57 protein-coding genes and 1 other RNA gene are annotated in these 54303 nt (G+C 62.9%); 22 read left to right on the top strand and 36 right to left on the bottom strand.

Going from position 1 to position 54303, the window contains the following annotated elements; translation table 11 throughout:
* Positions 1-2188: DNA gyrase subunit A (gene gyrA / locus ASN89_RS27180; protein WP_058051406.1), on the bottom strand; the 2188-nt coding region annotated here is incomplete at its 3' end.
* Between the two features lie 656 nt (positions 2189-2844).
* On the opposite strand from gyrA, the gene ompA reads away from it, so the two are divergent.
* The 5 genes from ompA to ASN89_RS27160 all read left to right on the top strand — a co-directional run bounded on the left by ompA (position 2845) and on the right by ASN89_RS27160 (position 6522).
* Positions 2845-3555 (top strand): outer membrane protein OmpA, encoded by a 711-nt coding sequence (gene ompA, locus ASN89_RS27175; RefSeq protein ID WP_046682685.1) that lies wholly within the window; start codon positions 2845-2847, stop codon positions 3553-3555.
* 127 nt (positions 3556-3682) lie between these two features.
* On the top strand, positions 3683-4378 hold the full coding sequence (ubiG, locus tag ASN89_RS27170) for a bifunctional 2-polyprenyl-6-hydroxyphenol methylase/3-demethylubiquinol 3-O-methyltransferase UbiG (protein WP_046682686.1): 696 nt from the start codon (positions 3683-3685) through the stop codon (positions 4376-4378).
* 68 nt (positions 4379-4446) lie between these two features.
* A complete protein-coding gene (locus ASN89_RS27165) occupies positions 4447-5151 on the top strand; it encodes an HAD family hydrolase (protein ID WP_058051405.1) in 705 nt (234 codons plus the stop codon).
* A 119-nt stretch (positions 5152-5270) separates the two neighbouring features.
* Positions 5271-5631, top strand: a transfer-messenger RNA (tmRNA) gene (gene ssrA, locus ASN89_RS28465).
* 369 nt (positions 5632-6000) lie between these two features.
* Positions 6001-6522 carry a GNAT family N-acetyltransferase gene (locus ASN89_RS27160; RefSeq protein ID WP_058051400.1) on the top strand — a complete coding sequence of 174 codons (522 nt, stop codon included), beginning with the start codon at positions 6001-6003 and terminating at the stop codon, positions 6520-6522.
* A gap of 183 nt (positions 6523-6705) precedes the next feature.
* Here ASN89_RS27160 and ASN89_RS29810 read toward each other — a convergent pair whose 3' ends face one another.
* From ASN89_RS29810 to ASN89_RS27145, 3 genes are all read right to left on the bottom strand, one after another.
* A complete protein-coding gene (locus ASN89_RS29810; protein ID WP_058051399.1) occupies positions 6706-7155 on the bottom strand; it encodes an HD domain-containing protein in 450 nt (149 codons plus the stop codon).
* 2 nt (positions 7156-7157) lie between these two features.
* Positions 7158-7994, bottom strand: a complete 837-nt coding sequence (locus ASN89_RS27150) for a hypothetical protein (protein ID WP_152988719.1) — start codon at positions 7992-7994, stop codon at positions 7158-7160.
* Between the two features lie 134 nt (positions 7995-8128).
* Positions 8129-9730, bottom strand: a complete 1602-nt coding sequence (locus ASN89_RS27145) for a sensor domain-containing diguanylate cyclase (protein WP_058051397.1) — start codon at positions 9728-9730, stop codon at positions 8129-8131.
* A 329-nt stretch (positions 9731-10059) separates the two neighbouring features.
* Here ASN89_RS27145 and ASN89_RS27140 point away from each other — a divergent pair, with 329 nt between their 5' ends.
* Complete coding sequence (locus ASN89_RS27140) at positions 10060-11214, top strand: sensor histidine kinase (RefSeq protein ID WP_058051396.1); 1155 nt, start codon at positions 10060-10062, stop codon at positions 11212-11214.
* Between the two features lie 47 nt (positions 11215-11261).
* On the opposite strand, the gene ASN89_RS27135 is transcribed toward ASN89_RS27140, so the two are convergent.
* Positions 11262-11504 carry a hypothetical protein gene (locus ASN89_RS27135; RefSeq protein ID WP_034759639.1) on the bottom strand — a complete coding sequence of 81 codons (243 nt, stop codon included), beginning with the start codon at positions 11502-11504 and terminating at the stop codon, positions 11262-11264.
* Positions 11505-11778: 274 nt separating this feature from the next.
* Between ASN89_RS27135 and ASN89_RS27125 the strand changes: the two genes are divergently transcribed.
* The 3 genes from ASN89_RS27125 (at position 11779) to ASN89_RS27115 (ending at position 13775) form a co-directional block, all read left to right on the top strand.
* The gene (locus ASN89_RS27125; protein ID WP_034759643.1) at positions 11779-12528 is read left to right on the top strand and encodes a hypothetical protein; all 750 of its coding nucleotides are present in this window, start codon (positions 11779-11781) and stop codon (positions 12526-12528) included.
* Between the two features lie 5 nt (positions 12529-12533).
* The gene (locus ASN89_RS27120) at positions 12534-12776 is read left to right on the top strand and encodes a hypothetical protein (RefSeq protein ID WP_058051394.1); all 243 of its coding nucleotides are present in this window, start codon (positions 12534-12536) and stop codon (positions 12774-12776) included.
* 63 nt (positions 12777-12839) lie between these two features.
* Positions 12840-13775: an SMP-30/gluconolactonase/LRE family protein gene (locus ASN89_RS27115; protein ID WP_200969139.1), complete on the top strand. Its 936-nt coding sequence runs from the start codon at positions 12840-12842 to the stop codon at positions 13773-13775.
* 98 nt (positions 13776-13873) lie between these two features.
* On the opposite strand, the gene ASN89_RS27110 is transcribed toward ASN89_RS27115, so the two are convergent.
* On the bottom strand, positions 13874-14941 hold the full coding sequence (locus ASN89_RS27110; protein WP_058051393.1) for an SDR family oxidoreductase: 1068 nt from the start codon (positions 14939-14941) through the stop codon (positions 13874-13876).
* A 98-nt stretch (positions 14942-15039) separates the two neighbouring features.
* Between ASN89_RS27110 and ASN89_RS27105 the strand changes: the two genes are divergently transcribed.
* Complete coding sequence (locus ASN89_RS27105; protein WP_058051392.1) at positions 15040-15939, top strand: LysR substrate-binding domain-containing protein; 900 nt, start codon at positions 15040-15042, stop codon at positions 15937-15939.
* A gap of 4 nt (positions 15940-15943) precedes the next feature.
* Here ASN89_RS27105 and ASN89_RS27100 read toward each other — a convergent pair whose 3' ends face one another.
* The 13 genes from ASN89_RS27100 to ASN89_RS27040 form a co-directional block, all read right to left on the bottom strand.
* The gene (locus ASN89_RS27100; RefSeq protein ID WP_034760291.1) at positions 15944-16879 is read right to left on the bottom strand and encodes an ABC transporter substrate-binding protein; all 936 of its coding nucleotides are present in this window, start codon (positions 16877-16879) and stop codon (positions 15944-15946) included.
* An 80-nt stretch (positions 16880-16959) separates the two neighbouring features.
* A complete protein-coding gene (locus tag ASN89_RS27095; RefSeq protein WP_058051391.1) occupies positions 16960-17934 on the bottom strand; it encodes an ABC transporter permease in 975 nt (324 codons plus the stop codon).
* A gap of 20 nt (positions 17935-17954) precedes the next feature.
* The gene (locus ASN89_RS27090; RefSeq protein ID WP_046685266.1) at positions 17955-19493 is read right to left on the bottom strand and encodes a sugar ABC transporter ATP-binding protein; all 1539 of its coding nucleotides are present in this window, start codon (positions 19491-19493) and stop codon (positions 17955-17957) included.
* A 54-nt stretch (positions 19494-19547) separates the two neighbouring features.
* Complete coding sequence (locus ASN89_RS27085) at positions 19548-20414, bottom strand: fumarylacetoacetate hydrolase family protein (RefSeq protein WP_058051390.1); 867 nt, start codon at positions 20412-20414, stop codon at positions 19548-19550.
* Positions 20415-20435: 21 nt separating this feature from the next.
* Complete coding sequence (locus ASN89_RS27080) at positions 20436-21191, bottom strand: SDR family oxidoreductase (protein WP_058051389.1); 756 nt, start codon at positions 21189-21191, stop codon at positions 20436-20438.
* Positions 21192-21211: 20 nt separating this feature from the next.
* Positions 21212-21541 (bottom strand): L-rhamnose mutarotase, encoded by a 330-nt coding sequence (locus ASN89_RS27075; RefSeq protein WP_058051388.1) that lies wholly within the window; start codon positions 21539-21541, stop codon positions 21212-21214.
* Between the two features lie 100 nt (positions 21542-21641).
* Positions 21642-22472, bottom strand: a complete 831-nt coding sequence (locus ASN89_RS27070; protein WP_200969137.1) for an amidohydrolase family protein — start codon at positions 22470-22472, stop codon at positions 21642-21644.
* On the bottom strand, positions 22469-23488 hold the full coding sequence (locus ASN89_RS27065; RefSeq protein WP_058051387.1) for an aldo/keto reductase: 1020 nt from the start codon (positions 23486-23488) through the stop codon (positions 22469-22471). Before ASN89_RS27065 ends, ASN89_RS27070 begins: the two co-directional genes overlap by 4 nt.
* A gap of 11 nt (positions 23489-23499) precedes the next feature.
* Positions 23500-24723, bottom strand: coding sequence for a UxaA family hydrolase (locus ASN89_RS27060; protein ID WP_058051386.1), 1224 nt, complete (start codon positions 24721-24723; stop codon positions 23500-23502).
* On the bottom strand, positions 24720-25055 hold the full coding sequence (locus tag ASN89_RS27055) for a UxaA family hydrolase (RefSeq protein ID WP_046685272.1): 336 nt from the start codon (positions 25053-25055) through the stop codon (positions 24720-24722). Before ASN89_RS27055 ends, ASN89_RS27060 begins: the two co-directional genes overlap by 4 nt.
* Positions 25056-25080: 25 nt before the next feature.
* Positions 25081-25998 (bottom strand): GntR family transcriptional regulator, encoded by a 918-nt coding sequence (locus tag ASN89_RS27050; RefSeq protein ID WP_058051385.1) that lies wholly within the window; start codon positions 25996-25998, stop codon positions 25081-25083.
* Between the two features lie 114 nt (positions 25999-26112).
* Positions 26113-27249, bottom strand: a complete 1137-nt coding sequence (locus ASN89_RS27045) for a D-mannonate oxidoreductase (protein WP_058051384.1) — start codon at positions 27247-27249, stop codon at positions 26113-26115.
* A 1-nt stretch (position 27250) separates the two neighbouring features.
* Entirely contained in the window at positions 27251-28261 is a 1011-nt protein-coding gene (locus tag ASN89_RS27040) for a zinc-binding alcohol dehydrogenase family protein (protein ID WP_058051402.1), read from the bottom strand.
* Between the two features lie 339 nt (positions 28262-28600).
* On the opposite strand from ASN89_RS27040, the gene ASN89_RS27035 reads away from it, so the two are divergent.
* On the top strand, positions 28601-29620 hold the full coding sequence (locus ASN89_RS27035; protein WP_058051383.1) for a MerR family transcriptional regulator: 1020 nt from the start codon (positions 28601-28603) through the stop codon (positions 29618-29620).
* Positions 29621-29700: 80 nt separating this feature from the next.
* Positions 29701-30780 carry a hypothetical protein gene (locus ASN89_RS27030; RefSeq protein WP_058051382.1) on the top strand — a complete coding sequence of 360 codons (1080 nt, stop codon included), beginning with the start codon at positions 29701-29703 and terminating at the stop codon, positions 30778-30780.
* Here the strand turns inward: ASN89_RS27030 and ASN89_RS27025 are convergent.
* A complete protein-coding gene (locus tag ASN89_RS27025) occupies positions 30777-31979 on the bottom strand; it encodes a D-amino acid dehydrogenase (protein ID WP_058051381.1) in 1203 nt (400 codons plus the stop codon). The genes ASN89_RS27030 and ASN89_RS27025 overlap by 4 nt on opposite strands.
* Positions 31976-32428: a winged helix-turn-helix transcriptional regulator gene (locus ASN89_RS27020; protein ID WP_058051401.1), complete on the bottom strand. Its 453-nt coding sequence runs from the start codon at positions 32426-32428 to the stop codon at positions 31976-31978. Before ASN89_RS27020 ends, ASN89_RS27025 begins: the two co-directional genes overlap by 4 nt.
* A gap of 86 nt (positions 32429-32514) precedes the next feature.
* On the opposite strand from ASN89_RS27020, the gene ASN89_RS27015 reads away from it, so the two are divergent.
* Positions 32515-33705: an MFS transporter gene (locus ASN89_RS27015; RefSeq protein WP_058051380.1), complete on the top strand. Its 1191-nt coding sequence runs from the start codon at positions 32515-32517 to the stop codon at positions 33703-33705.
* Here the strand turns inward: ASN89_RS27015 and ASN89_RS27010 are convergent.
* The 4 genes from ASN89_RS27010 to ASN89_RS26995 all read right to left on the bottom strand — a co-directional run bounded on the left by ASN89_RS27010 (position 33702) and on the right by ASN89_RS26995 (position 37114).
* The gene (locus tag ASN89_RS27010) at positions 33702-34400 is read right to left on the bottom strand and encodes a Crp/Fnr family transcriptional regulator (protein ID WP_046685278.1); all 699 of its coding nucleotides are present in this window, start codon (positions 34398-34400) and stop codon (positions 33702-33704) included. The genes ASN89_RS27015 and ASN89_RS27010 overlap by 4 nt on opposite strands.
* A gap of 155 nt (positions 34401-34555) precedes the next feature.
* Entirely contained in the window at positions 34556-35203 is a 648-nt protein-coding gene (locus ASN89_RS27005; protein ID WP_046685279.1) for a response regulator, read from the bottom strand.
* 32 nt (positions 35204-35235) lie between these two features.
* Positions 35236-36468, bottom strand: coding sequence for a GAF domain-containing sensor histidine kinase (locus ASN89_RS27000; RefSeq protein ID WP_058051379.1), 1233 nt, complete (start codon positions 36466-36468; stop codon positions 35236-35238).
* A gap of 64 nt (positions 36469-36532) precedes the next feature.
* On the bottom strand, positions 36533-37114 hold the full coding sequence (locus ASN89_RS26995) for a DJ-1/PfpI family protein (RefSeq protein WP_058051378.1): 582 nt from the start codon (positions 37112-37114) through the stop codon (positions 36533-36535).
* Positions 37115-37425: 311 nt separating this feature from the next.
* Between ASN89_RS26995 and ASN89_RS29145 the strand changes: the two genes are divergently transcribed.
* The 3 genes from ASN89_RS29145 (at position 37426) to ASN89_RS26980 (ending at position 38586) form a co-directional block, all read left to right on the top strand.
* Entirely contained in the window at positions 37426-37704 is a 279-nt protein-coding gene (locus tag ASN89_RS29145; protein WP_058051377.1) for a hypothetical protein, read from the top strand.
* Positions 37705-37729: 25 nt separating this feature from the next.
* The gene (locus tag ASN89_RS29140) at positions 37730-38203 is read left to right on the top strand and encodes a host attachment protein (protein ID WP_058051376.1); all 474 of its coding nucleotides are present in this window, start codon (positions 37730-37732) and stop codon (positions 38201-38203) included.
* 83 nt (positions 38204-38286) lie between these two features.
* Complete coding sequence (locus tag ASN89_RS26980) at positions 38287-38586, top strand: antibiotic biosynthesis monooxygenase family protein (protein ID WP_046685284.1); 300 nt, start codon at positions 38287-38289, stop codon at positions 38584-38586.
* 112 nt (positions 38587-38698) lie between these two features.
* On the opposite strand, the gene pncB is transcribed toward ASN89_RS26980, so the two are convergent.
* Complete coding sequence (gene pncB / locus ASN89_RS26975; protein ID WP_046685285.1) at positions 38699-39901, bottom strand: nicotinate phosphoribosyltransferase; 1203 nt, start codon at positions 39899-39901, stop codon at positions 38699-38701.
* Positions 39902-39980: 79 nt separating this feature from the next.
* Positions 39981-40844: a hypothetical protein gene (locus tag ASN89_RS26970; RefSeq protein WP_058051375.1), complete on the bottom strand. Its 864-nt coding sequence runs from the start codon at positions 40842-40844 to the stop codon at positions 39981-39983.
* 72 nt (positions 40845-40916) lie between these two features.
* Here ASN89_RS26970 and ASN89_RS26965 point away from each other — a divergent pair, with 72 nt between their 5' ends.
* Positions 40917-41156 (top strand): TIGR02450 family Trp-rich protein, encoded by a 240-nt coding sequence (locus ASN89_RS26965; RefSeq protein ID WP_046685287.1) that lies wholly within the window; start codon positions 40917-40919, stop codon positions 41154-41156.
* Here ASN89_RS26965 and ASN89_RS26960 read toward each other — a convergent pair.
* The 3 genes from ASN89_RS26960 to ASN89_RS26950 form a co-directional block, all read right to left on the bottom strand.
* A complete protein-coding gene (locus ASN89_RS26960; RefSeq protein WP_205711366.1) occupies positions 41138-41341 on the bottom strand; it encodes a hypothetical protein in 204 nt (67 codons plus the stop codon). The genes ASN89_RS26965 and ASN89_RS26960 overlap by 19 nt on opposite strands.
* Before the next feature lie 300 nt (positions 41342-41641).
* On the bottom strand, positions 41642-42094 hold the full coding sequence (locus ASN89_RS26955) for a nuclear transport factor 2 family protein (protein ID WP_161911806.1): 453 nt from the start codon (positions 42092-42094) through the stop codon (positions 41642-41644).
* A 195-nt stretch (positions 42095-42289) separates the two neighbouring features.
* Positions 42290-42895: an FMN-dependent NADH-azoreductase gene (locus tag ASN89_RS26950; RefSeq protein WP_058051372.1), complete on the bottom strand. Its 606-nt coding sequence runs from the start codon at positions 42893-42895 to the stop codon at positions 42290-42292.
* Between the two features lie 134 nt (positions 42896-43029).
* On the opposite strand from ASN89_RS26950, the gene ASN89_RS26945 reads away from it, so the two are divergent.
* Together ASN89_RS26945 and ASN89_RS26940 are read left to right on the top strand one after the other, a co-directional pair.
* Positions 43030-43944: a LysR family transcriptional regulator gene (locus tag ASN89_RS26945; RefSeq protein ID WP_058051371.1), complete on the top strand. Its 915-nt coding sequence runs from the start codon at positions 43030-43032 to the stop codon at positions 43942-43944.
* 107 nt (positions 43945-44051) lie between these two features.
* Positions 44052-44279 (top strand): hypothetical protein, encoded by a 228-nt coding sequence (locus tag ASN89_RS26940; protein ID WP_058051370.1) that lies wholly within the window; start codon positions 44052-44054, stop codon positions 44277-44279.
* A gap of 3 nt (positions 44280-44282) precedes the next feature.
* On the opposite strand, the gene ASN89_RS26935 is transcribed toward ASN89_RS26940, so the two are convergent.
* The 6 genes from ASN89_RS26935 to ASN89_RS26910 form a co-directional block, all read right to left on the bottom strand.
* Positions 44283-44594 (bottom strand): hypothetical protein, encoded by a 312-nt coding sequence (locus ASN89_RS26935; RefSeq protein ID WP_058051369.1) that lies wholly within the window; start codon positions 44592-44594, stop codon positions 44283-44285.
* 3 nt (positions 44595-44597) lie between these two features.
* Entirely contained in the window at positions 44598-45518 is a 921-nt protein-coding gene (locus ASN89_RS26930; protein WP_046685293.1) for a DnaJ C-terminal domain-containing protein, read from the bottom strand.
* A gap of 97 nt (positions 45519-45615) precedes the next feature.
* Positions 45616-46296 carry a beta/gamma crystallin-related protein gene (locus tag ASN89_RS26925; RefSeq protein WP_046685294.1) on the bottom strand — a complete coding sequence of 227 codons (681 nt, stop codon included), beginning with the start codon at positions 46294-46296 and terminating at the stop codon, positions 45616-45618.
* Between the two features lie 160 nt (positions 46297-46456).
* Positions 46457-47449: a beta/gamma crystallin-related protein gene (locus ASN89_RS26920; RefSeq protein WP_052755878.1), complete on the bottom strand. Its 993-nt coding sequence runs from the start codon at positions 47447-47449 to the stop codon at positions 46457-46459.
* A gap of 102 nt (positions 47450-47551) precedes the next feature.
* On the bottom strand, positions 47552-48427 hold the full coding sequence (locus tag ASN89_RS26915; protein ID WP_058051368.1) for a beta/gamma crystallin-related protein: 876 nt from the start codon (positions 48425-48427) through the stop codon (positions 47552-47554).
* A gap of 189 nt (positions 48428-48616) precedes the next feature.
* Positions 48617-49282: a beta/gamma crystallin family protein gene (locus ASN89_RS26910; RefSeq protein ID WP_058051367.1), complete on the bottom strand. Its 666-nt coding sequence runs from the start codon at positions 49280-49282 to the stop codon at positions 48617-48619.
* Between the two features lie 189 nt (positions 49283-49471).
* Here ASN89_RS26910 and ASN89_RS26905 point away from each other — a divergent pair, with 189 nt between their 5' ends.
* The 3 genes from ASN89_RS26905 to ASN89_RS26895 all read left to right on the top strand — a co-directional run bounded on the left by ASN89_RS26905 (position 49472) and on the right by ASN89_RS26895 (position 54122).
* Positions 49472-50866, top strand: coding sequence for an MATE family efflux transporter (locus tag ASN89_RS26905; RefSeq protein ID WP_058051366.1), 1395 nt, complete (start codon positions 49472-49474; stop codon positions 50864-50866).
* A 17-nt stretch (positions 50867-50883) separates the two neighbouring features.
* Positions 50884-51723 carry a PhzF family phenazine biosynthesis protein gene (locus ASN89_RS26900; protein ID WP_058051365.1) on the top strand — a complete coding sequence of 280 codons (840 nt, stop codon included), beginning with the start codon at positions 50884-50886 and terminating at the stop codon, positions 51721-51723.
* Between the two features lie 191 nt (positions 51724-51914).
* Positions 51915-54122 carry a S9 family peptidase gene (locus ASN89_RS26895; RefSeq protein ID WP_058051364.1) on the top strand — a complete coding sequence of 736 codons (2208 nt, stop codon included), beginning with the start codon at positions 51915-51917 and terminating at the stop codon, positions 54120-54122.
* Positions 54123-54303 lie beyond the last annotated feature (181 nt).

The raw sequence follows: 54303 nt of genomic DNA, 5'->3' as shown, positions 1-54303 counted from the left end.
GACGCACATCGTTTTCGTCGAAGCGCACTGCCTTGCCCGAATCGGAGAACAGCATCACGTCGTGCTGGCCGTCGGTCAGCGCCGCGCCGATCAGGAAGTCGCCGTCGTCCAGGTCGACCGCGATGATGCCGGCCTTGCGTGGATTGCTGAAGTCCTTCAGCGGCGTCTTTTTCACGGTACCGAGGCTGGTCGACATGAACACGTAATGGTCTTCCGGGAACGTGCGGTTCTCGCCCGACAGCGGCAGGATCACGGTGATCTTTTCGTTGTCCTGCAGCGGGAACATGTTGACGATCGGCTTGCCGCGCGAATTGCGCGAGCCTTGCGGCACTTCCCACACCTTCAGCCAGTACATGCGGCCACGATCCGAGAAGCACAGGATGTAGTCGTGCGTATTGGCGATGAACAGCTGGTCGATCCAGTCTTCCTCTTTCGTCGCCATCGCCTGCTTGCCGCGACCGCCGCGCTTCTGCGCACGGTATTCGGTGATCGGCTGGGCCTTCATGTAGCCGGTGTGCGACAGGGTCACGACCATGTCCTGCGGCGTGATCAGGTCTTCCGTTTCCAGGTCGGTGGCATTCAACTCGATCTGCGAGCGGCGTACGTCCTTGTTGCCGGCGCCGTATTCGTTCTTCGCCGCCGTCATTTCATCGGTGATGATGACGGTCACGCGCTCCGGCTTGGCCAGGATGTCGAGCAAATCGGCGATATGTTCCATCACGTCCTTGTACTCGTTGACGATCTTGTCCTGTTCCAGACCGGTCAGACGCTGCAGGCGCATCTGCAAAATTTCCTGCGCCTGGTCGTCCGACAGCTTGTACAGGCCATCCGTCTGCATGCCGTAGTGCTTCGGCAGGTTTTCCGGACGGTAAGCATCCACGCCGCCCGGCGTCGTGCCGTCGCCCGTGCGGGCCAGCATTTCGCGCACGACGGACGAATCCCAGGCCTTGGCCATCAGCTCGACCTTGGCGATCGGCGGCGTCGGCGCGGCCTTGATGATGGCGATGAAGTCATCGATGTTGGCCAGCGCAACGGCTAGGCCTTCGAGCACGTGGCCGCGTTCGCGCGCCTTGCGCAGTTCGAACACGGTACGGCGCGTGACCACTTCGCGGCGGTGCGACAGGAAGCATTGCAGCATCTGCTTGAGGTTCAGCAGCTTGGGCTGGCCATCGACCAGAGCCACCATGTTCATGCCGAAGGTGTCTTGCAACTGGGTCTGCTTGTACAGGTTGTTGAGCACCACTTCCGGCACTTCGCCCCGTTTCAGCTCGATCACCACGCGCATGCCCGACTTGTCGGATTCGTCGCGGATGTCGGAAATGCCGTCGAGCTTCTTGTCGCGCACGTTTTCAGCGATACGTTCCAGCAAGGATTTCTTGTTGACCTGGAATGGCAGCTCGTCGACGATGATGGCGATGCGGCCGCCATCCTTGCCGTATTCTTCGAAGTGGGTCTTGGCGCGCATGACGACGCGGCCGCGGCCCGTGCGGTAGCCGTCGCGCACGCCGGACACGCCATAGATGATGCCGGCCGTCGGGAAGTCCGGCGCCGGGATCAGCTCGATCAATTCATCGATCGTGCAATCGGGATTGCGCAGCACATGCAGCGCGCCGTCGATGACTTCGGTGATGTTGTGTGGCGGAATGTTCGTCGCCATGCCGACGGCGATACCGGACGAGCCATTGATCAGCAGGTTCGGGATACGCGTCGGCAAGACCGTCGGTTCCTTTTCCTTGCCGTCGTAGTTGGGCTGGAAGTCGACGGTATCCTTGTCGATATCGGCCAGCAGCTCGCTGGCGATCTTGTCCAGGCGGCACTCGGTGTAACGCATCGCCGCGGCGCCGTCGCCGTCGACGGAACCGAAGTTGCCCTGGCCATCGACGAGCATGTAGCGCAGCGAAAAATCCTGCGCCATGCGCACCAGCGTGTCGTAGATCGAGGCATCGCCGTGGGGATGGTATTTACCCATGGTTTCGCCGACCACGCGGGCGCACTTGACGTAAGGGCGGTTCCACACGTTATTCATTTCATGCATCGCGAACAAGACGCGGCGGTGCACTGGCTTCAAGCCATCGCGCGCATCGGGCAAGGCGCGACCGACGATCACGCTCATGGCGTAATCGAGGTAGCTCTTGCGCATCTCTTCTTCGAGGGAAATAGGAATTGTTTCTTTTGCGAATTGATCCATTGGCGGTTCGACTGATCTCAGGCTGTGGTTAACTTATCTGTTACGCAATGTATGACGCAATACTGCATATCCTGGGTGGCTGTCGGCGTGGACGCCGCGCCGCGCGCTGCTGGCGTGGCCCGGCTTCCATGTCGCAGAGTGCCTGAACAAATCGGCGGGCTGGCGGCGCGGCCAGTACGGGTACCGCAAGGGTACGTGCTGGCCATGCCGTGCCGCCGTGGGCATTTGCTCGACACTCTTAACAGTCAAGCGCACGATTTTAGCATGCGCGCCCAGCTACCTGTACAAATTGGCCATACCGGCAAGATTGGCAGTTTGCACCGGAGCCGTGCATGTTGCACTGTCGATAATGCACAATGGCAATGTCAGTTCAAGCCACCTGCCCTTAAAAGAGGCAAAAAAAGCGATCAATTGTTACAGACGCGTTACAAATGGGCATTTTCGTTGCGCAAAAACAACGCACGGTCTAAAATCGGGCAAGCTTTGATTTAACCACGGTCGTGTGCCCCTGATGCGTGTGGCAAAATGACTGGGAAGTTAATTGCTAGTTTCGCAATCTGAAACGAGCGCATATGGTCTACATGATAAAATCTTGGCACGTAGCACCAGTAGCGCAGTGTTGTTCTGCGGATATCACCCCCCGAAAGGAAAAAAGAATGAATAAATTTGTAACGCTGTTTTTCGCTGCATCCGCAGTGATTGCTGGCTCGGCTTCGGCCCAAACCCCAACCTCCCCACCATTCGCGCCAGTTACCACTGACATCAAAGCACCAAGCCCAAAAAGCGCTTACGTGCAAGATGCCCGCGGCGTGATCGTGCGTGACCCATTCGGCCTGTGCTGGCGTACCGGCTACTGGACACCTGCTGACGCAGTGCCAGGTTGCGACGTACCACTGTGCGTAGAGCCAGAAACCCTGCAAGACGGCAAATGCGTGGCTCCTCCAGCACCAGTCGTACCTGCTCCAGCACCAGCACCAGTCGTGCCAGTGCCAGTCGTAGTTGCTCCTACCTCGGAAAAAGTCAGCTTCGCTGCTGATGCATTCTTCGATTTCGACAAAGCTACGCTGAAGCCAGAAGGCAAAGCCAAGCTGGACGAGCTGGCCGCGCAACTGGGTGGCATCAACCTGGAAGTCATCATCGCTGTGGGTCACACCGACTCCGTCGGCACCGATGCTTACAACCAAAAACTGTCGGTACGTCGTGCTGATGCTGTCAAAGCCTACCTGGTCAACAAAGGCGTTGAAAGCAACCGCGTGTACACCGAAGGCAAAGGCGAAAAACAACCTGTTGCTGATAACAAAACTGCCGAAGGCCGTGCGAAAAACCGTCGCGTGGAAATCGAAGTTGTTGGTACCCGCAACAAGTAATTGCTGAACCTCTGGACTTGCCGCAAGTCATCGCGCAAGTCAAGAACAGCATGAAAAACCCCGCTACGGCGGGGTTTTTTTTCGTCCGTGGCTGCCCAATTGTAAAATTGCCGCTATTATTCGACCTATGAACGCCGACCCTCTCGAAATCCAAAAATTCAGTGAGCTGGCCCACCGCTGGTGGGACCCCACTTCCGAGTTTCGTCCCCTGCACGAAATTAACCCCCTGCGCCTGGAATGGATCAACGCGAAAGTGCCGCTGACCGGCAAGCGCGTGATCGACATCGGCTGCGGCGGCGGCATCCTGGCCGAATCGATGGCCCGCAAAGGCGCCGACGTGACGGGCATCGACCTGTCAGAGAAGGCACTAAAAGTTGCCGACCTGCACAGCCTGGAATCGGGCGCCAAAGTACGCTACAAGCTGATCGCCGCCGAAGCCATGGCAGAGGAAGAGCCGGGCCAGTACGACGTCGTGACGTGCATGGAAATGCTCGAGCACGTGCCGGACCCCGCCGCCATCGTCAAGGCTTGCGCCGCGCTGGTCAAACCGGGCGGCCACGTCTTCCTGTCGACCCTGAACCGCAACCCGAAAGCGTATCTGTTCGCCATCCTGGGCGCCGAATACCTGTTGCGTCTGTTGCCGAAAGGCACGCACGACTACGACAAATTCATCACCCCGGCCGAACTGTCGCAATACTTGCGCAGCGCCGGCCTGGACGTCAACAGCATGCGCGGCATGGGCTACAATCCGCTGACCAAGATTTACTCACTTAATAGCGATACGAGCGTCAATTACCTGGTGGCCTGCACCCGGCCGCTGTAACCATCACGCACAATACAAGGCGGCTGCGGCCGCCATTTTTCATTCCCACTTGACACACTTTGCCCGCCATGATCACTGACCATCTGCCAGCCCCGCGCGCCATCCTGTTCGACCTCGACGGCACCCTGGCCGACACCGCGCCCGACCTGGCGGCGGCCATCAACCTGCTGCGCGCGCGCGCCGGCCTGGCGCCGACCCCGTATGAAGTGCTGCGCCCCACGGCCTCGGCCGGGGCACGCGGCATGATAGGCGCGTCGTATGGGATAGCTCCTGGCGAAAGCGGCTACGAAGCCCTGAAAGACGGCTTCCTGAACAATTACGAAGCGGCCCTGGCAGTGGAAAGCCGCTTGTTCGACGGCATCCCCGCCATGCTGGACGGCCTGCAAGCTCTTGGTCTGGCCTGGGGCGTGGTCACCAACAAGGCCGCCCGCTTCACCGCCCCGCTGGTCGGCCAGATCGGCCTGGGCGCCGCCGGCTGCGTGATCTCGGGCGACACCATGCCCCACCCGAAACCGCATCCCGCCCCCCTGCTGGAAGCGGCCCGCCGCCTGGATCTGGCGCCGGAAGACTGCTGGTACGTGGGCGACGACCTGCGCGACATCCAGGCCGGCCGCGCCGCCGGCATGCGCACGGTCGCCTGCGCCTGGGGGTATTGCGGCGCCGTCGAACCGCAGCACTGGAACGCCGACCATTTGCTCGATACGCCACTGGCCTTGCTGGAGCTGGTGACCGGCGTGGTGAAGGCGGCGCAGGAGCGGCAGTTGGCGGCTTGAGACGCATTACTTTTCGCAGCGGAAAGCTGGGGTCTGACCCGGCGGGTCAGACCCCTTACGTCAATGGCGCGAATGCATCATGCAAGAGTGGGCAGATTGCGCTACAATGAAGGTTCTGTGGGGACGACCTGGTTTCGACGTGGGTTGCAAAGCAGCGCAGGGCATACCGAGGGCGGGCTACCTCGTAAATACAACCTGAAAAAACTTAACTGCAAACGATAACTCGTACGCACTGGCAGCTTAATCGCTGTTAGCTCTAGAACACCTCGTCCCTGGGGTGGGCCGTCAAAAGCTCTAGAGTCATTTACAGGGACTCGTCGTATGCTGGGTTACTTAGCGTCCGACTAAATAATAGGTAACTCGCTTGCCCATAACGTGCACATCCGTGCTGGCTGAGTTAAATTAAATGATAGTGCTAAGTATGTAGAACTGTCTGTGGAGTGCTTGCGGACGCGGGTTCGATTCCCGCCGTCTCCACCACCGAATAAATAAAAAGGGCTTCCCCGTTTTGGCGGGGAGGCCCTTTTTATTTATTCCATGCATGCAGAGCGCGTGCGTCGCATCCGCGTCCGGTACGGGCGCGGGGGTTTTGCGGGACTTCGGCGAGCGCAGCTCGGCGCCGCAAAACCGGGTTGCGCTTGCAAGCGCAACCCTCTCCGATTCTTCTGACTAGCTTTGCGCCGCAGGCGGTTTTTCCTAACGACAACATCAGCCGCTCAGGTCGTGTACGAATGGCGGATCGGACTTCTCGTTCCGCTGTTCACCGCACGACTCCGCCCACAGAGTCCCAACAGAATGATGCAATTTACAATATCATTGCATCTCCATTTCTGATCAAACCGAAAGAATATGATTAATATCCGTGAAGCTGAAATCGCAGACCTGCGCGCTCTACAGGAAATAGGCTGCCAGACCTACCGTGAGCATTTTTCGGATATTTGGTCCGCTACCGGAATATCAGATTTCCTGGACCAAGATTTTTCTTCCAGCACGCTTGAAAATTCGCTGACTTCATTGAAACAAGTCTGGCTTGTCGCTTCCGACGAAAGCGGGAAAGTCGTCGGTTTCGCCAAGGTCAACTTGTCGAAACCGGCGCCTATCAGCGGCGAAGTGGGCCTGGAGCTGCAGAAGATATACTTCCTCAAATCCGAGGCTGGACGCGGTTATGGAAAGCAGCTCTTGAGCTACATTCATGATCTGGCGGTGGAGCGCAGGGAGAGATTGATATGGTTAGATGTGCTCAAAACCAACTTAAATGCTCGCCGCTTCTACGCGAAACAGGGTTTTCAAGAGCGCGGCGAAATCCCCTTCCAAACAGACAAAGTTGCTATTGGAATGGTGGTGATGGTATGCCTGCTTCCAATGGCGTGACGCCTCAGCTCGCGTTCACTGCGTACCGCTATGAGCATCAACAAACCCGCGCGCAGGAAAAGAGAAGTATCGGCGGCCGGGATCAGTTTCGCCATTTGCACAAGACCTCAACCTTGTACCAACATCTTCACAAGTGCGCCGAGGTTAAATCCAACATTCGAACACGATCTCGGCACACAAGAATCATTGCTGCGACATAAGTTGCTGAATCGCCCGCCGATACTTCCCCACCCTCTCCAAATCCTTCTCCGTCGGCATCTCTATCCTCGACAAATCGCTATTCTCAGCCAGATCCGCCAGCTTGACGGCCTTGCCCACCGGATTCAATGCCGCGCGGGCGATAAACGCTTCATACGACTCGCCTTCTATCTTGCTCACGGCGCGCACGCCGTCGATGACTTCCTGGGAAAATCCTTCACTCGCGAGGTCGTCGAAGGTGACTTTGCCATCGCTGTCTTCCACCACGTCATGCAGCACGGCGACAATCTGCTGGGCGCCGGGGGCGACGCGCAGCATGACGCGCAAAGGGTGCAATATGTATGGCGCGCCGCCCTTGTCCGTCTGGCCGGCATGGGTGGCGGCGGCGATTTCAATAGCGCGCTCGAGGGTGCCGCGTCTTGCGTGTTCACTCATGTTCACTCCACTTTGATTAATGCATGCGTTGCGCGCCAGCCGCGGCGCTGCAAATGGCAAACGCTGGTGCACAGCACGGCTGGCAACAGTAAATTGAGGACCGGGACGAGCATCAGCAAGCACAGCAGCAGGCCCAGAGCAAAAATCGCCGGGCGCTGTTCGCGGCGCAACGCCGCTTGCTGTTCCGCGCCGAGCACCTCTTCGGCCGCCGCGCCGTAGACCATCTGGATGTTCCAGGCCAGCAAGTACGAGATCAGCACGCACATGGCCCACACGGGAATCAAGAGGGAAAGCAGCAGCAACAGACGCCGCCGCCAGGCGGGGCGCGCGGAGGATGCATCCAGGCCGGCCGGAGGCTGCCACGCTACATAGCGTCGCGCCGCCACCGCCTTGGCGCGCTCCAGCAGCCAGCGCAGCGGCAGGCGCGCCGTGCCGATGGTGCCGACGATAAAGACCATCACATAGAAAAAAGCAGCCAGCGCCAGCAACGCCAGGGCAATCTGGCCGATCGACAGCATGGCCTTGGCGGCGCTGCCCAGGCCGCCGGCGATATTGCCCATCTGCGACACGGTGGCCGGCCCGCTGGCCAGTGTCCCGACGCCATCCATCACGCCCAGGCCCAGCAAGCCGGTGACGGACACCAGCGCCAGCATGGCGCTCAGCTCGACAAAAAAACGGCCGAAGTAACCATACAGTCCCAGCCACAGCGCCACGACCGCCATGCACCACAGCGCGGAGCGCCACCACAGGCCCGCATGACGCGCATCGCGCAGCCCCAGGCCGACGCATGTGAAGGCTTCCCGCCAGGCCAGCAGCCAGGTTTGCAATGTTTGTGTCACGCTTGAACGTACTCCGCAATGAAGGGGCGGATACGTCGATCCGAATGTTGCCGATTGTACATGGACAGGGCTGGCGCACGCGCCACCGAGGACGCAGCCCAAAGCCGCCCCGGCTCATGCACCGTCAACAACGGCTATCGAAACGCAAGAGCAGTGGCGGCCTGCTCGGCACTTTTGCCAGAAGACTCATAACAAACCTGATTTCTCCCCGATGCCTTGGCCTTGTACAGTGCCCTATCAGCAAGCTCAACCAACTCGACCGGCAGGTTTTCCCGGTGCATCGGCATAAAAGCCGCCACGCCGACGCTGGCCGTCACTACGCCGAGAGGATTGCCACTATGCTCGATTCCCAGCGATTGCACGGCCTGGCGAACGCCTTCCGCCACCGCCAATGCGCCCTGCATATCCGTACCGGGCAATAAAACGACCATTTCCTCGCCGCCGTAGCGCGCCGCAAGGTCGCCCGGCCTGCGCATGCTGTAGCCGACCACTTTGCCGATTTTTCTCAGGCACTCGTCGCCGGCCACATGGCCATAGATATCGTTGTATTGCTTGAAGAAGTCGACGTCGATCAACACCAGCCCAAGCGAGCTGTCCTCACGCTGAGCACGGCTGAACTCGGCAAGCAGCGACTGGTCGAAGTGGCGCCGGTTCGCCAGCCCCGTCAACCCATCCTGATTGGCAAGGCGGGCCAGGGTTTCATTGATCATTTCCAGTTCATTGCGCGCCTCGACCAGTCCCGCCTCGCTCTTGACCCGCAAATCGATCTGCCGCACCACGCGGTATCCGATGAACGCGATCAGCAATACCAGCACGCCCCCCACCGCATTTTGCATCACCGCATCGACACGCCACGCAGCGAGCACTTCATCCTGCGACAACGCGGCGGAGACCACCAGCGGGTATTCCTCGACTCTACGATAGCTATTGATACGCGTCACGCCATCGACTCGCGACTTGATCACAGCCGTGCCAACGGGACTTTTGGGCAAATAATCATGAAATAAGGGAAACTGCGAAAGATCGCGTCCCAGTAAACTTTCGTCGAACGGCCGTCTCAATAACAGAATACCGTTTCCATTTGCAATGAAAATGGCGCCTTTTTTTCCTATCGAAAAGCGTTCATAAAACACCCTGAAATAATTCATATCGATGGTCGCCAGCGCCACGCCGCCGAAACTGCCGTCAGGCATATTGATACGCCGCGACACGGTGACGATCCAATGTCCCGTCGATTTGCTGCGCACGGGAGGCCCGACATAGGGGCCTCGGTCTGCATGCGTTCGATGGTAGTTGAAGTAATCGCGATCGGAATTATTCAAATTGCTCAACAGCGTTTGCTGCGAGTTCACCAGCCAGCTGCCATCCCTGGCATAGATGAAGATGCCGTGCAACTGGCGCAGCTCGGCGACACGCGTGACCAGCAACTTGTGCATGCGGGCCAGTTCAGGATCGGAAACACCGTCTGTTTGCACCCGCTCCACCAGTCCGACCAGCACCGTATCGGCTTCCTTGATGGTGTCATAGGCATGCTGCGCCACAGATTGCGCCAGATTGGCGCTTTCGCGCCCCGCTTCATCGAGTTGCACTTCGCGGGCGCGCAAGGTCATCCATAGCTGGATCGCCAGCAGCGACAGGCATACCAGCACGACAAATGAAATGGCCAGCGGCAGCAGGGAAAAGCCACGGAAGCGTGCTCCCAGCAATCGTGGCGGCAAGCTGCGTGACCTGGTCATGGCGGCACTCCCGGATTTATATCCGGCAAAGTGTGCACCAAATAGGCGGCAACATACTCACACATCGTCACAAACACGATATAAAAAAGTCACTACCATGGCATCGATGAATCCGATTCATGCTTGCCATTGTTTGCGATACCGTAATTCCAGCCGCCTGCACAACATGAACGCAAGATTTCTTTCATGGTCAAGGGGCCGTTGGCAAGGACATGTTTGACGCCATGGCGCCGGGTTACACGTAGATAACACCGGCACAGGGAAGCAATCCCCCATCCCCGCCTCAACAGCGTACACTGGCTCTTCTTCCATCAACGCATTGGTCCTCCGTGAAACTATCGCGCTTTATTACCGGCCATCTGGAGCCGATCCTGGAAGAGTGGGAACTCTTCGCCAGGTCGCTGCCCATTCCGGGAGCCGCCATCTCGAAAGTGGAATTGCGCGATCATGCCAAGCAGATGCTGCAAACCATCGTGCGCGACATGGACGTCATCGAGAACGCGGCGCAGCGAAAAAAGAAATCGACCACGGGCGTATCGGAAATAACGGGCAAGGAAACAGCAGCCGCCACGCATGGCTCGCTGCGCCAGCAGATCGGCTTCACGCTGCCGCAGCTGACGGCGGAATTTCGCGCGATGCGGGCCAGCGTGCTGCGCCTGTGGATGGCACAGGTGCCGGTAACATCGAAAACGGCAACGGACGACATCCTGCGCTTCAATGAAGCGATAGACCAGGCGCTGCAGGAATCAGCCATACGCTACTCGCAGCAGAGCGACCGCACCCGCAATACCTTTCTCGCCATCCTCAGCCACGATCTGCGCAGTCCGCTGAGCACGATGACGATGGCCGGTGCTCTGCTGAGCAGGCCGAGCGCGACCTCCGCTTCCACGGTGCAGCTCGGTGCGCGGGTTGCCCGCAGCGCGGCCACCATGACAACCATGGTGAACGATCTGCTGGAGTTCGCCAGGACGCAGCTGGGGGGACACATGCCCATTTCACCCGCCTTGGGCGACCTGGGGGAAATCTGCAAGACGGCCGTCGAGGATGCATCGGCCGCTCACCCGCAATGCAAGTTTGAACTGAGCACCACGGGCGAGATGATTGGCGACTTCGATGCGGCCCGCCTGTCCCAGCTTTTTTCCAATTTGCTCAACAATGCCGCGCAATACCGCACCGACGACCAGCCGGTGACCATCACGGCTTGCGGCGATGCCGATACGACCGTGGTGCAAGTGAAGAATTTCGGCCGCCAGATCCCGGAAGCGTCGCTGAAAAGCATTTTCGATCCGCTGGTCCAGCTGGCCATTTCCGACGATCACAAGGCGCCCAATGCCACCAGCATCGGCCTGGGTCTGTTTATCGCGCGTGAGATCGCCAGCGCGCACGGCGGCACCATCGGCGCCGAGTCCAGCCTGGAAAGCGGCACGATATTTACCGTGCGCCTGCCCAGGGTATCGCTGAACGACAGAGGGAACGGCGGCTAGGGACTATCCCGGCAGATATCTGGATCCCCTGCCGGGACAGGCTCGCCCTACCTGCGGTTGAGCGGCACATATTCCCCCGGCAAGCTGGCCGCTTCCAGCGCATCGGCAAAGGCCAGCAGAAATTTCGCCGGGCCATGCTCGGACACGAGCAGGGAGGCGCCCTTGTGGCGCAGCAGTTTCAGCACTTCCTGCTGGTGCGCCTGGTACTCGCTGGAGTGGCCGTAAAACGTTTGATACATCTCCAGCGTTTCCATGGCCTTGGCGGCCAGGATGAATTCGGGTTTGTCCATGATGTCTCCTCGTTGTCACTACTGCCAAAACCACGAAAAAAACCTGCAAGAGGTACGGCCGGCGCCGGTCGCACTGCCTTGCGGCAACCACATCCGTATTTCCATCATACGCCTCAACCCGGCCATTGCGCTGTCCTGTCGCGCATCTTTTTCCACCTCGCCCGCGCGGCACCGCCACCATGCATCCATGGCCAGCACCATTCCTCGCGTGCGCGCTAGGCACAGGGGGGCCGCGCATGGCATCATGCGCGTTGCCCATTTACTCTGACGACACATGGATCAATATCACTTCCTGGTAGGCGAATTCAAGAAAGATAGCCCCTTCATCGCCGCCGCGGCAAGCGCGCAGCTGTTTGCCTGGTTCGCACACATCGGCGAACCCGTCGAGCGCTATGGCAACAAGCGCGGCAAGGTCGTCAAATTCTCACAGCGAAATTACGAGAAGATGCTGTTTGCGCCAGAGACCGACAGCATCGAGCTGTTTTCACCGCGCATCGTGCCGCCCGACGAAGCCGACGAGACCACCAACTGCGACGCGCTTGTCGTGTATTCATCGGGCTCGTTGTTCGTGCTGGCCATACGCGCCAGCAAGCTTGCGCTGGCGCCGTTGTTCGACGCTGCGCGGGCCATACCCGGTCTGTTCGAGCATTGCGAGTATATGTACTGCTACGCTGAAACGCAGGGCTATGGCACCGGCTACGCACTCGGCTACCGGCAGCTCGACGAGGCCCATCCGATGACCTTTGGCATTCCTTGCCCCGCAAATAACTGGGCCGCCATCAAGCGGCGCGGACTGCAAGACTCGCACCTGCGCGATGTATATCCCATCAATGGTTTTACGCAAGCCCGACTGGATGCGCTGCCGCCCGAGCGCCGACAAGCCCTGCGCGACGCAATGCAGGCGTATGGCCGCTGCGAAGAGCATGCCGACTGGATCTTCTGGTACCTGCAGCCAGGGGAATTGGAAGCGGCCCGCGCCGCACTGAACGCACACACCATGCTGGGCGCCTATATCAACAACTGACACCCATGAGTACACATTTATCGCTGCACTGCTATCTGCAAGACGAGGCCGCAGAACGTCCCAAACGCTGCTCCGACGTGACCATCCACGCCGACCCGGCCACCCTGCGCGCCATCGCCCGCTTCCTGCTGGCCAGCGCGGACACCTTCGATCAGGCGCAAGAGCGCGCCGGCATGCACGCGCATCTGCAAGACGAGTGGGACGGCTGGCAGGACGACTTCCCCGACCTCGTCGTCGTGGCGGCCTAGCCAGGCGCCCCGGCTGGCGCGCGTCGGGTAACATACGCCACCTTTGCCATACAGAGAACACCGATGCACCAATCCCGATATGCCCTGCCGTCGCTGCGCACGGCCGTAATGGCCGCCGCGCTGGCCAGCCTGTCCGCCTGCGCCAGCCAGCCCGCGCACGAGGCGCTGTTCCTCGCCACCACGCTCACGCCCGCGCACTCCTTTACAAAAGGCATCGAAGGCCCGGCCGTGGATGCGGATGGCAATATCTATGCCGTCAACTTTGCGCGCCAGCAAACCATTGGCAAGGTCAGCCCCGGCGGCGCCGGCGAGGTGTACCTGACGCTGCCCGGCACCAGCATCGCCAACGGCATCCGCTTCGGCAGCCGCGGGCAGATGTATTTGGCCGACTACATGGAACACACGATCTACGTGGTCGACCCGGCCACGCGCGCGCTCACCATCCACGCGCGCGAGCCGCGCATGACGCAGCCGAACGACATCGCCATCACGGCCGATGACGTGCTGTATGCGAGCGACCCGAACTGGAAGGAAAACACGGGCCGCGTGTGGCGCATCGCGACCGACGGCACGGTGACCCTGGCGCTCGACACCATGGGCACGGCCAACGGCATCGAGGTCAGCCCCGACGGCAAGATCTTGTATGTGAATGAAAGCGTGCAGCGCAATATCTGGATGTACGACATCGCCGCGGACGGCAGCCTGAGCGGCAAGCGATTGCTGATCAAGTTCGACGATTTCGGCATGGACGGCATGCGCGTGGACGTCGACGGCAACCTGTACGTAACGCGCTACGGCAAGGGCACAGTGGTCAAATTGTCGCCGCAAGGGCGCATCCTGCGCGAAATCAGCGTACCCGGCGCCAAGCCCAGCAACATCACCTTCGGCGGCCCCGATGGCCGCACGGCCTACGTGACGGAAGTGGTGCAGGGACGGCTGCTGCAGTTCCGCGTCGACCGCCCGGGCCTGGAATGGCAGCGGGCGCAAGAGCGGCGCTAGCCCGAATAGCATGTGGGGATGTCGGCTTACCACAATGGCCCGGTAGGTCGGCTTAGCCGGAACGGCGTAAGCCGACAACACGGTTGGCCGCAACCGGGTCAACGGGGAATGACGCGCTCCGCCTTCAGCTTGTCGAACAGATTGAAGAAGGCATCCTGCGTATTCTGGTAATCGAGGAAGCCCGCCTTGCGGCTCTTGCCCATGTCCGTCATCACTTCCATCGGCCGCCCCAGGTCCGCATCCGTATGCCACCAGGAGGCGAGGCGGCCGACGTCAGCCTCCACCAGGCCGTGCTGCTCGGCGATGGAGCGCCATTGCTCGGGCGCGTCCTGCATGCGGTCGGCCAGCGGCGCCATAACCTCCGGCAGATCGGCCGCCTCGACGCCGAAGTAGGCGGCCAGGCGCGGCCACAGCCACTTCCAGCGGAACACGTCGCCGTTGACGATATTGAAGTCTTCGTTGCGCGCGGCGGGACTGTCGGCCGCCCACGCCAGGTGGCGTGCGATCTGCCCCCCGTCCGTCATGTCGGAGAGGCCGTGCCATTGCGCGGGCGAACCCGGAAAGACGAAGGGCTGGCCGCTGGCCTTGCACAGATTCGCATACACGGCCAGGGTCAGGCCCATGTTCATGGCATTGCCCAGCGCGTAGCCGATGATGGTGTGCGGGCGGTGCACGCTCCACGTAAAACCATACCGCGCGGCCGCGTCGAACAGCCGGTCTTCCTGCTCATAGTAAAAATTCTCGACCGCTTGCCGGCCCTGCTCTTCGCGGAACGGCGTGACGGGCACGCTGCCCTTGCCATAGGCATCGAACGGTCCCAGGTAGTGTTTGAGGCCAGTGACCAGCGCCGCATGGCGCAAGTGGCTGGTGGAGCCCAGCGCGGCCAGCACATTGGCGACCATGGCGCCATTGACGCGGATGTTTTCCCGCTCGTTTTCCTGGCGTGCCCAGGCCGTGAAGAAGACATGGCTGGCGTCCAGGCCAGCTAGCGCGGCGGCGACGGCAGCGCCATCCGTCGCGTCGAGCGGCAGGGCCGCGCAGCCTGCGGGAACCGGCGTGCGGCCGCGCGAGACGCCCGTCACCTGCCAGCCCTGCGCCAGCAAATGCGTGGCCAGATTGCTGCCGATAACGCCGCTGGCGCCGATAATCAATGCGTGCTTGTTCATGGATGCTCCAGTGCCTGTGTAAAAAGCCATGATATAGCGGACAGAAATTCTTATCCGCGATAGTATTTCACCTTATTCATGAAAAATATTCTGTAATCATGTCCGAACACTTGAAAGGCATCGCGCCTTTTCTTGCCACCGCCGACGCCGGCAGTTTCACCAAAGCTGCCGCACGGCTGCACCTGAGCAGCTCGGCCGTGAGCAAGAGCGTGGCGCGCCTGGAAGCGCGCCTGGGCGTGATCCTGTTCGAGCGCAGCACGCGGCGTTTGCAGTTGAGCAGCGCCGGACATGCCTATTACGCCACCTGCAAGCGCGTGCTGCAGGAACTGGTCGAGGCGGAAAACGTGCTGGCCGAGCAGGATGGGGAACTGGCAGGCAAGGTGCGCATCGGCGTGCCCGCTTCGTATGGCCGCATGCGCGTGATGCCGGCGCTGATTGCACTGTGCGAAAAGTATCCGCAGCTGCAGCCGTCGATCAGTTTCAGCGACCGCTTTGCCGACCTGTTCGAAGAGCGCATCGATATCGCCGTGCGCATCGGCGCGCCGGGCAGCTGGCCTCCAACGCTGGGACAGATGCCCTTGGGAGAAGAGCGCCTGATCTTTTGCGCGGCGCCCGCCTACCTGGCGCGGCGCGGCACGCCGCTCGCCATCGCGGACCTCGATGGCCACGACTGCATCGCCTACGGCCGCGGCGACGGCACGGCGGCGCCGTGGCTGTTTGCAGGCGAGGACGGAGTGGAACGGCGCGTGGTCCATCCGCGCCTGACCGTGGGGGACGCCGAAGCGCAGACGGCCGCCGTGCTGGCGGGCCTGGGCATCGCGCAGCAGGCGACCTGGCTGGTGCACGAGCACCTGGCCAGCGGCGCCATCGTCGAAGTACTGCCGGCCTGCGCCACGCGAGGCTTGCCGCTCTCGCTGGCCTGGCCGCTGGCGCGCCAGCTGAGCGCCAAGACGGGCACGCTGCTCAAGGAATTGAAGCAGCGCCTGACGATCAGCTGATCACTCAATACAAAACGTTCTTCGCTTCCGGCAGGTCGACATTGGCCTTGGTGACGATCACCACGCCCGTGTTGACGAACGGTGCGACCTTCTTGCCTTCGATCAGGCTGACGAGGGTTTTCACGCCCAGCGCGCCCATCGAGTACGAACCCTGCACGGCGGTCGCATACAGGGTGCCGTCCTTGACGAAGTTTTTCAAATCTTCATTGCCGTCGAAGCCCACGGCGATCACCTTGCCGGCCTTGCCCGCCTGCGCGATGGCGCGGCCCATGCCCACGGCCGTCGGTTCATTGGCGCCGAAGATGCCCTTCAAGTCCGGATTCGAGGCCAGCACATCGGTCGTCTGGTTCAGCGCCGTGGCCATCTGCGACTGCGAGTAATACGTGCCGACGATCTGCAGCTGCGAGTTCTTTTCGATATAGCGCTTGAAGCCGCCCACCCTGCCCGTCTCGGAACCGGCGCCCGCCACGTACGACATCACGGCGATCTTGCCCGTCTTGCCGACCTGCGAAATGAGAGCCTTGGCGCTTTGCTCGCCGGCCGCTTCATTGTCGGTCGACAGGAAGGACTGGTAATAGCGCTTGCCGCTGTCGGCCACCAGCGAGTCGATCAGCACGACGGGAATCTTCGCTTCCCACGCCTTCTTCAGGGCCGGCACCAGCGCGTCCGGGTCCGACGCGGCCAGCACGATGCCGGCCACTTTGCGCGTGACGGCGTTTTCCACCATGCTGACCTGGTCGGCAATCGCCGATTCCGAAGCCGGTCCCTGGAAGGTCAGGCTGTAGCCCTTGGCATCGGCGGCGCTGGCCGTGGCGCCCTTTTTCACGTTTTGCCAGTAGTTGGAATTGGTCGTCTTGACGATCACGGCGATTTCGCCCGGGGCGGCGAAGGCGGCGCTGGAGCTCAGGGCAAATGCTGCGGTCAACAGACCCAGCGACATGGCTTTGATGGTTTTCATTGTCGTCCTCATTTAATAATTATAGATTTGGTGGATTGACTTCATGCGTGCTGCTTGCTGCTTCAGGCGCGGTTGCGCTTCTGATCGATCCAGACGGTCAGCAAGATGACCAGTCCGATAATGATTTGCTGGATAAAGCTCGATACCCCGTTCATGTTCAAGCCGTTGCGCAGGATGCCGATGACGAAGGACCCGATGACGGTGCCGGAAATGGTACCGATGCCGCCGATCAGCGAAGCGCCGCCGATCACGGCGCTGGCGATCGCATCGAGTTCATACATCACGCCCTCGTTCGGCTGCGCCGTCACCAGACGCGACATCAGCACGCAGCCCGTCAGGCCCGACAAGGCGCCGGACAGGGTATACACGAGCAGGGTCACGCGACCCACCTTCACGCCCGACAGGCGCGCCGCTTCCGCATTCGAGCCGACGGCATAGATATGCCGGCCAAAGGTGGTACGGCTGAGCATGATGGACACGGCCACGGCGATCACCACCATCAGCACCACCGGATACGGAATGCCGGGAAAGACGACTTCGGGAAAGGTGCCGCCCGTGTCGCGCTCGATGCGCCACAACACGCCGTTACCGAGTTCGCCGAACGACTCGCCCAGGCCGGAAATGGCGCGCGCCCCCGTCACCTGCAGCGCCAGGCCGCGCGCGATCAGCATCATGCCCAGGGTGGCGATGAAGGGCGGCAGCTTCAGTTGCGTGATGCAGAAACCGTTGACGGCGCCGCACATGGCGCCCACCACGATGCCGCCCAGCATGGCGACGGGCACGGGCACGCCGCTCTTGACCAGCAGCGCGGCGGCCACGCCGGCCAGCGCCAGCACGGAGCCGGAACTCAAGTCGATGCCGCCCGTGATGATGACGCAGGTGGCGGCAATACCCAGGTAGGCGATCGACGTTACTTGCAAGGCCACGCTCATGCCGTTGCTGACGGAGAAAAAGGCGTTGCTGGTCAGGGAAAACACGAGCAGCAACAGCGACAGACTGCCCAGCGCGGCGAATTTTTGGATCAGTTCTTTGTTCATTTTCTTGTGACTTTCTGATGTTAATGCATTGCTGCCTGGCGGCCCGATGCGAGCTGCATGATCTCTTCCTGCGACGACTCGCGCGTATTGACGATGCCGCTGATGCGCCCTTCATGGAACACGGCCACCCGGTCCGTCATGCCCATGATCTCGGGCAGTTCGGACGTGATCAGCACCACGCCGATGCCTTCCGACGCAAGCTTGTCGAGCAGCTGGTAGATGGCGAACTTGGCGCCCACGTCGATGCCGCGCGTGGGTTCGTCGAAGAAGATGATTTTCGATTCGCGGTACAGCCATTTGCTGATGACGATCTTTTGCTGGTTGCCGCCCGACAGATTGCGCGCGATCTGCTTCGACGTCGGCGTCTTGATGCCCAGCGCCGCAATGTACTGCTGCGCCACCGCCTCTTCCCTGGCGAAGTCGATGAAGCCGAAGCGGTTCGCCAGCCCCGACACATTCGTCAAGGTCAGATTGGCCGCCACCGACATGCGGATCGCCAGGCCGTGGCTCTTGCGGTCTTCCGACAGGTAGGCGATGCCGTGGCCGATGGCGTCGATGGGGCTGTCGATCGTCACCGCCACGTCGCCCAGGTGGATGGCGCCGCTGGTGAGGGGATCGGCGCCGAAGATGGCGCGCGCCACTTCCGTGCGTCCCGCCCCCATCAGGCCGGAAAAGCCGAGGATCTCGCCGCGCCGCAAATCAAAGCTCAGCGGGCCGAAGACATCCTTGCGGTGCAAATCGGTCACGCGCAGCAGTACGTCAGCCGTCGGCGCCGAGACGCGGTCGGGAAATTTTTCATCGAGGGTGCGGCCCACCATCTTGGCCACGATGGCGTCCAGGCTGGTGGCGGCAAAATCGTCGGTGCAGACGAATTTACCGTCGCGCAGCACCGTCACCCTGTCGATGATGTGCTGCATCTCTTCCAGGCGGTGCGAGATGTAGACCACGCTCACGCCATTGCGCTTGAGTTCATTGATGATGTCGAACAGCTGGCCCGTCTCGCTCTCCGTCAGCGACGACGTGGGCTCGTCCATGATCAGCACTTCCGTATTGAGCGACAGCGCCTTGGCGATTTCCACCATCTGCTGCTGCGCGCAGGACAGGTTTTTCACCAGTTGGCGCGGGTCGATGCGCAGCTTCAACCGGTCCAGCAACGCCTGCGCGTCGGCGCGCATTTTCTTGCGGTCGATGAAAATGCCGCGCACCGGTTCGCGCGCCAGGAAAATATTCTCGGCCACGCTCAGGTGCGGGATCAGGTTCAGTTCCTGGTGGATGATGGCGATGCCGGCCGCCTCCGCATCCACGCTGCAGGAAAAACTGCACACCTTGCCCTTGTAGACGAGTTCTCCCTCGTCGGCCTGGTACACGCCGCTCATCACCTTCATCAGGGTGGACTTGCCGGCGCCGTTTTCGCCGCACAGCGCATGGGCTTCGCCCTTGCGCAGGCTGAAACTGACGTTGTCCAGCGCCAGCACGCCGGGAAAGCGCTTGCTGACCTTGTTCAGGGCCAGTATCTCTTCGGATTGATTCATGGTGTGTCTCCTCCACTCCACTGCCATAGGCCGGCGCGCCGATGTCTGAGCATCTTGGCGGCGCGCCGGTCTGCTACTCGTTTAACTGTCGATCAGTTCCGGATTCCACGCATGCACGGTCTGCTTCTGTTCACCAAGTCCGCTGATCCCCAGGCGCATGGTGTCGCCCGGCTTCAGGTACACGGCCGCCGGTTTCTGTCCCATGCCCACGCCTGGTGGCGTGCCGGTGCTGATGATGTCGCCCGGGTACAAGGTCATGAAGCGGCTGATGTAGCTGACCAGATTGGCCACGCCGAAGACCATGGTTCTGGTATTGCCATCCTGGATGCGCTTGCCGTTCACTTCCAGCCACAGGCCCAGGTTTTGCGGGTCCGCCACTTCATCGCTTGTGACCAGCCAGGGACCGATCGGGCCGAAGGTATCGCAGCCCTTGCCCTTGTCCCACTGGCCGCCGCGTTCGAGCTGGTACTCGCGTTCGGACAAATCGTTCACCACGCAGTAGCCGGCCACGTGCGACAGCGCATCGGCTTCGCTCACATAGCGCGCGGTGGTGCCGATCACCACGCCCAGCTCCACTTCCCAGTCGCTTTTCTTCGAATCCTGCGGCATCACCACGGCGTCGTTGGCGCCGATGATGGCGCTGGTGGCCTTCATGAACAGCACCGGTTCAGCCGGCACGGCCATGCCCGATTCGGCCGCATGGTCGGCATAGTTCAAGCCCACGCACAAAAACTTGCCCACGCCCTTCCACGGCGGCGCGATGCGGCCAGGATTCGCCACCACCGGCAGGCTGGAGATATCGAGGGCGGCCAGGGTCGCCAGGCCATCCTTGCCCAAGGTCGCGCCGGTAATGTCAAGCAGCACACCGGACAGGTCGCGCACGGCGCCGTCGGCATCGATCAGTGCAGGTTTTTCAGCGCCCTTGGCGCCATAACGCATCAGTTTCATGTGTGTCTCTCGTCGTTGTAATTAGTTTGACCAGCCACCGTCGATCACATGGACCATGCCGGTGGTAAAAGCGGATTCATCGGAAGCCAGGTAGACGGCCAGCGCGGCGATTTCCTCTGCCCTGCCCACTCTGCCCATCGGCTGGCGGGCGACAAACGCGGCCTGCACTTCATCGATGCTCACGCCCGTCGCTGCCGCCTGCGCGGCAATGCGTTCCTTCAGCGAGGGCGACTCGATGGTGCCGGGGCAGATCGCATTGCAGCGGATGCCGCGCGTGACAAAGTCCGCCGCTACCGACTTGGTCATGCCCACCACGGCCGCCTTCGAGGTGCCATAGATAAAGCGGTTCGGCGCGCCCTTCACGCTCGACGCCACGGACGACATGTTGACGATGGAGCCGGCGCCCCTGGCCAGCATGCCGGGCAGCACGGCGCGCATCAGCCGGTACATGGAGCGTGCGTTGATGTCGAAGGAACGGTCCCAGGCCGCATCGTCGCAGTCGAGGATGGTGCCGCCGTCGACAAAGCCGGCGCAGTTGAACAGGATATCGACGGGGCCGATCTCGTCGGCCAGCGCGGTGATCGCCGCGCCATCGGTCACGTCGAGCCGGCGGATGGCGCAGCCCGTCGCCTCTTTCAACTCGTCGAGCTGGGCCTGGTTGATATCGGTGGCGATCACGGTGGCGCCTTCGCGCACGAACGCTTCGGCCGTGGCGCGGCCGATGCCCTGGCCGGCGGCGGTGAGCAGGGCGATTTTGCCTTGTAGTCTGGCGGTCATGTTGTCTCCTTTTTTTAGGCCTAAACCATATGAAATACGTGTTCCATCATCGCCCAGTGCTCGCCCTCGGCACGCGAAGCCAGCGGCTCCTGGCACGGTGCGCAAAAGGTCCACCAGCGCTGCGTTTCCGGGTCGGCGGCAATGGCCGCCATGTCGGCCTCAAAATCCTCGCCGTGGTATTCCCAATAACCGAACAACAGGTTTTCCGGCTCGCGCAGGAAGATCGAATAATTGCTGACATGCGCGGCCGCCAGTCTGGCCAGCACCTGCGGCCAGACGGCGGCGTGCAGGGTTTTGTATTCAGCGATGCGCTCCGGCGCGATGCCGATGACCATGCCCATTCTTTGCATTGCGACTCCTTTTTGCTGGCTTACGCCAACCTACCAATATCGTTGACGATGACCGTAGGTCGGCTTAGCCGGAACGGCGTAAGCCGACACGCCCACCACCTCATTCAAAACCATAAAACCGGCACGCATTGCGTCCGAAAATATCGTCCCTGTCCTCTTGCCCCAGATGCGCCAGCAGCGCCTCGCTGGCGGCCAGCCATGCCGGATAGCCGCCGGCCAGGTCGACCACGGGCCAGTCGCTGCCCCAGATCACGCGCCGGGGACCGAACATGTCCAGCACATGCGCGGCATAGGGACGCAGGTCACCCACGGTCCAGCCGGGCCGCGCCTCCGTCACCAGCCCGGACAGCTTGCAGTGCACGTTCGGCAGCGCGGCCAGCTGCGCCATGTCTTCGCGCCACGCGCCGAACGCGGCATCGGCGATCGGCGGCTTGGCCGCATGGTCGATCACGATGGGAAGCAGCGGATAAGCGCGCGCGCAATGCAGCAGCGCGGGCAAGTGGCGCGGCAGCACCAGCGCGTCCAGCCGCAAACCGTGTTCCACCATGGCGCCCAAGGCCGGCGCCAGCTCGGGATTGGCGATCCATTGATCATCTTCGATATCCTGCAGCATGGGCCGCAAGCCTTTGAGCTTGCCGTGCGACGCCAGACGGGCGATAGTGGCCGGCGCGTCAGGCGCCAGCAGATCGGCCCAGCCCACGACGGCCCGAATAAAGCTGTTCTGTTCCGCCAGCGCCAGCAGGTAATCGGTATCTACAGCCGTCGGCAGCGACTGCACCAGCACCGTGCCGGCAATGCCGTGCGCCGCCAGCAGCGGCGCCAGGTCGGCCGGTGCAAAATCGCGGTGGATGGCGCCCAAGGATGGCGGCGGCCAGCTGCCGGCACGCGCGGCCAGCTGCCAGAAGTGCTGGTGGGCGTCGATGCGCATCATGCGGCCACTCCCGCAGGCAGCGGCGCGCGCGCATCGAGCAAGTCCGCGTCCCGCAGCGCCAGCCACAGGGCGTCGGGCAGCGGCGTGGCGAACCAGTCCAGGTTTTGCCGCAGCTGCGCCAGGTCCTGGCCGCCCGGGATGCAGGAAGCGACGGCCGGATGGGCAAGCGGGAACTGCAGTGCGGCAGCCTGCAGCGGCACGCCGAATTCACGGCAGACGGCGTCCAGGCGCGCCACGCGCTGGAGTATGGCGGCCGGCGCATCGGCGTAGTTGAACTTGCCATTCCCGGCCAGCACGCCCGAGTTGAACGGGCCGCCGATCACGATGGCGTTGCCGCGTTCCACGCAGGCGTCCAGCAACGGCGACAGCGAGGCCTGTTCCAACAAGGTGTAGCGGCCGGCCAGCAAGGTGCAATCGAGGTCGAATTCCGCCATTGCGCGCAGCACGATTTCGCATTCGTTCACGCCCAGGCCCACGGCCTTCACCTGGCCGCTGGCGCGCAGTTCATCGAGGGCGCGAAAACCGCCACCGGCCGTCAGCTGGCGCCAGTAGTGCTGATCGTGTTCGCCATGCGTGGCCTTGCCCATGTCGTGCACGAACAGGATATCGATGCGCTCGAGCCCCAAGCGCTGCAGGCTGTCGTCGTGCGAACGCAGCACGCCGTCATACGTGTAGTCGTAATGGGGGCGGAACGGCAGCGGCGCGGCAAAGCCGTCGTCGCCGGGGCGCACGGAAGCGTCGGGCCGCATCAGCCGTCCCACCTTGGTGCTAATCACAAATTCATGGCGGGGCCGCTCGCGCAGCGCCGCGCCGAGGCGGCGTTCGGACTGGGTATAGCCATAGAACGGCGCCGTGTCGAAGAAGCGCACGCCGGCATCCCAGGCGCCATCCAAGGTGGCGCGCGCCTGCGCGTCGCTGACGGGCTGGTACAAGCCGCCTATCGGGGCGCAGCCCATGCCGATGCAGGGCAGCGACAGGCCCGCGCGCGGCAAGGTACGCAATTGTGTGACATCCATGGACTCGGCCCTCAAGCGGCGCGCAGCGGGAAACAGCCTGGCCCCACCGCGTCGAATTGTTTATAGGTCAGCACGAATTCCTGATGGCCCAGGTCTTCCGAGCGGCTCAATTCTCCGTTGGCGACGTTCAGCACCGCGGCGACGATCTCCGCGCCCACTTCTTCCAGGGTGGCTTCGCCCGTGAGGATCTTGCCCGCATTGATATCCATGTCGTCGGCCAGGCGCTCGAAGGTTTGCGGATTGGCGCATACCTTGATGACGGGCGAGATCGCCGAACCGACCACCGAGCCGCGGCCTGTCGTGAACAAGGTGATGTGGGCGCCACAGGAAATGAGTTCGACGATTTCCGCGTTGTCCGACACGTTCGGAAAGCCGAAGCGCGGCTCGCCGTCCGGCACCACGTCGAGCAGATACAGGCCGCCGCCGGCCGGCTGGTCGCCCGGTTTCAAAATGCCGACGATGGGCGAGGATCCGCTCTTGGCGTAGGCGCCCAGCGACTTTTCTTCCTGCGTGGTGAGGCCGCCATCGGCGTTCCCCGGCGAGAAGCTGCCATGGCCCATGATGGTGTAGTAGCGGGCTGCCTTGGCCACGGTTTCCACGATGGCGTTGCCCAGCTCCGGACTGACGGCGCGCCGCTGCATGTGGTATTCGCAGCCCACCAGTTCGCCCGTCTCTTCGAAGATGCAGGGGCTGCCGGACGCGATCAGGGTGTCGAACGCGACGCCAACGGCCGGGTTGGCGCTGATGCCGCTGGTGCTGTCGGAGCCGCCGCAGATGGTGGCGACGACCAGTTCATCGATCCCCATCGGCACGCGCTCCTGCCGCGCCAAAAGCTCGAGTGCCCAGCTGATCCACTCGACGCCGCTGCTCACGCTGGGGCGCGTGCCGCTGTTTTCCTGGATCGTGATCGTGTGCGCGGGACGGTCGCTGTCGGCCACCGCGCTGGAGAGGCCATATTTGTTGAATCCTTCGCAGCCCAGGGACACCAGCAGCACGGCGCCCACGTTCGGGTGCGTCAGCAGACGGCGCATCACCTGGTCCGCGTATTCGTTGGGGAAGCAGCCCGTAAAGCCGATCAGGTGCACGGGCTGGCCGGGAAAGGCGTTGACCATCAGGCGCGCCACATGGTGCGCGCATTCGACCATATAGGCCACCACCACGATATTGCGGATGCCCTTGCGGCCATCGGCGCGCAGATAGCCCGACAGGGCCGGTGTCGTTACGGGAGCGTTCATGCTTGGTCGTCCTTGTCCAGGAAATGGTGGCCGTCCTGGCCCAGGGTAAACGTGGGGATGTAATCGCTTGCCAGATTGTGCGTGTGGATATGCTCGCCGATGGCGACGGGGGCCGTGATGCTGCCGATCAGGGCGCCGTAGCGCAGCACCTTGTCGCCCACGGCCAGCGCGCGGCGCGCCACCTTGTGGCCGATGTGGATATTTTGCGCCAGGGTGACGGGCACGCCGTCGATGGCGACGACGTCGCCGCTGGCCAAGGCTGTCCTGGCGATCAGGCAGTTATCCTCGGGCGACATCAGCAGCAGGCTGGCAGGTTGGGAAGCGAGGCTCATGGCGCACCCTCCCCGGCAAAAACGGCTAGGCGGCCGGCTGGCTCAGTTTTTCCCGCGTGCCGATCGAGGACAGCATGGTGCTGCGCGAGGAATCGAGGTGCGAACGCATGCACTCGAGCGCCTTCGGTATGTCGTGCTCGGCCAGCGCGCGCAGGATGGCCAGGTGCTCCTGCACCGCGTATTTGTTGCGGCCCTTTTCCTCGCCCTTGTCCCACTGGTAGTGATAGTGAAACACGAACGAGACGATATCGTAGAAGCCCTGCGCGAAGCGGTTGTTCAAGAGGCCGATCAGGAAGGTGTGGAACTCGCGGTCCAGCGCCGGAAACGCATTGTGGCGCGTGTCTATCCTGGCCGCCAGCTTCTCGTGCTGCTTGATCAGCCGCGCCAGTTCCACATACGCCGGATCGCCATGCGGCAAGTGCGCAAACTGCTCCACGGCCGCCATCTCGAACATGCGCCGCATGTCCGCCAGTTCGGTGGCGAACGAGCGGTCGAACGCGCACAGGCGCCAGCCGCCGCGCGGCTTCTTTTCGATCAGGCCGAAGCGCGAAAAGCCGATCAAGAATTCGCGCACGCTGACGGTACTGGCACCCGCCTCGCGCGCCAGCTCCGCTTCCGAAAATTCCGCGCCGGGCGGCATGTCGCGCTGGTACACGCGTTCCATCAGCACTTGCTGGATGCGCTCCGCCCCCGACTGCAATTCGGAGATATCGAAGTAGTCGCCTGGTATGGGTTTGCGCAGCAGGCGCCGGTCCGCCGGACTGGCGATCAGGCGCCGCGTCGACAGATACGCGATCGCGCTGCGGATGGCCGTGCGGCTGCCCTGGCAGATGGTGGTCAGGAACTGCTCCGTCGGCAGCATCTCGCCCACTGCGACATTCTCGGCGAGAAATTGCAACAGCAGATTGGTACTGCGCTTGAAGACGGTGGCGGGTTTGGACATGGATGAATGAACGCGCTATGCCAGCGAAAGGGAAAGTGGATGAGTGGGCCATTTTAGTCGATATCGGATTGGATCGGCATGCTAAAAAAGAAACAACTGCGCTGAGCGGGGCGTTCATGGCTGCGCTCCCGGCGCCAGCATGGCGCACAGTCGCGGCTGCGCCAGGGCGGGACACAGCGGCCGCGCCAGCGCCGCCACGGGCGCCATGCGACGCTCGATCTTGCTGGCGTGGTGCTGGGCGATGTCGGCCAGGCGGTGTGCAAGAAAGGGATTGCCGAAGCGTTCCCTGACCTGCGCCACATAGGCCAGCGCGGCGTCGCCGTGCCGCGCGCCCATGGCGGCAAACACGGGCAGCACTTCCTCGCGCCACACGGCTTCCAGCGCGGCGCGCATGGCGCCATCGTCCATCGCCTCGCGCACCGTCATGCCGGCCGGACTGCCCCGTTCCAGCCACAGTTGCGCCAGATAGGTGTGGCCCAGGTTGAGCAAAAATAGCTTGCGCTGCTCATACTCGCGCAGGCTGTCCGTCACCACCAGTTGCGGGTGGCGGCACGGCAGCAGCATGCCTTCCTGCGCCTCGACGGCCCACAGCGCATAGGGTTCGGCCACCGCGCCTATCGGTTCGATCGGTTCGGAAACGATGCGGTCGACGAGGGAATTGATCCACAGGCAGCCCGTTTGCAGGTAGGCGATGAACGCGGCATCGCAGCGCCACTGCCGCGCCAGGGTCACGACCACCTGGCGCAATACATGACCGTTGTCGGCCACCAGTTCGCATGGAAAAATCGAAATGGGCGCGGCCCCGGCCAGGAAGCGGTCGTGCAGCAGCACCAGCAGCTTGGCGGGAAAGCTGGCGGGAACGGTCGCGCCATCGAGCATGCCGGCGTGGTCGGCGTCATCGAGCTGGTAGCCCGTGTCGCCCGTATTCGAGACGATCACGCGCGCGGCCACGGCCGCATCGCGCACCTGCCGCCAGTCGCTGCCGGCCTGCCACGCCTGCGTGACGGCGCCGGCGCGGCGCTCTTCATCGACTTGCGCCCCGTCCTGCCAGCCGCGGATGCGCACCGGGTAGCCGCCGGCCTGGCGAAACGCCGCCACCCGCGCCGCGCCCTGCGCGCTGCCGGTCGTTTGCACGATGGTGATATGGCCCAGCGCCTCGCCTGCCTTGGCTGCTTCGCTGACGAACAGGTCGGCGTGCGCCTGCAGGAAGCGGCTGGTGCCGAACTGCAGTATGGGGTTGAGATCGCTCATCTCAGACCTCGACGATGGCCTTGATGACACCGGCCTCGGGCTGCATCCAGCGATCGAGCACGCCCGTAAATTCATCGAGCGTGGTGCGGTGGGTATTGAGCAGCGCGGTGGGGACTTTGCCCGCCTTCATGGCCGCTACCACTTCCTCGAAATCGTCGACGGTGGCGTTGCGGCTACCCAGCAAGGTCGTTTCGCGCTTGTGGAATTCCGGGTCGGAAAAGGACAGGCGGTCGCGCACGATGGACACCAGCACATAGGAGCCGCCATGGGCGACGAAATCGAGGCCCCTCTCCATGGCGGCGATATTGCCGGTGGCGTCAAACACCACGTCGAAGAATTCGCCGCCGGTGGCGTCCGACAACTGTTCCTTGTCGCCGTCGCCCAGCTGCACCGTGCGGGCGATGCCGAGTGCGTCGCGGCAGAATTGCAAACGGTCGGCGCGGCCGTCGAGCACCGTCACGTCGGCGCCTTTCAACGATGCGAACAGCATCACGGCCATGCCGATCGGACCGGCGCCCACCACCAGCACGCGCTTGCCGGCATCGACCGCGCCGCGCTTGACGGCATGCGCGCCGATGGCGAGGAATTCGATCATGGCCGCATCGTCGAGCGAAATGCCTTCCGTCTTGAAGACGAAGCGCTCGGGCAGCGCCAGGTATTCCGTCATGCCGCCGTCGCGGTGCACGCCCAGCACTTCGATGCGGGTGCAGCAATTGGTCTTGCCCTGGCGGCAGGCCACGCAAGTACCGCACGACAGGTAGGGCATCACGTAAACCTGGTCGCCCGCAGCCAGGCGCGAGCCGGCTGGCGCACTGTGGATATGGCCGGACAATTCATGGCCCATCACGCGCGGATAGCTGAGGAAAGGCTGGGTGCCGCGGAAGATATGCATGTCGGTGCCGCAGATGCCGACGCGGCGTATGCGCAGCAGCACTTCGCCCTCGGCGGGCACGGGCACGGCGCGCTGCTCCATGCGCAAACTGCCGGGCGTATCGCAAACGATACTTTTCATCATGGTCGTCTCTCTCGCCGCCCGGGTCTTGCCGGTGGCATATTATATTTAACGTACAAAGCAACTGTGAAAAAAATCCGTCTGCGCGGATTGTCTTTCCAGTCCTGCCAACGGCGCCTCTTGCTGCGCTGCACAACGATTTTTTCGTCATTCCATGTGGCTCGAACGCGCCGATCATGCTGCAGTCGTCGTTCGGTTTTATAAATATACCGTACAAAAAAATGAAGGTCAACGGATTCTTTTTACGGTTTTTTTGAGGTCTCTGCTACATTCCTGCTTGACCCTGACGTTACGTCAGGCGCCATCGTGGCGGCACGCACTGAAAACAAGGAGTAGACGATGCTGTTGAAAATCGGGGAACTGGCCAGGCTCACGGGCCTGACTGTCCGCACCCTGCACCACTACGACAGCATCGGCCTGCTCTCGCCTTCGGCGCGCACGCAAGCTGGCTACCGCCTGTACCAGCACGGCGACATGGACCGGTTGCACCGGATCATGGCGCTGCGCAAGTTCGGACTGTCGCTGGCCGATATCGCCAACGCCCTCGCCGGCCCGGAGCTGCCGCTCTCCTCCATCGTGGCGCGGCAAATCGCCATGCTGGAGCGCCAGATAGCACAGGCTTCCACCCTGCGCGAACGCCTGCGCACCCTGCAAACGCAACTGACGCAGGGGCAGGCGCCGGAACTGGCCGAGTGGCTCACCACTATGGAGTTGATGACCATGTACGACAAATACTTTAGTCACGAAGAACTGCAACAACTGCCGCTGCTGTCCGATGCGGCCGTGGAACAGGAATGGAAAGCACTGGTAATGAGAGTGCGCGCCGCCAAGGACGCGGGCGCGGGCCCCGGCGATGCGCCAGCACAGGCGCTGGCCACGGAATGGATGGTCAAGCTGGTCCGCGACACGGGCGCCCACCCTGGCCTGTTCGCGCGCCTGAACGACATGCATGCGCAGGAACCATCGATGCAGGCGACGACCAGCATCGACGCGGACCTGATGCAGTTCATCCTCGCCGCCTTCAACGCCTCGCGCATGGCGCTGTACAAACCTTTCCTCGACGAGCAGGAATACGCGCACCTGGTGGCCAACTACGGCAAGCGTTCGGGCGAGTGGCCAGCCCTGATCGCCGCCGTGCGCGCCGCCATTGATGCGCGCACGCCGCCCACCGATCCGGCCGTGCTGCAACTGGCGCGGCAGTGGCTGGAACTGTTCCGCTCCTATGCGGGCACGGACCCGGCCACGCAGCTGAAATTCCGCCAGGCGCACCAGCAGGAACCGCGTCTGATGGAAGGCAGCTTCGTCGACGCAGCCATGCTGCAGTACCTGGGCGCGGCGATGGCTGTCGTGGCGCAGTAGCGTCCAGGCGCATAGCAGCGTGTGGCATCTCGTGGGCGGGGCCATGTAGAATCGGCCTTCGCCCACGAGAGGATTAACCGATGCGCCGCTTTCTGTTTGCTTGCCTGACCCTGCCCGCCCTGAATGCCGCCATGGCCGCCGAGCCGCCCGTGCAAGGTGTGTGGCAGGGCACCGTGGGCAAGGCCAATATCGTCGCCTGCTTCAACCAGCCCAGCACGACGCAAGGCGCGGACCGCAGCGGCAATTATTACTACACGCGCTACAAGACGCCGATCATGCTGGCCAAACCGAACGGCAAGACCCTGTGGCAGGAACTCGACGCCAAGGGCAATACGACGGGCACGTGGTCGCTGAACGCGCCGCAAGGCGGAAAACTCATCGGCACCTGGACGGACCCGAAAAGCGGCAAGACCCTGCCCCTGGCCTTGACCCTGCTGGAAGCCGCGGGCGACCGCGACCACCCATCCTGCGCCAGCGACGCCTACAACCTGGCGCTGGAAGACTTTCCCGCCACCAAGGTGAGCAAACCCGTCACCTTCGAAGGCAAGCAATACCGCAACCTGCAAGCGGGCGACACCATCACGGTGGAACTGATGGCGCCCGGCGACGGCGTCGCGAAAATCAATGCGCAGCTGCGCGGCGTGCTGGCGAAGAATAAAAAGGACTTGGAAGACTTCTATGCCACGCGCCGCGAATACCTGGGCCGCAACGGTTTCACGACGGAAGACGAAGTGTATGCAGATCCCACCTACTGGTCGCCGCGCTGGGTGACGGTGAAGTTTTACCGCTGGGCAGCCGGCTATGGCGCCAGCGGCATCTCCATCAAGTTCCGTACCTGGGACGTGAAAACGGGCCAGGAAACGGACGTGTGGAACTGGTTTGGCGCCAGCGCCAGCGATGGCGACGACAAGGCCGCATTGCCGGACCGCCTGCGCCAGGCCCTCTTCAAGGACGTCAAGATCGACGCCGAATGCAAGGGCACGGATTACGACGGCCGTGGACGCTTCCATCTGTCATTGAAACCGGAAGGCGTATCGTTCTGGGAAGACCCGAACGGCAGCGGCTGCGAAAACGATTTTTTACTGCCCTACAGCAAGGTCGGCCCCTTCCTCACCGTCAAGGGCCGCGCCGCGCTCAGCGACTTGCTGCCGAAGAACTAGGCGCCACTCACCATCGTCGCCACCATCTCCGCCGTGGCGGCCGCCAGGGTCCAGCCCAGGTGGCCGTGGCCCGTGTTGTAGTACACGCCAGACGCCTTGCCCGGCCCCACTTTCGGCAGCATGTCGGGTAGCATGGGACGCAAACCCGCCCACGGGATCACCTTGCGCGTATTCACGCCAGGGAAGCACTCTTCGACCCATTGCAGCAGCGGGCGGATGCGGTCGGCGCGGATATCGTGGTTGACGCCGTTGAATTCCGCCGTGCCCGCCACCCTTAACCGGTCTTCACCCAGGCGGCTGCTGACCAGCTTGGTCGCGTCGTCAAGCAGGCTGACCTTCGGCGCGGCGCAGCGGCTGGCGGCGTCATCCAATTGCACGGTAATCGAATAGCCTTTCACGGGATACACGTTGACATGGTCGCCCAGGCTTGCCGCCATGGCGCGGCTGGCCGTGCCCGCGCAGATGACGACGGCATCGAACAGGCTGCTGTCTTCGCCCATGGCGACGCGCACCTTGCCGTGCTCGCGCGCCAGCGCCGTGACTTCCTCGCCATAGCGGCACGCCACGCCCAGGCTGGCGCAGGCGTCGGCCAGGCCGCTCGTGAATTTGTGGATATCGCCTGTGGAATCGCTGTCCGTGTAGTAGCCGCCGTAAAAGTCGCCTGCCAGGGCTGGCTCGATGGCGCGCATTTCCTGCCGCGTGACGGCGCGCCGCTGCAAGCCGCCCTGCGCCAGCAGGCGCGAGACGCCGGCCGCCCGTTCGAAGCCGCCCTGGTCACGGTAGACGTGCAGGATGCCGGCGCGGCGGTGATCGAAGTCGATGTTTTCCGCTTGCGCCCACGCAAACAAATGTTCACGCGCGGCGATCGCCATGCGGGCCGTGGCGATGGTGTTGCGCTCGTAACCCGGCATGGCGGCAAGAAACTCCGCAAACCAGCTCAGCTTGTGCCAGCTGGGCCAGGGATGCAGCAGCAAGGGCGCATCGCGCCGCGCCATCCATTTCAGGGCGTTCAAAATCGTTGCCTTGTGGTTCCACACTTCCGCGTGCGAGGCAGACAATTGCCCGCCGTTCGCATACGACGTTTCCATGGCGGCGTAGCGGTGGCGTTCGATCAGGGTCACGTCCACGCCCCGTTTCGCCAGCGCATACGCTGTCGTCACGCCCGTGATCCCTGCGCCCAGCACGGCCACGCGCTTCATTGCGGCAACACCTTGTGCACGACCGTGTCGCCCGCCTGCAATACGCGCCCATCGGGCGCCAGCACGTCCATGCGGTGCACGGGGGCGTGCGTATCGCGTTGCAGCAAGGTCGAATGTGCCTCGCCCGCTTCGAACAATTGATCCTCGCTCCACTGGCGCAAGCCGACGACGACGGGAAACAGCGCCAGCCCCTTTTGCGTCAGCACGTATTCCTGGTAAGCCGTGCCGTCCGAGGCGGGCGCAACCGTAAAGATGCCCTCTTCCACCAGGGTGTGCAGGCGGTCGGCCAGGATGTTCTTTGCCACGCCCAGGCTTTTCTGGAATTCGCCAAAGCGGCGCATGCCGTCGAAGGCGTCGCGCACGATCAGGAGCGACCAGCGCTCGCCGATCACGTCGAGCGCGCGCGCCACGGGACAGGAATCGGTTTTCAGGCTCTTGCGCTTGGCCACGGGCATTCTCCAGGGTTGAGTGGTTGCATTTTAAAACTTCTCGGCGTAGACTCCAACTAGTTTTAATTTGAAACCACTTAAATACCATGCGCGATACGAACTCCCCCATCACGACAGCACTTCCCCCCACCCTCGTCTGGCTGTTTGCCACGGCGGCCGGCCTCAGCGTGGCCAATGTGTATTACGCCCAGCCCTTGCTCGCCACCCTGGCGCACGAGTTCGGCATGACGGAGGCGGCCAGCGGCATGGTCATCACGGCCACGCAGATCGGCTGCGCGCTGGCCCTGCTGCTGCTCGTGCCCCTGGGTGACATGCTGAACCGGCGCCGTTTGACCCTGTTCCAGCTGGGCATGCTTGCCATCACCCTGGTGGCGCTGGGCTGCGCCCGTTCCACGGCAGCATTGCTGGGCGGCATGCTGCTGGTGGGCTTGCTGGGCACGGCCATGACGCAGGGTTTGATCGCCTACGCGGCCAGCGCGGCGGCCAGCCATGAGCGGGGAAGAGTCGTCGGCATGGCGCAGGGCGGCGTGGTGATCGGCTTGCTGCTGGCGCGCACCCTGTCAGGCGTGGTGGCCGATGTGGCCGACTGGCGCGCCGTGTATTTTGTTTCGGCCGCCATCGCTTGCGCCCTGTTGCTGCTGCTGTGGCGCATGCTGCCGCCGCCAGCGCTGTCCAGCAAAAAGCTCGCGTATGGCGCCCTGCTCGCCTCGATGCTGGACATGCTGCTGCACAACAAGGTGTTGCGCGTGCGGGGCATGCTGGCCCTGCTGATGTTTGCCGTCTTCAATATTTTCTGGAGCGCGCTGGTGCTGCCCCTGACGGCGCAAGGCTATAGCCATGCGGCCATCGGCGCGTTTGGCCTGGTGGGCGTGATCGGCGCGCTGGGCGCGGCGCGCGCGGGCGCCATGGCGGACCAGGGCCGCGCGCAATGGACGACGGGCGCGGCCCTGCTGCTGCTGCTGGCCGCGTGGCTGCCGCTGGGCTTTGCGGGCGAAGCCCTGTGGCCCTTGATCGTCGGCATCATCGCGCTGGACCTGGCGGGCCAGGCCATCCACGTGACGAACCAGAGCCTGATTTTCAAGCAGGACAGCGATGCGCATAGCCGCCTGGTGGCGTGCTACATGCTGTTTTATGCGGTGGGAAGCGGACTCGGTGCGATTGCCGCCACCAGCGTGTATGCGCTGGCGGGCTGGCATGGGGTATGCGCGCTGGGCGCGGCGGTCAGCTTGCTCGCCCTGCTGTTCTGGCGGCTGACCTTGCCTGCTGAAAAAGCTTAGTTCAACATGGCCGCAGTGGCGGAACCATGGCGGTAGGTTTTCAAGGCATCGGGCTGGATCTGAATCAGCGAACCGCTGACTTTAATCAGGTGCAAGTCGGTCAGCTGGTGCAGCACGCGCGACAGGGTGGCGGGCGCCAGGTTCAGGAACGATGCCAGCAAACTTTTCTTCAGGTCCAGCTTGACTTCGTTCGAGCGCTGCTGGTCCGAGGCCTGCAGCAAATACTCGACCACGCGCTGGGTGGCGTTCTGCACGGAGCAGCGCTCCACGTTGCGGATGAAACCCATCAGGTGGTGCGACAGGCTGTTCATCATCTGGCGCGCGATGCGGGGCGACTGGTCCAGCAGGCGCAGCAGCGCGTGCGGCGGGATGCGCAGCAGCAAACAGTGCTCAAGCGCTTCGGCGCAGAATGGATACGGTTCATCGAGGAAAATCATGGCTTCGCCGAAACTCTGGCCCGGACGAATCAGTTCCAGTACCTTGTCGGTCCCTTCCATGGAAAACACGCTCAGCTTGACGAGGCCGAAGACCACCACATAGGCGCCTTCCGCCACTTCGCCCTTGCGGAACAGCACTTTGCCTTTTTCCACTTCGACGCGCACGACATCCTGGCGCAATTGCTCTAATTGCGAAGGGGAAATATGGCGGAACAGAGCCTGGCTCGATAGCAAGCCATCGACGTTGACCTTATGCATGACACTCTCTTATTAGATTAGCGAATGACTAAGAGTGTAATGGGCTGGCACGGTCAAGGCCATACGTCAAAGGAACTAGGGTTGTCTAGGCCGGAACGCCATGCAGATCAAACAATCGCGGATTCCTTGCGCACTAATTTCGCTTTATTTGATCTTTATTTGCTCAACTCGCGCTCGACGGCGTAGACGGCAATCTGCACGCGGCTGCTGAGCTTAAGCTTTTTGAGGATGTTTTGCACGTGGATTTTCACCGTGCTTTCGGCCACGTCGAGCTGGCGCGCGATTTCCTTGTTGCTCAGCCCTTGCGCCAGGCAAGCCATGGCTTCGCGTTCGCGCGGCGTCAGTTTGTCATAGTCTTGCTGGGGCGCGTTCTGCCCCGCGCGGAACTGCGACACGAGCTTGGCCGTCATGGCGTCGGCAATCACGGATTCGCCGGCGGCGGCGCGGCAAATGGCCTGGCCCAGCTGCTCGGCCTCGATATTTTTCAGCAAATAGCCGCGTGCGCCCGCGCGCAGGGCAGCGCCCAGGTCGGCCGCGTTTTCCGACACGGTCAGCATCAGCACCACCATCTGCGGCAGGTCCTGCAAGATCAGCTGCAGCGCCTCGACGCCGGACACGCCGGGCATGTTCAAGTCCATCAGCACCACATCGGGCTGCAGTTCGGCCGCAAGGCGTACGCCGTCCAGCCCGTTCGATGCCTCGCCCACCACCTGGAATTGAGGATTGCGCTGCAGCAGCAGCTTGACGCCGCTGCGCAGCAAGGTGTGGTCGTCGACCAGCAGGATTTTGATTGGTGCGTTCACGTGTTTGTTGCCTGATAGTGATGATTCATTTGTTACGCGGCCTGGCGCCGGGCTGCCGGCAAGGCCAGCGAGATCGTCGTGCCGCCGCCGGGCGTGCTGTCGATGGCAAATTGCGCACCTAGCCGCTCGGCCCGTTCCTGCATGATACGCAAGCCGATCTGCAATTCCGTTTTCTTGTCGCGCAGGTTGGCGGCGAAACCTTCGCCATCGTCGCGCACTTGCAGCGCAAAATCGCGCCCGTTGTCCACGCGCAGCGCCACATTGCTCGCCTGCGCGTGCTTGCGGATATTCGACAGCGCTTCCTGCACGATGAACAGGATCTGCAACTGCTGCTCGGGCGCCAGCGGCGCACCGTTGCCGCTCATCTCCAGCGTACCCACCACGCCCGTCTGCAGCTCGAACTTGGCCAGCACTTCCGACAACTTGCTTTCCAGGTCGCTGCCATGCCAGCGCGTGCGGAAATTGACGAGCAATTCGCGCACGTCCTGGTAGCTTTGTTCGACGCCCATGCGCATCAGCGGCAACACTTCGGCCGCTTCGTCGAGCTGGCCACGGCGCACGGAATCGTCGAGCATCTGCACTTGCAGGCTGATGAAGTTCAGGCTTTGCGCGATGCTGTCGTGCAAGCCTTCGGCCAGCAGGCTGCGTTCGCGCGCCACGGCAAATTCCTTTTCGCGCGCGATCAGGCGCTGGTTTTCAATGGCGATGCCCAGGCTCTGGCCCAGGGTTTCCAGCCAGCCCTGCTGCTGCGCATGCGCGGCTTGCGGACGCGCAAAGTGCAGCGAAAAACTGCCGACCACCTGCTCGCGCGCAAGGATGGGAAAGACGGCGATGGCGATGAACCCTTCTTCCTGGCAACGGTAGCGCTGCAGCGCATCGACCTGGCGGAAATCGCGAATCTGGATCACGCCTTGCGCCACGGCCGCGCCGCACAGGCAATCGTTGTTGCGGATGCAGTGCTCCTCTTCCACCATGGCATCGGAAATGCCTTCATGCACGATGATATGCACGGTGTCCTGCTGCGGGTCGAGGATGCGCACGGTGCCGCCTTCGGCCTGCGCGAACTGCATCACGTGGCGCAGGAAGCCGCGGCACAGCGCATCGATGGCGTGCTGTCCCGCCAGCAAGGTGGAAATCTCGTGCAGGGTGGCCAGCTGGCGTTCCTGCGCGGCGCTCAGGCCCGATGCGGCTTGCGCCAGGCGGCGCTGGCGCCAGCGCGAGGCTGGAAGTTGTTTGCGGGAAGGTTGACTGCGCGGCGCATGCATGAAGAACTCGAATCTGAAAAGTGATGCGCCCGGCAAGCGCTGCGGCTTGCCGGGCTGGTGAAGGTTACAAATGAATCTCGGTACCGAGCAGCTTGACGAACTGCGCCAGCCAGGCCGGATGCGCGGGCCAGGCGGGGGCCGTGACGAACTGGCCATCCGTGACGGCGTCCGTGACGGCGATGTCGGCATACGTGCCGCCTGCCAGTTTCACTTCCGGCGCGCAGGCTGGATAGGCGGAAATGCGCTTGCCGCGGATGACGTCGGCGGCGGCAAGCAATTGCGCGCCGTGGCAGACGGCCGCGACGGGCTTGCCCGCTTCGGCGAAATGGCGCACGGCGGCGATGACTTTTTCGTTCAGGCGCAGGTATTCGGGGGCGCGGCCGCCGGCGATCATCACGGCGTCATAGTCGGCCGGGTCGATCTCGTCGAAGCTGGCGTTCAGGGTGAACAGATGGCCCGGCTTTTCCGTGTAGGTCTGGTCGCCCTCGAAATCGTGGATGGCCGTCTTGATCGTCTCGCCGCTTTTCTTGCCGGGGCAGACGGCATGCACGGTATGACCGAGCATCAGCAGGGCCTGGAACGGCACCATCGTTTCATAATCTTCTGCAAAATCGCCGGTCAAAAACAGAATTTTTTTCGCTGCCATTTGGTTCTCCTATGAAAGATTGATTCCCCAAGACGTATCTTAGCGCGACTTGGCAGCCATACTGGATATTTATCAAACTTTTACCTCTTGATCGAGGATTTTACAGGCTGAGGCAGAATTATTTGCAGCCTCGCCGGTCCAATCAGGCATACCTCCTTGAAAGGCCGGGCCATGGACAGCAACAGCGGCAGCACCCTGATACGTATCTTCGACCATTTGCCCGATGCCGAGCACGCCCGCAACCGGCTGCTGGCCGAGGGCTTTCCCCCTCACGCCGTGCAGCTGGACGCGGGCGACGACGAGGCGGGCCCGTGCAGGGCAATTTCACGGTCGGCAATCGCGACACCCTCAGCGGCTGGCTGGAACGGGCCGTCCATGCTTTGTTTGGCGGCGACAACGATCTGTACCGGCGCCACTACGGCAAGACGGCGTTTCGCGGCATGGTCCGCCTGGTGGTGGCCACGCGCCACGCCAATGAACAGGAGCGCGCACACGCCATCGTGCAAGCTTGCGGCGGCAGCGATATCGAACAGCGCACGGCCCGCTGCGGACAGGACGGGCACGATGGCGTGGCGGCCCTGTCCCACTAGCCAGGCGCACAGCAAGGAGAACGAGATGGACGTCACGTGGGTGGTAGTGGCCGACAGTAGCCGGGCGCGGCTGTTTGCGCTGGGACAGCAAAACCAGCTGGGCGAACTGCAAGATTTTGTCAATCCGGCGGGCCGTGAAACGGAGAACGCCTTGAACAGCGACGCCAGCGGACGCTTCGGCAGCGGCATGCGCGCCGGTACCCAGGCGGGCACGCAGGCGCACACGACCGAGCCCAGGGTGGCGCCGGTCGAGCATGCGAACGAACAGTTTGCCCGGCAGATCGCGCAAGTGCTGCAGCAGGGCTTGCAACAGCGGCGCTACAGCAAGCTGTGCCTCGTGGCCGCGCCCAAGTTCCTGGGACAGTTGTGTCTAAGCCTGGACGCCCAAGTGGAAAAGCGGCTCAGCCATGCCCTGGCCAGGGATGTCGCCAGCATGAACGTGCCCCAGCTGGAAGCCTATTTGCAGCAAGCACTGGACAGGGACGGCGGCGACAACTGAACGGCAGGTGGCCCGGCGCCACCCGCAAGCGGGCACAATCTGTGGCAAGATCTGCGTTCTTTCTTTCAAAACCGGAACTTGCCATGATTTTTGAAATTGCCCACATCCAGATCAAATCGGCCACGCACACTGCCTTCGAAGCGGCCGTGGCGAAAGCCGTCCCCCTGTTCCAGCGCGCACGCGGCTGCGAGTCGATGCGCCTGGAGCGCTCGATCGAAAACGGCGATGCCTACCGCCTGGTCGTGGGCTGGACAACCCTGGAAGACCATACCGTGCATTTCCGCGGCAGCGACGACTTCCAGGCATGGCGCGGCCTGGTCGGTGAATTTTTCGCCGCACCGCCGCAGGTCGAGCACATGGACACGGTGGTGACGGGGTTTTAAGTCGGGGTTTCAAACACCCAGGCATACCGGCTGCACGCCGGGGTTGTCAGCTTTGTCGGATTACGCGCGGCTTTGCCCCACCTCGGCGGCCCCGCTAATCCGACCTACCTCACTAGACAGGCGCCTGGACGGCGGGATGGTGGAACACCTGTCGCAGGTACGCGAGGAAGGTTTCATCCTTGCACAGGGTCTTGCCCGGCGAATCGGACAGTTTCGCCACGGACTGGCCATTGCAGCGCACCAGTTTCATGACGATGTTGAGCGGCGTCAAGCCGACGTCGTTGGTGAGATTGGTGCCGATGCCAAAGCCTGTCATGATGCGGTCGGCAAAGTGCTGGTACAAGGCAAACGCCTTGTCCAGGTCCAGGCCGTCGGAAAACACGAGGCGCTTGGTATTGGCGTCGATGCGCAGGGCCGCGTAGTGGGCCAGCGCCTTCTCTCCCCACTCGACAGGATCGCCCGAATCGTGGCGCAAGCCGTCGAACAGCTTGGCGAAATACAGGTCGAAGTCGGCCAAAAACGCATCCATGCCCACCACGTCCGTCAGGGCGATACCCAGGTCGCCCCGGTATTCCTGCACCCAGTCTTCCAGTGCCGCCTTTTGAAAATCGCGCAGGCGCACTCCGAATGACTGGAACGACTGCATGTATTCATGCGCCATGGTGCCGATCGGCACGATGCCCAGCTTTTTCGCCAGGTAGACATTCGACGTGCCCTTGAAATACTCGGGCACTTCGCGCGCCAGGCGCTGCACCACCTCGTCGTGCCAGGCGCCGGAAAAACGCCGGCGCACGCCGAAGTCGGAAAATTCAAATGGATGCTTGCGCCGCGGCAGCTTGCCGAATTCCTTGACGGCTTCCACTTTCAAGCCCAGGCGGTGGCGCCCTTCGCGCATGGCCGCGTCCAGGTCGAAGCGGCGGAAATACAGTTCATTGATGATGTACAGCACGAAAATCTCGAAGCCCATCACATGCACCTGCGGCCCGGCCGCATGCACGAGCAAGGTGTCGCCATCCGTGCTCACGTCGATGAACTTGCGCTGGAAGCGGAACACCGTCAGGAAATCGACAAAGTCGCTCTTCATGAAGCGCAGGGTACGCAGATAAGCCAGTTCGTCGTCCGCAAACGACATCGAGCATAGGTGGTCGAGCTGTTCTTCCAGCTCGCCCTTCAGTTCGGCCAGGGGAAAAGCGGTGGCGTTGCGGCAGACAAATTCGTATTCGGTATGGGTATTCGGATGACCGTGCAGCAAGGCTTGCCACATTGTAAATTTATACAGATCGGTTTCCAGCAAACTGCGCACTATCGGGGTCATGTGTGTTTTCTCCAACTTCCTGAAGCCAGAATAGTACGCCACTGCAAGCATTTCAGCAGAGTCCGCTTGCAGGACAGCCTCAATCGCCTGCGTTGGCCAGCAATTCAGACAAGACGTCGGCCGACGTGGCCAGCCGCGCGCCGCGCTCGTGCATGGCTGCCAGGAAGTCGCGCTGCTGCGCTTCAAAGCCCGTGACGGGGCTCATGCAGTCCGTCAGCAGGACGAGGCGCGACAGGGCCTGCTTGCCTTGCTGCCCTTCCAGGTAGTCGGCGATGTGCTCGGTGCTGGCTTTCACGCAGTGGCTGCCCGCTTCGCCGGTGACATAAATCTGCTGTGCCGGCAGCAAGGTGGCGAGGAAATCCAGGTTGAGCTGGGTGGCCGCATCCTGCGCATCGGGCACTTCCGCCATGACGGCCGAGTAATGTTCGGTCCACGGATTGGAACCCTTGCTCAGTTTGGCCGCCACTTGCAGATGATCCACTTCCCAGGCGTTGTAGGCGGCACGCACGGCCGCGTGGATATTCTGGCCCCAGCTGCCGATCTCGCAATGCACGGGCCACACCATCAATTGATAGCGCCCCGCTTGCTCCAGCGCATCGAGGTAGGCCAGCGCGCGCGGCAAGGCGCCGCTGGCGGCGGGCAGGAACAGTCGGTCACGCACTTGCCGGGCGCTGATCTGCGTAAATGGCGCGACCGGGCCGCCGTCGCCCGTGCGCCAGAAGGCGGGGTGGGCGATGTCGTAGCGGTGGTGGGCGTCGAGCGTCACGCTGATCTGCGTCAAGCCGTTGCCCCCTTCGCGTATCAACTGGGCCACGCGCAGCATGTCGGCGTGGGCGCCGGGCACGGCCAGGGCCGGTGCGGCGCCGGCAGGCAGCCATTCGGCGGGCAAGTCGCAAAAATCGTTTTGCGGGTCGATGACAAGCAGATGCAGCTGGCGTTTCATGGCGGTCCTCGTGCGTGGCGGTAACTTGCATGATAATGGCAAGATCGCCATCACGCCAATCCGGGGCCTACCATGCACCTTCCACATCGCAATAACTTGCGTCCAAACAAATTACTTAACAGCAAATGGACGGCGGTGACACCGGCCAACAAGGAAAAGCATTTTCTCGTCATCAAGGTGTGCGCCGCAGCCACGCCGGATGAACCCGTCACGCACGTGGAACTGGAAGCCGTGCATTCCGGCCGCGTGCAAATCCTGCCCTGGCGCGCGCTGCAGGATGCGGCGCAGTGGCATCAGGGGTGGAAGACGTAACGGCGCTGGCGCCGTTCAACCAGCTTCAATGCTACCTCGGCCGCCTCGCTGACGGCTTCGGCTTCCGTCGCGAACGGATGGTCGGCCAGCACGCGGTGCTTTTTGACGATATTGTTCCTGTGCATGGGGTTGCTCGATGGGGTGTACAGGGACACATAAGCGCCCCACAGTTTGCAACCGCGCAAGGGTTCCGCCGTGTAATTTATTTCATACGTATCAACGTACTTTATCGGCACGATGTTTGCTCCAAAAATGACATCCCCGGGCAGCCTGTCTCAACGGCCCTGCCCGGCGTAGGGTTGGAATACATGCAATCGCGCTTGCTCAGGATACTGACTCACTTATCTGCTTTTTATTACGCGGCACAGGGAGAAACTTGAACGCCTGCCTGGTTTCCAGGCATGGCGGCACGCCCACTGAAAGTATAGACGATGCGAAAAAATTATGAGGAGGCAACTCTGTACTGAACGCCGTTGGCGCCTGCCTTATTGCGCCGCCTCGGCTGCGGCATGCATGGACCAGACGACGCTCAGAATTCTCCATTGACCGTCGCGCTTGACCATCTGCCACGCTTCGACGCCATAGTTCGACAGTTTGTCGCCGACGAGGAATTCGTAGTCGAAGTTGACCCACGCCACATGGCGGTCCTGGGTGATCTTGACGTTGTAGAATTTTTCTTCCGTGCGCAGGGGTTCGCGCTTGATGTAGTTGGCAAAACCGACGTAGCCGGCCGCCGCGACGCCGTCGAAGTGGACGTCCGTCGTGTCGCGCATTTTCTCGATGAAAGCGTCATCGGCCGGCGAGGCGAACAGGATGTTCGTGTGCAGCATCAGCGACGACAGCAGCTTGACATCCTTGGCGATCAGCGCCGCCTGGAAGTCGGCGACGACTTTTTCAATGGCGCGGATATCCTCGGGCGTGGAGGCGTGGCGGCCCACGTGGGACGGCGCCGGGGGCACAGTCTGCGCCGGCGCAATACCTGCTGAAAACAAAGAGCATCCGAACAATACTGCGCTGACCAACTTGTGCATGAGGGACTTTCATGGCGAACGGCTCGCCGGGCTGGCACGCGGCGTGCCGCCGGCAAGCTTATGCCAAGCATGCCAGCTTGGCAATCCCTCGAAAGGCGTATATCAGGCAGCCAGGGCCTCGATCGACGCGCGACCCTTGGCGATCGCGCTGGTGACGGCGTCCTCGCCCATGGCCACGCCTTCGGCTTGCACGAACTCGATGTCGGTGATACCGATAAAGCCCAGCGCCGTGCGCAGATAGGTGCTCAGGTAGTCATACGCGGCGCCCGGGCCTTCGCTGTAGACACCGCCGCTGGCCGTGAAAATAACGGCTTTCTTGCCCGTGGCCAGGCCAACGGGGCCATTGGCCGTGTACTGGAAGGTGCGGCCCGCGCGCGCCACGTGGTCGATCCACGCCTTCAGGGTCGAAGGCACTGAAAAGTTGTACATGGGCGCGGCCAGCACCAGCACGTCGGCGGCCAGCAATTCATCGACCAGGGTATCGGACAATTGCACGGCCGCTGCCGCCTGCGCGCTGCGCTGCTCGGCCGGCGTGAAGAACGCGCCCATGACTTCTTCCGTCAGGTGCGGCACCGGTTGCGCCGCCAGGTCGCGCACGACAATGGTGTCGCCTTGCGCGGCCAGTTTGGCGACGAATTCGCCCGACAACTGGCGCGACAGGGAACCGCTGTTGCGCACACTGCTATTGATGTGTAGTACGTTTGCCATGATGCACTCCTTCAAGAACGATAGATGGGGGTGCGGCGTTTGCTGCACTTGCACACATCATAGTTCGGGTCTACTATCGATGAAACCGTGTAAAAATAAATGGTTAGCATCGAATTTTTAGATATGGAGTTGTCATGAGAGAACCGGGCCAGCCTTCGCTCGACCAGTTGCGTGTCTTTGTCGCCGTCATCGACGCGGGCGGCTTCGCCCACGCGGCGCGCCAGCTGCACCGCACGCAATCGGTGATCAGCTACACCATCGCCAACCTGGAAGAACAACTGAACGTCGTGCTGCTCGACCGCGGCAAGCGCAAGCCCACCCTGACGGACGCGGGCAAGGCCCTGCTGGCCGACGCGCGCGCCGTGGCCCTGAAAGTCGACGGCATGCGCGCGCGGGCCAAGGCGCTGGCCGGCGGGCTGGAAGCGGAAGTATCGGTGGTGGTCGACGTGATGTTTCCCACCTGCGTGCTGGTGCGCGTGCTCGAAGCGTTCCAGGCGCAGTTTCCCACCGTCGCCCTGCGCCTGCGCATCGAAGCGATGGGCGCCGTGGCGCAGCTGGTGATGGATGGCAGCTGTCACATCGGCCTCGGTGGCTGGATGACGGCCACGGCCAGCGTCTTCGAGCGCCTGGCCGTCGGCCACGTGCGCCTGATTCCCGTGGCCGCCCCCAGCCACGCGCTGGCGCAGCTGGCCGGGCCGATTGCCTCCAACGTGGCGCGCGAACACGTGCAGCTGGTGCTCAGCGACCGCAGCATGCTGACGCAGGGCCAGGATTTCGGCGTGCTGGGATTGCGCAACTGGCGCCTGGGCGACCTCGGTTCCAAGCACGCGCTGCTGCGCGCAGGCCTGGGCTGGGGCAACATGCCCGAAGCGATGGTGCGCGAGGACCTGGCCGAAGGCCGCTTGGTGCACCTGCCGCTGGCCGTCGACAATGGCGAGAATTACCCGATTTATTTGATCCAGCGCGCCGACACGCCGCCGGGGCAGGCGGGCAAGTGGCTCACTGAACGTTTTGCGGAGCAGTTGCCGTTGCTGGTGCAGGGGTTTTAGATGCGCGCGGGGACAGGTATCATGCCTCAGCAAACCCCAAACAAGTGCTGGGGTCAAACCCGACGGGTCTGACCCCGAATTCAGACACAACCTTGAAGAGACTCACCATGGCCGGCATCGACGACTTCGTCAACAAACAAAAACCTGGCGCGCGTTTCGTCATCACGGCGCAGATGCTGCGCATGACGCCGCAGCAGTTCGACTCGCTGGCGCAGGAGTGGATGGAAGACGGCGGCCCCGGCTTCGACGTGGCCGGCATCCCGCACCGGGTCGTCGTCGACGGGCAGTTTTATATCGGCAGGATCACCGTGCAGCGGCACGGCGATCCTGTCTGAGGGCTACTCGACGCCCAGCACGTGCAGGCGGCGGCGCAGGCGCGCCACTTCTTCCGACAGGTCGACCACCAGCGCCGCCAATTCGGCGTTCGCGTCGAACACGGATTCGATTTCGTGCAGGCGGCGCGCGCGCACCAGGTCCAGGCTCGTGAAGCGCCAGGCCGTCAGCTGGCCCGCCGGCGGGCCATTTTGCAGCAGCACGCCCGTCTGCACGTGCTGCACCACCCAGTCCGGCTCCACGGCGCAGGCGCGCGCCAGTTCTTCCAGGTTCAGGGCACGGTCTTCGAGCAATTCGCCAATTACCTTGTTTGTCATGATTTACCCTCCCAGCTTCTGGCGCGGATTGAAAGCCATCTCGCGCGCCATGGTTGCATACAGTTCGCGCGCCTTGTCGTCGTTCGCCGGCGGCAGCACCACTTCCAGCAGCAGATACAGGTCGCCAGGCTGGGCGGCGGGAATGCCGCGTCCCTTCAGGCGCAGCTTGCGCCCCGTCTGCGAATTGGGCGGCACGGTGACGGTCACCGTGCCCGATGGCGTGGGCACGTCGATGTCGCCGCCCAGCGCCGCTTCCCATGGCGTGACGGGCACCGTCTCGAACACGTCGCGCCCTTCGACCTTGTAGCGCGCATCGGGACGGAAGCGGATTTCCAGGTACAAATCGCCGGCGGGCGCGCCGCCACTGCCGGGATTGCCCTGCCCCTTCATGCGCAGCTGCTGGCCTTCCGTGACGCCTTTCGGTATCGTTACTTCCAGGGTGCGCTCGCGCGTCACCACGTGGCCTTGCGCATCCGCTTCGGGCACGCGCATGACGATGTGGCGCTTGGCGCCCTGGTAGCTGTCCTGCAAATCGATGGTGATGGCGGCGTGGCTGTCCTCGCCCTGCATCTGGAAGGTGCTGTTGGTGCGGCGGCGCCCGCCCACGTGGGCGAACAGGTCGGCAAAGAAATCGCTGTCGTCGACGCCCGACGATTCGTAGCCGGAACCCCAGTCCGGCGGTGGCCTGAACGGCTGGCCCTGGGCGCCCTGGTTACGGCCCAGTTCATCGTAGGCAGCGCGCTTTTCCGCGTCGCCCAGCACGCCGTAGGCTTCGTTGAGAGCCTTGGTGCGCTTGTCGGCGTCCGGCTCCTTGCTCACGTCGGGATGGTATTTGCGTACCAGCTTGCGGTACGCCTTCTTGATATCGGCCTCGGACGCCGTCTTCTCGACGCCAAGCTCCTTGTAGTAGTCCTTGTATTCCACCGTGCCTGCTCCCCATGGTTGAAGTGCCTATGGGAAGAGTACACGAATTGGTCAAAGGACAGCGTGCGCACAATACGGCGCCCGCCCTGCAGCACGATCAGCGCACGCGGCGCACCGAAGAAATGCGGCGGTCGAGGCCACCGTGCAAACGGCCGTAGCTGCCGGGTCCCATCACCACGCAGCGGCCGCGGAAATTGGCGTCGACGCAGAATTCCCAGCGGCCGTAATTGACGACGACCGATTCGGCGCGGTCATTGAAGCCATGGCGGCTCAAGTCGTGCACTTCGCGGTCCAGGCGCACGGGGCGGCCGCGCATGCCGGCGTCGGGGAACAGCAGCACGGCGCCATTCGCGTCGGGACGGTGGCCGCCGCCGTGGCCGGGATAACCGGGATAGGGGCGCTCCGGCTCCGGACGCGGTGGGCGCGGGGGATAGGGACGGTGGTCGCCGCCGCCATGGCCCGGGCGGCCCACTTCGCGCACGGAGGAAACGGCGTCGTTCATGCCCGGCATGCTGCCGTAGCGACCAGGTCCGAGGGTACGGCAGTTGCCCCGGTAATTGGCGTCCTTGCACACTTCCCACGTGCCCGAGCGCACGATGATGCTCGAGGTCTTGTCGTTAAAGCCCATGCGCGACAGGTCGCCCGTGTCGGAACGCAGAGTGACGGGACGGCCGCGGAAACCGGCGTCCTCGAACAGGGTGATTTCGCCTGCGGATGCGGCAAGGGGGGCGAGGAAGGTGGCGGCGCACAACAGCGCGGGCCGGAAAGATCGAACCATGACAACTCCAATACTGATGACATTTTCGCCAGTGTAGACCAGGCGGCAGGCGGCGAGTGTAACAAAGGGCAAGCAAATGTCAGCGCACGGCAGCGAATGTAAAAACCGCCTGGCGGGATCAACCCGGCAGGCGGCCTGTCAACACTGAGTCAGGAAGGAATCAGCGTACGCGGCGCAGCGAGGAAATCTGGTTTTCCATGGCGTTCAGGCGGCCGTATTCGCCCGGCCCGATCACTTCGCAGCGGCCATGGAAGTTCGAATCGCTGCACACTTCCCACTGGCCCTCGTTGACGACGATGGACGAGGCGCGGTCGTTGAAGTTATAGCGCACCAGGTCTTCCGCATTGCGGTCCAGCGCCAGCGGTTCGCCGCGCATGCCCGCTTCGGGGAACAGCAGCACGGCGCCCCGCTGCTGGTACTGCGGCTGCTGGTATTGCGGATATTGCGGCTGGTCGTACTGCGGCCGCTGGTACTGGTTATCGTACTGCTGCTGGCGGCGCGCTTCGCGCTCGTCGACCATGCGCGCCGACGAGACGCGCCCATCGAGGCCGCGTCCCAGGTCATCGTGGCGGCCAGGGCCGAAGATGCGGCACACGCCGTTGTAGTTCGAATCGCTGCACAGCTGCCAGTAGCCGTTATAGACGACGATGCTGCTGGTGCGGTCGTTGAAACCGATATTGACGAAATCGTCCGTGTCGCGGTTCAGGCGCGCCGAGCCGCCATTCTGGCCCGCGCCCGAATACACTTCCAGGGTGCCGCCACGGCCATAGCCGCCATGACCCCGGTCGGGATCGCGCCCAGGGCGTCCCGGATTGTTGCCATCGCCGCGGCCCGACTCGCGCACCGAACTGATGGCGTCGTTCATTCCGGGCATCGAACGGTATTCGCCTGGCCCCAGGGTGCGGCAATTGCCGCGAAAACCGGCATCGGTACACACATCCCACGTGCCCGAGCGCACCAGGATGCTCGACACCTTGTCGTTGAAGCCCATGCGCGACAGATCATCCGTCGTCTCGCGCAGGTTCACTGCGCGGCCACGCAGATCAACGTCTTCGAACAAGGTGATATCGCCCGCATGGGCGGCCGCATGGGCCCCCAGCGAGAGCAGCAAGGTGGCCGCGCATGCCAGCGTGTGTTTGAAAGGGCCCGTCATGATTAACTCCATTCTTCATTCTTTGGTGATGATTTGCCTGGCTATTGTGCCAGGATGCTAGTGTAACAAATACAAGGCCACGGGACAGGCCCGATCAAGCGTTCAGTACAGGCGGCGCAGCGAGGAAATGCGCTTGTCGAGCGCCGTGTTCAACACTTCATACTTGCCCGGCCCCATGCGCTCGCAGGTGCCGTTGAACTGCGAATTCGTGCACACTTCCCAGGTGCCTTCGTTGATGGCGATGGATTCGGCCTGGTCGTTGAAGTTCAGGAGCACCAGGTCGCTGACGTCGCGGTTCACCTGCAGCCCTCGCCCCTTCAGGAACGCGCGGCCATACAGCACCACCAGACCCTCGTCATTTTGCGGACGGTTCTCCTCGCGTGGATCGACCAGGCGCGCCGACGACACACGCCCATTCAGGCTGCCCAGGTCATCGTGGCTGCCAGGCCCGAACACGCGGCAGCTGCCATGGTAGTTGGAATCGCTGCACAGTTGCCAGTAGCCGTACTCGACGCGCGCGCTGCTGGCGCGGTCGTTGAAGCTGATGTCGACCAGGTCGTCGCGGTCCGCATTCACGCCGGCCGACGCGCCGCGCTGGCCTCCGTCGGCGAACAGCTCCAGCGCCGCGCGGCGTCCACCGCTACCGCTGCCGCTGCCCTGCCCGCTGCCGATTTCGCGCACGGATGAAATTTTATCGTTCATGCCCGGCATGGAGCGGTAGTCGCCCCGTTCCAGTGTCTTGCAATCGCCCTTGAAATCGCCATGCGTGCACACTTCCCAGCTGCCCGAATCGACCTGGATACTCGAGACGGTATCATTGAAATTGACGCGCGACAGGTCGTCCGTCGTATCGCGCAAGACGACGACGCGCCCCTTGAAATTGTCATCGGTGTACAGGCGGATCTCGCCGGCCTGCGCCGCGAGATGGACAAACAGCGAACTGGCGCACAGCAAGGCAAAAGTCAGCGGGCGATTCATGGGAAGGTCTCCGGTGGCGGCAAAGGCAAGTGATCTACATGACAACTGATGCCAGTGTAGCCATCCGCAGAAAAAACGGTGTAACAAAGTATGGAAAAAGCACAATAAATTGTTACCAAAAGCAATAACAGGCTCCTGCGGAGCCCGTTATTGCCACTTGGCGTACTAGCCGCCTCGTGTCAGCCCACTTCAGCGCACTTCGCGTACCGACGAGATGCGGTTGCTCATGCGCTCCAGGCTCGCGTACTCGCCCGGTTGCAAGGTGCGGCAACGGCCACGGAAGCCCACGTCCTCGCACACTTCCCAATAGCCGGAGCGCACGCGCACGCTTTGCACCGTGTCGTTGAAGTCGCGCTCACGCAAGTCGGCTGAAGCGTTGCGCACGCTCAAGCTGCGGCCGGCGAAATCGTCGCGCGTATAGAAGGTCAGTTCGCCGCCCAGCGAGCGCCCTGGCAAATGGCCGTGCTCCCGGTCACGTTCCCAGCGGCCGTCCCGGTCTCGCCCACGGTCACGATCGCGGCCCGAATGACCATCCCAGCCTCCGCGTACTTCGCGCAGCGACGTGATTTTGTTGGCATGGCCATCGAGCGACGGGTACTCTCCCGTCGAGAGCAGGAAGCAATCGCCGCGGAAATCGGCTTCCTCGCACGCTTCCCAGCGGCCCGAGCGCACGCGGATGCTTTGCGTCGTGTCGTTGAAATTGACGTCTTCCAGGTCGGCGACCGTATCGCGTACGGTGTGCGAGCGGCCGTGATAATCGTCGCGCGAATACAGGGTCAGTTCGCCGGCGCCGGCCAGTTCGGCCGTCATGGCGGCGCCCAGCAACAGGGCGCAGTTCAAGGCTTTCTTCAACATGGTCTTACTCCATAGTCAGGGTACTGCGGTTGACTATTTGGTCATTTTGCCAAATAGAGCGCGCAGTCTATCCGCGACTGGCCCACTTAGCTGTAACAAATGATTACCGTGCCCGAGCGCCCTGGGCGCCACGGCGGACAAGCACGGCGAATGCCGGTAGAATCTTGTGTTTAGTCAAGCTTGCCGCCCATGCCACACACTACCTCGTTCACCCTGCCCGCCATCCGCACCGAAGTGTCGTCGCTGTGGAAGCTGGCCTGGCCCATCCTGATCGGCCAGCTGGCCACCGTCGGCATGGGCGCGGCCGACGTGGCGATGACGGGCCACACGAACCCCGAGGAGCTGGCAGCCGTGTCGCTGGGCGCGGCCATCTGGTCCATCGTGCTCGTCACCGTGAGCGGCATCATGATGGCGATCAATACCCTGGTGGCGCATGAAATCGGCGCCGCGCGCCACGACAAGGTGCCGCACATCGTGCGCCAGTCGCTGTGGAAGGCGCTGCTCGTGGGCCTGGTGGCCTGCCTGCTGACGAACATGGCGGCGCTGGTGTTCGACCACCTGATGCTCGAACCGGCCGTGGCATCGAAGGCCAAGCTGTTCGTGCACATCATCAGCTGCGCGCTGCCGCCGTTCGCCGCCTACCGCGCGCTATACGGCTACAGCACCAGCATCAACCAGACCAAGCCGGTGATGGTCATCGCGCTGGCGGCGCTGGGCCTCAACATCCTCGTCAACTACCTGCTGATCTACGGCCACTGGGGCATGCCGAAGCTGGGCGGCGTGGGCTGCGCCGTGGCCACCACCTGCTGCGTGTGGATGATGCTGCTGGCCATGCTGGCCTGGATCAGGATCGCGCCCGCCTACCGCGCCACGTATCCGTTCACACACTGGGAATGGCCCCAGTTGTCGTCCATCGGTCCCATGCTGCGCCTGGGCCTGCCCATCGGCGTCACCTACTTTGCCGAAGTAAGCGCCTTTGGCGTCATCAGCCTGCTGGTGGCCCGCTTCGGCGTGATCCAGGTGTCGGCGCACCAGATCGCCCTGAATTTCTCGTCCGTCGTCTTCATGGTGCCGCTCACGTTCGGCATCGCGCTCGTCACGCGCGTGGGTCACGCCGTGGGCGAAGCCAATTTGCGCAAGGCGCGCTTCATTTCGTGGGTGGGCGTGGCCATGTCGCTGACGGCGGCCATCGTCTCGGCCGCCGTCATCACCATCTTCCGCCACCAGATCGCGCAAGCCTACACGTCCGATCCGCAAGTGCAGGCGCTGTGCGCGCAGCTGCTGCTGTTCGCCGCCCTGTTCCAGCTGTCCGACGCGACGCAGGTGGCGACGTCCTGCGCCATCCGCGGCTACAAGGTGACGCGCCAGCCGATGCTGATACAGCTGCTGGCCTTCTGGGGCTTCTCGCTGCCGATCGGCTATGTGCTGGGCCTCGCGCCGGCTGGCTTCATCTGGTCGCCGGCCGAGCCGATGGCCGCCGCCGGTTTCTGGATCGGCCTCGTCACGGGTTTGACGGTGGCCGCCGTGCTGCTGACCTGGTATCTGAACCGGCTGTCGCTGCAGCGCCTGCGCGCGGTGCCATAACTTTCAAGGAATTCGCCATGCCGCAGCCGCGCCCCTTCAGGCAGGTCGATGTCTTCAGCAAGGTGCCCTTCATGGGCAATCCGCTGGCCGTGGTGCTCGACGCCGACGGCCTCGATGACGCGCAGATGCAGGCGATTGCGCGCTGGACGGGTTTGTCGGAAACTACCTTCGTGCTGGCGCCGCGCGACCTGGCAGCCGACTACCGCGTGCGGATCTTTTCGCCCGAGATGGAATTCCCGTTCGCCGGCCACCCGACCCTGGGCACGGCGCACGCCCTGCTCGATGCGGGCATGCAGCCGAAGGGCGCGCGCATCGTGCAGGAATGCGGCGTCGGCCTGATTCAAATTGAACGGCAGGCGGGCGGCGTGCTGGCGTTCCAGGCGCCGCCGTGCAGCAAGCGCGCGCTCGAATCCACTCTGCTGCCGCTGCTGCAAACCACACTGGCCGGCGCTCCGGCTCCTGCCGGCACCGTCGTCGAGATGGGCATACGCTGGCTGTGCGTACCGCTGGCAAGCGCCGCCGCCTGCCTGGCCGTGCACGCCGACATCACCTCGCTGACGGCCTTGCTGGCCGCAGCCGAAGCGGACGGCCTGGCGCTGTATGGCCCGCACGCCGCAGGCGGGCCAGCCGATTACGAAGTGCGCGCGCTGCTCAGCGAGCATGGCGCGCTGGTGGAAGACCCCGTCACGGGCAGCGCCAACGCCTGCATCGCGCAGCTGCTGGCAGGAGGCGACTACACTGTCCGCCAGGGCACCTGCCTGCAGCGCGACGGCCGCGTGTCCATCAGCTTCCGCGATGGCCACGCCTGGATAGGCGGCGCGTGCCTGACCGTCATCGCAGGGTCGATATTAGCCTGAACTGTGTAAAGCGCCATGGAATGAGTGGCGCTTGGATATTTTTCACGAAGGAAATACGGCCGGCACGCCCATATTCCGTGGCAGGAGCTATCGCATAAAGAGGCACGCTCTGGTATCGTCTTACGCTTAGGCAACGCTCAAGTTCGCTTATGCATGCAGTGCCCTTCATTCTTCCAACTACCGAGACATCCATGCGTTTTATTCTTTGTTTTCTGGCCGCGATGGCCAGCGTTCCCGCATCGGCTGAAAAGCTGACCCTGGAACGCATCCACGCCGATCCGGCGCTGGCCGGCCCCGGCGTGCGCAACCTGAAGGTCTCGCCCGATGGCGAGCGCGTCACGTTCCTGCGCGGCCGCGCCGACAACCAGTTCCAGCTCGACCTGTGGGAATTCAAGCTGAAGGACAAGAGCACGCACCGCCTGGTCGACTCGAAGGCGCTGGTGCCGAATGAAACGATTTCGCCCGAAGAGCAGGCGCGCCGCGAACGCGAGCGCACGGCCAGCCTGAACGGCATTCTCAGCTACAGCTGGTCGCCCGACGGCAAGCAGCTGCTGGTGCCGCTGGCCGGCAATCTGTACCTGGTCGACGCGGCCCACCCGGACAAGGCGCGCCTGGTCGCCAAGGGCAATGTGCTCGACCCGAAAATCTCGCCGAAAGGCCGCTACGTCTCGTTCGTGCGCGACCAGAACATCTATGTGATCGACCTGAAGTCGGGCCAGGAACGCCAGTTGACGACCGATGGCAAGGGCGCCATCCACAATGGCGAAGCCGAATTCGTGGCGCAGGAAGAAATGGGCCAGCGCACCGGCTACTACTGGGCCCCGGACGATTCCGCCATCGCCTACAAGCGCTATGACGAAGCACCGGTGCCCGTCGTGCGCCGCTTTGAAATCTTCGCCGACCGCACCGACGTCGTCGAGCAGCGCTATCCTGCCGCCGGCGACCCGAACGTGCTGGTGCAGTTGCTGATCGTTTCACCGGAAACGGGCGTGCAGCGCCAGGTGGACCTGGGCACGAACCCGGACATCTACCTGGTGCGCGCCGACTGGAGCGCGGACAGCAAGTCGCTCGTGTACCAGCGCCAGTCGCGCGACCAGAAGACCCTCGACCTGGTCGCCGTCGATGCCGGTACTTTGGCGCAGCGCACCTTGCTGACGGAAACGTCTAAGACCTGGGTCAGCATCCATGACGACCTGCGCTTCCTGTCGAACGGCACCTTCCTGTGGTCGTCCGAGCGCACGGGCCGCAATCACCTGTATTTGTACGACATGAGCGGCAAGCTGCTGCACCCGGTCACTTCCGGCGAATGGGGCATCGACAGCGTGCTGGCCGTGAATCAGAAAACCGGCAAGGTGTTTGTCGCGTCGAACCGCGACGCCGTGATCGACAAGCAGACCTACGCCCTGGCGCTCGACGGCAGCACGGCCGGCAAGCCGCAGCGCGTGACGAAAGCCGATGGCTGGCACGACACGACGTTCTCGCGCAATGGCGAAGTCTTCGTCGACACGTATTCCGACCCGGCCACGCCGCCGCAAGTGAGCATCCGCCGCCCTGACGGCGCCATGGTGGGCTGGCTGGAAGAAAATGCGCTGAACGCCAGCCACCCGTATTTCAAGTACAAGGCGGACCACCTGCCGACGGAATATGGCACCTTGAAGGCCAACGATGGCCAGACCTTGCATTACTCGCTGGTGAAACCGTCGAACTTCGACGCGGGCAAACGCTATCCCGTCTACCTGTCGACGTATGGCGGCCCGCACTCGCAGCACGTGGCTCGCCGCTGGGGCAACAACTTCGACCAGTACATGGCGCAGCAGGGCTTTGTCGTCTTCCGCCTCGATAACCGCGGTTCGTCGCGCCGCGAGCGCGCATTCACGGACGCCATCTACCACAACCTGGGCGCGGCCGAAGTGGCCGATCAACTGGTGGGCATCGACTGGCTGGGCAAGCAAAGCTTCGTCGATGCCAAACGCATCGGCGTATTCGGCTGGAGCTACGGCGGTTTCATGACCTTGCGCCTGCTGTCGGCCGCGTCCGACAAGATCGCCATGGGCGTCTCGGTGGCGCCCGTCACCGATTGGTCGCTGTACGACACCCACTACACGGAACAATTCCTCGGCATGCCAAAGGAAAACGTGGACGGCTACAAGGCCAGCACCGTGTTCGCCCACCTCGACGGCTTGAAGTCGCCGCTGCTGCTTGTGCACGGCATGGCCGACGACAACGTCTTGTTCAGCAACAGCACGCGCTTGATCGACGCGCTGGTGAACCGCGGCGTGCAGTTCGACCTGATGACGTACCCGGGCGCCAAGCACGGCATCTCGTCGCGCGCAGGCCAGCGCCACGTGTACAAGAAAATCGAGATGTTCTTCAAGCAGAATCTGGGCGTAGCGAAGTAAAGCGCGCCCGCAAATGAAAACCGCCGCCTGTCTCGCGACAGGCGGCGGTTTTTTTATGCGTGCGTCAGATTACGGCTTGCGCGTGACGGTTTCCACCGCGTCTTTCACATCGCCAACCTTCTTCTGCACTTTGCCTTCGACCTGGTTTGCCAGGCCCTTGGCTTGCTGTTCTTCGCTGCCG

Origin of the sequence: Janthinobacterium sp. Ant5-2-1 (genome assembly GCF_001445815.1) — a bacterium.
Lineage (GTDB): Bacteria > Pseudomonadota > Gammaproteobacteria > Burkholderiales > Burkholderiaceae_D > Janthinobacterium > Janthinobacterium lividum_E.
Note: the sequence above shows the minus strand (reverse complement) of the source record. Positions and strands in the feature narration are given on the sequence as shown.

What these genes read in the sequence shown, in the direction of transcription:
- ASN89_RS27145 (WP_058051397.1), bottom strand. Translation starts at nt 9,730, where the DNA reads ATGACCAGGTCACGCAGCTTGCCGCCACGATTGCTGGGAGCACGCTTC.
- ASN89_RS27100 (WP_034760291.1), bottom strand. Translation starts at nt 16,879, where the DNA reads ATGTCGCTGGGTCTGTTGACCGCAGCATTTGCCCTGAGCTCCAGCGCC.
- ASN89_RS27000 (WP_058051379.1), bottom strand. Translation starts at nt 36,468, where the DNA reads ATGCATGCGCCGCGCAGTCAACCTTCCCGCAAACAACTTCCAGCCTCG.
- ASN89_RS27030 (WP_058051382.1), top strand. Translation starts at nt 29,701, where the DNA reads ATGCGCCGCTTTCTGTTTGCTTGCCTGACCCTGCCCGCCCTGAATGCC.
- ASN89_RS26940 (WP_058051370.1), top strand. Translation starts at nt 44,052, where the DNA reads ATGGCCGGCATCGACGACTTCGTCAACAAACAAAAACCTGGCGCGCGT.
- ASN89_RS26905 (WP_058051366.1), top strand. Translation starts at nt 49,472, where the DNA reads ATGCCACACACTACCTCGTTCACCCTGCCCGCCATCCGCACCGAAGTG.
- ubiG (WP_046682686.1), top strand. Translation starts at nt 3,683, where the DNA reads ATGAACGCCGACCCTCTCGAAATCCAAAAATTCAGTGAGCTGGCCCAC.
- ASN89_RS26935 (WP_058051369.1), bottom strand. Translation starts at nt 44,594, where the DNA reads ATGACAAACAAGGTAATTGGCGAATTGCTCGAAGACCGTGCCCTGAAC.
- ASN89_RS27105 (WP_058051392.1), top strand. Translation starts at nt 15,040, where the DNA reads ATGTCCGAACACTTGAAAGGCATCGCGCCTTTTCTTGCCACCGCCGAC.
- ASN89_RS27125 (WP_034759643.1), top strand. Translation starts at nt 11,779, where the DNA reads ATGGATCAATATCACTTCCTGGTAGGCGAATTCAAGAAAGATAGCCCC.
- ASN89_RS27050 (WP_058051385.1), bottom strand. Translation starts at nt 25,998, where the DNA reads ATGTCCAAACCCGCCACCGTCTTCAAGCGCAGTACCAATCTGCTGTTG.
- ASN89_RS27165 (WP_058051405.1), top strand. Translation starts at nt 4,447, where the DNA reads ATGATCACTGACCATCTGCCAGCCCCGCGCGCCATCCTGTTCGACCTC.
- ASN89_RS27110 (WP_058051393.1), bottom strand. Translation starts at nt 14,941, where the DNA reads ATGAACAAGCACGCATTGATTATCGGCGCCAGCGGCGTTATCGGCAGC.
- ASN89_RS27160 (WP_058051400.1), top strand. Translation starts at nt 6,001, where the DNA reads ATGATTAATATCCGTGAAGCTGAAATCGCAGACCTGCGCGCTCTACAG.
- ASN89_RS27045 (WP_058051384.1), bottom strand. Translation starts at nt 27,249, where the DNA reads ATGAGCGATCTCAACCCCATACTGCAGTTCGGCACCAGCCGCTTCCTG.
- ompA (WP_046682685.1), top strand. Translation starts at nt 2,845, where the DNA reads ATGAATAAATTTGTAACGCTGTTTTTCGCTGCATCCGCAGTGATTGCT.
- ASN89_RS27095 (WP_058051391.1), bottom strand. Translation starts at nt 17,934, where the DNA reads ATGAACAAAGAACTGATCCAAAAATTCGCCGCGCTGGGCAGTCTGTCG.
- ASN89_RS27060 (WP_058051386.1), bottom strand. Translation starts at nt 24,723, where the DNA reads ATGAACGCTCCCGTAACGACACCGGCCCTGTCGGGCTATCTGCGCGCC.
- ASN89_RS26970 (WP_058051375.1), bottom strand. Translation starts at nt 40,844, where the DNA reads ATGAAACGCCAGCTGCATCTGCTTGTCATCGACCCGCAAAACGATTTT.
- ASN89_RS26965 (WP_046685287.1), top strand. Translation starts at nt 40,917, where the DNA reads ATGCACCTTCCACATCGCAATAACTTGCGTCCAAACAAATTACTTAAC.
- ASN89_RS27070 (WP_200969137.1), bottom strand. Translation starts at nt 22,472, where the DNA reads ATGATGCGCATCGACGCCCACCAGCACTTCTGGCAGCTGGCCGCGCGT.
- ASN89_RS27010 (WP_046685278.1), bottom strand. Translation starts at nt 34,400, where the DNA reads ATGCATAAGGTCAACGTCGATGGCTTGCTATCGAGCCAGGCTCTGTTC.
- ASN89_RS27080 (WP_058051389.1), bottom strand. Translation starts at nt 21,191, where the DNA reads ATGACCGCCAGACTACAAGGCAAAATCGCCCTGCTCACCGCCGCCGGC.
- ASN89_RS26920 (WP_052755878.1), bottom strand. Translation starts at nt 47,449, where the DNA reads ATGACGGGCCCTTTCAAACACACGCTGGCATGCGCGGCCACCTTGCTG.
- ASN89_RS27040 (WP_058051402.1), bottom strand. Translation starts at nt 28,261, where the DNA reads ATGAAAAGTATCGTTTGCGATACGCCCGGCAGTTTGCGCATGGAGCAG.
- ASN89_RS29810 (WP_058051399.1), bottom strand. Translation starts at nt 7,155, where the DNA reads ATGAGTGAACACGCAAGACGCGGCACCCTCGAGCGCGCTATTGAAATC.
- ASN89_RS29140 (WP_058051376.1), top strand. Translation starts at nt 37,730, where the DNA reads ATGGACGTCACGTGGGTGGTAGTGGCCGACAGTAGCCGGGCGCGGCTG.
- ASN89_RS27085 (WP_058051390.1), bottom strand. Translation starts at nt 20,414, where the DNA reads ATGAAACTGATGCGTTATGGCGCCAAGGGCGCTGAAAAACCTGCACTG.
- ASN89_RS27120 (WP_058051394.1), top strand. Translation starts at nt 12,534, where the DNA reads ATGAGTACACATTTATCGCTGCACTGCTATCTGCAAGACGAGGCCGCA.
- ASN89_RS27065 (WP_058051387.1), bottom strand. Translation starts at nt 23,488, where the DNA reads ATGGATGTCACACAATTGCGTACCTTGCCGCGCGCGGGCCTGTCGCTG.
- ASN89_RS26910 (WP_058051367.1), bottom strand. Translation starts at nt 49,282, where the DNA reads ATGTTGAAGAAAGCCTTGAACTGCGCCCTGTTGCTGGGCGCCGCCATG.
- ASN89_RS26895 (WP_058051364.1), top strand. Translation starts at nt 51,915, where the DNA reads ATGCGTTTTATTCTTTGTTTTCTGGCCGCGATGGCCAGCGTTCCCGCA.
- ASN89_RS26950 (WP_058051372.1), bottom strand. Translation starts at nt 42,895, where the DNA reads ATGGCAAACGTACTACACATCAATAGCAGTGTGCGCAACAGCGGTTCC.
- ASN89_RS26980 (WP_046685284.1), top strand. Translation starts at nt 38,287, where the DNA reads ATGATTTTTGAAATTGCCCACATCCAGATCAAATCGGCCACGCACACT.
- ASN89_RS26925 (WP_046685294.1), bottom strand. Translation starts at nt 46,296, where the DNA reads ATGGTTCGATCTTTCCGGCCCGCGCTGTTGTGCGCCGCCACCTTCCTC.
- ASN89_RS27035 (WP_058051383.1), top strand. Translation starts at nt 28,601, where the DNA reads ATGCTGTTGAAAATCGGGGAACTGGCCAGGCTCACGGGCCTGACTGTC.
- ASN89_RS27115 (WP_200969139.1), top strand. Translation starts at nt 12,840, where the DNA reads ATGCACCAATCCCGATATGCCCTGCCGTCGCTGCGCACGGCCGTAATG.
- ASN89_RS27075 (WP_058051388.1), bottom strand. Translation starts at nt 21,541, where the DNA reads ATGCAAAGAATGGGCATGGTCATCGGCATCGCGCCGGAGCGCATCGCT.
- ASN89_RS27015 (WP_058051380.1), top strand. Translation starts at nt 32,515, where the DNA reads ATGCGCGATACGAACTCCCCCATCACGACAGCACTTCCCCCCACCCTC.
- ASN89_RS27090 (WP_046685266.1), bottom strand. Translation starts at nt 19,493, where the DNA reads ATGGCAGTGGAGTGGAGGAGACACACCATGAATCAATCCGAAGAGATA.
- ASN89_RS27025 (WP_058051381.1), bottom strand. Translation starts at nt 31,979, where the DNA reads ATGAAGCGCGTGGCCGTGCTGGGCGCAGGGATCACGGGCGTGACGACA.
- ASN89_RS26945 (WP_058051371.1), top strand. Translation starts at nt 43,030, where the DNA reads ATGAGAGAACCGGGCCAGCCTTCGCTCGACCAGTTGCGTGTCTTTGTC.
- pncB (WP_046685285.1), bottom strand. Translation starts at nt 39,901, where the DNA reads ATGACCCCGATAGTGCGCAGTTTGCTGGAAACCGATCTGTATAAATTT.
- ASN89_RS26900 (WP_058051365.1), top strand. Translation starts at nt 50,884, where the DNA reads ATGCCGCAGCCGCGCCCCTTCAGGCAGGTCGATGTCTTCAGCAAGGTG.
- ASN89_RS26995 (WP_058051378.1), bottom strand. Translation starts at nt 37,114, where the DNA reads ATGGCAGCGAAAAAAATTCTGTTTTTGACCGGCGATTTTGCAGAAGAT.
- ASN89_RS27135 (WP_034759639.1), bottom strand. Translation starts at nt 11,504, where the DNA reads ATGGACAAACCCGAATTCATCCTGGCCGCCAAGGCCATGGAAACGCTG.
- ASN89_RS26915 (WP_058051368.1), bottom strand. Translation starts at nt 48,427, where the DNA reads ATGAATCGCCCGCTGACTTTTGCCTTGCTGTGCGCCAGTTCGCTGTTT.
- ASN89_RS27055 (WP_046685272.1), bottom strand. Translation starts at nt 25,055, where the DNA reads ATGAGCCTCGCTTCCCAACCTGCCAGCCTGCTGCTGATGTCGCCCGAG.